Origin of the sequence: Synechococcus sp. W60.3, assembly GCF_047502615.1 — a bacterium.
Lineage (GTDB): Bacteria > Cyanobacteriota > Cyanobacteriia > Thermostichales > Thermostichaceae > Thermostichus.
The window spans coordinates 1-56,680 of record NZ_JANSHJ010000014.1; the positions used below are offsets into that span (position 1 = coordinate 1).

Sequence of the window (56,680 nt, forward strand, 5' to 3'; positions counted from 1 at the left end):
CTATGAAACTATATCAACGACCCCCATCATGGGTAAGCGACTAAAGTGGCTAGCGAGCTTTTCCGCCCTGCACTCAAGTGCGGGGCTACCAAGCTATCCTTTTGTGTGGCACGTTCTGTTGCTTGATGTTCTTCCCATGCCTCCTGGCTTGCCCAGTCCTACGGCCCACTGCAAGTGAACCGCGCAGCGGGGCAGGTAGGAAACCCTTTCTCAGCTTACAAGGCTACCCTCGCCTACTGCTCGCGCCAGCGGTGCGAAGCGTTCCCCCCAGATGCGAACCTCCACCCTACGGGGAAAACGGATCCCAGCGGCCTACTCAGGGCAAAACCGGCAGCACCGGCAGAATCTCAACTTCGGTGCGCTGGGTTTGGGGGAGAGATTGCGAAGGCCAAGTGGGGCCGCCGGAGCCATAGGCAGCAGGGCTGACCATGCTGTGCTCGGCGATAAGCTGGTTGAGGCGGGCGATGCGCTCCGCGACAGGGGGATGGGTACGCAAGAAGTCCGGCAGGGATGGACGGGATTGCAACTTGGCCAAAAATTGCGACATGCCCCTGGGATCGAAGCCAGCGCGATAGGCGGCCCACAAACCTTTTTCGTCGGCAACAAACTCGTTTTCGCGGCTTTGCGGTCGGCGCACTCCCAGCTCCAGGGCTAGGGCGGCCAAGGTGTTGTCATCGAGTCCCAGCAATTGGGCGCCGAAGCGGGCGGCGGCAGCCTGCTGCAGTTGCTGGAGGCCGTGACGTTCGCTGATATGGGCGATTTCGTGGCCCAAGACAGCAGCAATTTGGTCGTCGTTGTCGGCAGCTTCCAGGGCGCCAGTGGTGATGTAAACAAAACCACCCATCGTGGCAAAGGCGTTGATGTCTGGATCCTCCACCACCTGAAAGGTATAGGGCAAGTTAGGGCGTTCGCTGTGGGCGGCCACCCGCTGGCCGATGCGGTTCACCCGCTCCACCCAATAGAAATTTGAACTGACGCGAATCTGTCTGCGGGCTTTCAGTTGCTGGTCGATCTGGCGGCCCAAGCTCACCTCTTGGGCGTCGTTTAACTGGCTCACCTGCAGCCATTGCAGGCCGTGGATCAGCAGCCGAACCAGGTCTTGGGCCTGGGCAGGGGATCCCATCCCGGCGGCAAGGATGGCCAGCAGAGCAAAGGCAACCGGCTTGGCCACGCGGCAACTCCGCCGCTGGGGGGGGATGGGGCCCACCGACGGGATTGCCTCGACAGCAGAGCGAGGTTTCAATACCCGCATTGGATCCCTCCAAGACAACCTTCTCTCAGGCTAGCGATCTGGCAATGGGATCGTCCTACCAGAAATGGGCAACCCCTCTACTCTTTTGGCTACTTTGGCTGAGATTGCAGCAAGGGGAAGTGTTTCCGCAGCCAGGCTTCTGCCTCAGCGCGAGTGGTAAGCTCGCCGTTGAGGGTGAGGCAGCGCAGGCGCTCCAAGATCTCCTGAAAAAGAGGGCCCGGCTTGTAGCCCAGGCAACGCAAATCGTGCCCGTTGAGGGGTGGCTTCACCCAATGCCACTCCTGCAAGTAGCGCCAGAGCAGCCGCCGCGCTGGCTTGGCGGCCAGCCCTGCCAACAGGATCACCGCCGGGATGCGCAGCCCCTGCAGCAGCCGTACTACCTGAGCCGGAGACAGGGATCCGGTCTCCAGTTGGGCCAAGAGGGCTTGGTAGTGGGAGAAATGGCTGAGGCGTTCGATGCCCGCTTGGGTGAGGTGGAGCTGGCTGGCTACCTGGGGTGCCTGGGGCAGCGCCAGAAGCAAGGCTTCCAGGCGCAGTTGCCAGATCTCCTGGGATCCCAGCTCGGGGTAGCGGCGGCGGAAGTGATAGGCCCAGCGGCCCACCCGCTGCAGCCGCCGGTACAGGGAGGGATCCCAGGTCAAAGCGGGGTGAATGCAGCGCAGGGCTCCCCATGCCGCCAGCCGCTCAAAAGCCAAGGGCCAGTCGCGGGAGCGGAGGATGTAGGCCAGCTCCTGCTTGAGGCGCTCCCCGCCGACGGCATCGTGGAGGCCGCTGGCTACAGCCGTGCGAATCCATTCTTCGGTGGTCGGATCCAGGGCAAAGCCCAGGTGCACGGCAAAGCGCACTGCCCGGTAGATGCGGGTGGGATCCTCGATGAAGCTGTTGGGGTGGAGGGCGCGGATGATCCCCTTTTGCAGATCCGCTTGCCCGCCGAAAAAGTCCAGCAACTGCCCCCGCTGCGGGCCGTTGAGGCGCAAAGCCAGCGCATTGATGGAAAAATCCCGCCGGTAGAGATCCTGATGGATGGATCCCATGGCCACTTCAGGGGGCGAGGCCGGGTAGGGGTAAAACTCGGTGCGGGCGCTGGCAATATCCACACAAAAGCCCCCTGGCCAGATCAGGGCTGCCGTCTGGAACTTGCCGTGGATCTCCAGGCGTGCCTCCGGGAAGTGCTGCTTGAGGGCTTTTCCCAGGATCAACCCCCAGCCCGGCGGATCCGTCCCTTGGGGGGTCGAGGGGTAAGGCCCATCCACCACCAAATCCAAATCCAGCCGTTCCAGGCAAGAGGAGGGCTGCCGTCCCCACCGGTGCAGCAGCAGATCCCGCACCGCCCCCCCCACCAGATACAGCCGCAGACCCTTTTCATCGGCAATTCGGGCAGCTTCCTCTAGCAGCCGGCGGTGCTGCGGCGAGAGAGCGGCAAAGGTGAGATCCAAAGGACAAGAGAGAGCAGGAGAAGCCAACTGGGGTGAGAGGGCCGGCAGCTGGTGCAGGTGTCGCAACACATCGGTGCGGGTAACGATCCCCACCAACTGGCCATCCTGGAGCACTGGCAGACGGCCAATGTCCCACTGCACCATCAGCCGCTGGATCTCCGCCAGGGGCGTGTCGGGGGAGAGGGTCTTGACGTCGGTAGTCATGTAGCCCTTAACGGGGGCATGGCCAAAGCCGTGGTGCAGGGCAATGTCAATGTCCCGCCGCGAGATCACCCCCACCAGGCGGCCCTGGCCATCCACCACCACCAGGCCGGAGTGGCCATAGCGCAGCAGCACCCGCTGGGCCTCCTGGATGGTCACCTCCGGTCGGATGGTGCGCACCGGCGAGGACATCAGATCCTTAGCGGTCACTGGTGGCGGGATCCGCTCCTTAACCGCCTGCCTGAGGTCGGCCAGCACCTGGGCTGGATCGGGCAAGGGCCGGCCCGGGGAAGCTTTCAGCGTGGCTGCCGCCGCGCAGTCGTGGCCGCCGCCGCCGTAGCGGGCCATCACCTGGCCCAGTTGGGCAAACTCCTGCCGCGCCCGCCCAATGAGGCTGAGCCGCTCCCCCTGCCGCGCCACCAAGAGCAGCACGTCCACCCCCGTCAGCTCCATCAGCCGCATCACCAGGCCGGCCAGGCCAGGCACAAACTCCGGCAGATCCAGCAGCCACGTTCCCAAGCGGTACTCCCCCACCGTCTCTACCTGGATCTGGGCAAGCCCCTGGCCAAGCAGCTCCTGCATCGGCGGGGTGAGGCCGTCCCCCAAAAAGCGCCGCAACAGCACCAGGTTCACCCCCTGCTGCAACAGCCAGGTGAGGGCAGCACCGTCGCGGGCGGTGGTCTCTGGGAACGTCAGGGATCCCGTGTCCACGTGAATGCCCAAGGCCAGGGCCAGCCGCTCAAACGGACTGAGGCGGATCCCGGCCGCCTGCAGCCGCTCCACGAGGAGGGTACAGGTGGAGCCCACGGCTTCAATGTGAGCGCTGACCTGCTGCTGCGGCCATACCTCCTCCAGCGAGGTGGCAGGCAGGTGGTGGTCGAAAATCTCAATCTTCGCCCCAGGAACGCTCAGCCAGGCCGCAGCCTTACCGAGGCGATCCGGATCGTAACAATCCACCAAGATCCAGCGCTGAACCTGTCGGGGATCCACCGAGCGCAGCTCAATGAGGGGGAACTCGTCCCGGTAGAGGGCCAAGAACTCCTGCACTCCCGGCAGGGATCCACCAGCTAGGGCAATGCGGGCGCCTGGATACAGCCGTGCTGCGCCTACCGCCGCTCCCAAGGTGTCGAAGTCCGCCGACTGGTGACACAGGATGAGATCCATGCTGGCAGCCGCGCCTTGCTGGCCTAGGCCCAAAAAAGTAATGGAAAGTGGCGTTTAGATTGTGGTCAGCTCCTTTTCTTTTTCCGCCAGCAGCTCATCAATCTTTTTGATGTAGCGGTCGGTCAACTTTTGGATCTCTTCTTGCCGACTCTTGGACTCGTCTTCGGAGATCTCGCCGTTTTTCTCCTGCTTGCGCACGGCGTCAATGGCGTCGCGGCGGATGTTGCGAATGGAAACCCGCCCCTCCTCTGCCAGCTTGGCCACCTGTTTGGTTAGCTCTTTGCGCCGCTCTTCCGTCAGGGGGGGGAGGGTGAGGCGGATGACCTTGCCGTCGTTGCTGGGCGTCAGGCCCAGGTCGGAGGCGAGGATGGCCCGCTCAATTGCTGCCAGGGTCGAGGGATCAAAAGGCTGGATCAGGAGAGTGCTGGCATCTGGAGTGGTAATGCTGGCTAGCGCCTTCAGGGGAGTGGGAACGCCGTAGTACTCCACCTGAACCCGATCCAGTAGGCTGGCGTTGGCTCGCCCCGTGCGCACCGTGCTAAAGGAACGCTGGGTGGCCTGCACCGCTTTGCTCATTAACTCCTCGATCTCAGCTAGCTCCACGGCGTTTTCCTCGCTTAAGTAAGACAGTTTGCAGACGCTCGGCCACTAGCGGCAAAAAACCAAGACCTCTAGCGTGAGCCTGAGTTTAATTTTATCGCTTTGTCTAGCCCCCCTTGGGGATCCAGAGGCCACTCTTTTCCTGGCAGCCGACCCCCTAGCAGTCCAATAGAATGGCCATGATGCTTCTCCTTGAGCCATGTTTGCTGCTCCTTCCCCGCTGAGGTGGAGTCTTGACGAGGTCAACCTCTCGGCCTCGGCCCTGTCGCTATTCGACTACTGCCCCCGCTTGTTCTGCTACGTGTACCTGGAGCGACTGATTTGGCCTGCCGCCGATGCCTTTGAGCACGAAGTGGAGCAGCAGCGGGGACGGCAGTTTCACCGCCTGGTGGAGTGGTCTAGCCGCGGGCAGCAGGTGGAGCCGCGCCTGTCGGCCCTAGACGAAACAGTACGCCAGTGGTGGCAGGTGTTCTTGGCCAGTCCCCATGCCCAACCGCAGGGGCGGGTGTTGACGGAATTGCCCCTCTGGCAGCGGATTGAGGGGTTTAACCTCACTGCCCGCTTAGATCGGCTGGTGATTGCCCCGGGATCCCTGCACATTGTCGATTGGAAGACGGAGCGGCAGCGCCCGCCCGACGAACAGTTGGCCCAAGACTGGCAGGTGCGCCTCTACCCGCTACTCGTGTGTGGGTTGGCCCACCAACTGCCCCTGGAAGGCCCTTTTGAGCCGGAGCAGGTGCAACTGACCCTTTGGTATGTGCAACACCCCCAGCGGCCTTTTCAGTGGCGCTACAGCGCTGCTGCCTACCAGCGGGATCTGGCCCACCTCAAAGCTACCCTGAACCGCCTGCGGCAACTGGAGGCCCAGGACTTCCCTCCCCTACCCTATGGCGAGCGCTGTGCTGCTTGCCTGTTTTGCGCCCGCTGCCACGGGCTAATGGGGCAAGGGATCCCCGACCAAAATCTCACGGATTGGGTCTGGGCAGCCCAGGAGCCCTCAGGGGAAGAAACACCAGAGGCAGAATGGCGGTAGGGTGCCGGCCTCCCCATCCCCCTGGCGCCGCCAACTTGCATACTGGGTTAAGAATCGAGCAGGGCTGTTAACCGCAATGGCCGGTGTCGTTGCTGACCTCTCCCAGGCTGGTCCATGGAGTGTCGAACTCAGGGGAATCCGCAAGCGCTTTGGCGATGTTGTGGCCCTCGATGGCATCGACTTGCAGATTCGGCGGGGGGAGTTTTTTGGCCTTTTGGGCCCTTCCGGCTGCGGCAAGACCACCCTGCTGCGCATCATCGCTGGCCTGGAGGTTGCCGATGGCGGAGAGGTGGTGATCCGGGGGCAGCCGGTGGGCCATCTGCCTGCCCACAAGCGCAACGTCAACACCGTGTTCCAGAGCTATGCCCTCTTTCCCTTTATGACCGTGGAAGAGAACGTCGCCTTTGGCCTGCGCATGCGGGGAGTGCGAGGGGAAGCGCTGCGCAAGCGGGTGGCCGCCGCTTTGGAGTTGGTAGAGATTGGGGATCTGGCTAAGCGCAAGCCCCAGGAGCTCTCCGGCGGGCAGCAGCAGCGGGTGGCCCTAGCCCGCGCCCTGGTCAACGAGCCAGAGGTGCTGCTATTAGACGAGCCGCTCTCGGCTTTGGATGCCAAATTGCGCAAGCAGCTGCAGGTGCAGTTGTGCGAGTTGCAGCGCCGCCTGGGCATGACGTTCATTTTCGTGACCCACGACCAAGAGGAAGCCTTGGTAACCAGCGACCGAGTGGCGGTGATGCGGGCTGGGCGCATTGAGCAAGTGGGCCCCATTGACGAGGTGTATGAGCGCCCGGCAACAGCCTTTGTGGCCGACTTTTTGGGGGCCAGCAACCTCATCGAAGGGATCGCCTGCGGCACCGACTGCGTCGAGACGCCCCTGGGCAAGCTCAAGGTGCCTGGGATCCAACCCACCCTGGAGCCAGTGCAGTTGGCCATTCGGCCGGAAAAGATTCGGCTTTCTCGGAGCGGCTGGGATCTGCTGCCCAACCAAGTGCCCGTGCGGGTGGAAAACCTCATCTACACGGGGGCGGAAAACCAGTACCTCCTGCGCACAGCTAGCGGCCAGCAGCTCAAGGCCCTCACCCTCAACGCCGACATCGAAGACCAGGATTTTGCCATCGGGGAGGCCCTGGTGGCCCATCTTCCTCCCAAAAACTTGGTGCGCCTGCGGCCGGATCCCCGGCGGGAGGGTCCCCCATGCTGAAGCGCTTGGAGAAGCCTGCCCAAGTGCGCGCCGGGGAATTGCTCACGCCCTGGCAGGAGCTGCTGCACAGCCTGATCTTTGCCGGGCCGGGGGTGCTGTGGGTGGTCACGTTTTTGGTGCTGCCGGGGCTGCTGCTCTTGGCCTGTAGCTTTCTCAGCCGCGGCGAGTTTGGCCAGGTGGGCCTGCCCCTGACGCTGGCCAACTACCTGCGCGCTCTTGGCTACGGTCCCCTAGGGTGGACGCCCATCTACTGGCAGATCCTGGGCCGCAGCTTGCTGGTGGCGGCAGTTACCACCTTCTTCTGTGTGCTCCTGGCCTATCCCCTGGCCTTTTTTATCGCCGCCCACCCGCCCCGACAGCGGGATCTGTTGCTGACGCTGGTGGTGGTGCCCTTCTGGACCAACTTGGTGATCCGCACCTACGCCTGGATGGTGGTGTTGGCCCCGGAGGGGTGGCCGGCGCGGCTAGCGGCCTGGCTGGGCTGGATTCCGCCCCAGACGGCTCTCTACCCCAGTTGGCTGGCGGTGTATCTGGGCATGATCTACACGTTCTTGCCCTACATGGTCTTGCCCCTCTACACAGCCGTGGAGCGCATCGACTGGCGCCTGGCCGAGGCGGCACGGGATCTCTACGCCAACGGCTGGCAGGTTTTCCTGTGGGTGCTTTTTCCCCAAACGCTGCCGGGGCTGGCAGCGGGGCTGATTTTGGTTGGGATCCCGGCCCTGGGCATGTTCGTGGTGCCCGACTTGCTGGGGGGCAGCAAGACGCTCTTGATTGGCAATGTCATTCAGATGCAGTTTGGCGCGAGCCTGGACTACCCCTTTGGAGCGGCCCTTAGCTTTCTGGTTACTGGCCTGAGCCTGGGGCTAGTCTACGCCTACAGCCGCTACGTCGGCAGCCGCGGCCTGGAAGATTTGATCTAAGTCGCTGCCAACGGCTGGGATTGGATGGCGGATGCTGCCTAAAGCTCTGGTAGGTTGAGGATACTGGCGTTGCGCTAGAGGGATCCCTTGACCCAGACGCTGTTTTCTCGACCTCAAGCTACGGCACCTCCCGCTTCCCCCCCTTCTGTTTGGGATGTCATTGTCATTGGCGCTGGGATTGGTGGCCTGGTGGCAGCTACCCAGTTGGCGGCCAAGGGCTACCGGGTGTTGGTTTTGGAAAAATACCTCATCCCTGGTGGCAGCGCTGGCTACTTCGAGCGCCCAGATCCCAACGGCAACGGGATCTATCGCTTTGATGTCGGGGCTTCCATGATCTTTGGCCTGGGCACTCAGGGCACCACCAACCTGCTCACCCGTGCCCTGGCTGCTGTGGGCCAAACTCTGGAATCCATCCCCGACCCCGTGCAGATTGCCTACCACCTGCCCCAGGGGCTCAGCCCGCGCGTACACCGGAACTACGAGGAGTTTTTGCAGGAGCTAGCTAGCTATTTCCCTCAGGAAGCGGGCGGCATCCGCCGTTTTTACGACAGCTTCTGGCCTATCTTCAACAGCCTTAACGCCCTGGAGCTCCTCTCTTTGGAGGAGTGGAGCTATCTCTGGCGCTCTTTTGTCAGCAACCCCCGCGCCTGCCTGACTTTGGCCCGCTACTTGCCGGTGAATGTGGGCCAGGTGGCGCGGCGCTACCTCCGCCATCCGGCGCTGCTGCGCTTTGTGGATATGGAGTGCTACTGCTGGTCGGTGGTGCCGGCGGAGCGCACGCCCATGATCAACGCTGGCATGGTGTTCTGCGACCGCCACTACGGTGGCGTCAACTACCCCAAGGGAGGGGTGGGGCAGATTGCTCAAAAGCTGGCCCAGGGGCTAGAGACCTGCGGGGGGCAAATCCGCTACCGAGCGTCGGTGCGGCGGATTTTGGCAGAACGGGGCCGGGCCGTGGGCGTCGAGCTCTCCACGGGGGAAAAGCTCTTTGCGCGCAAGATCATCTCCAATGCCACCCGCTGGGATACCTTTGGCCGCCTCTGGCCAGGACCCTTTCCGGCAGCGGAGCGGCGCTGGCAAAGCCGTTATCAACAGTCCCCCAGTTTCTTGAGCCTGCACTTGGGGGTGCGGGCCGAGGCCCTGGCGGGTGAGCGCTACTGCCACCACATTCTTCTCGAAGACTGGCAAGCCATGGAGGCGGAGCAGGGCACGATCTTCGTCTCCATCCCCACCCTTTTGGATCCGGAGCTCGCCCCACCAGGCCGCCACATTGTCCACGCCTTTACCCCCAGTTGGATGCAGACGTGGCAGGGCTTGAGCCCAGAGCAGTACCGGCAGCAAAAACAAGCGGCAGCCCAGCGCCTTATCCGCCGCCTGGAGGCCCTCTGGCCAGAGCTGGGATCCCACATTGAACTGCAGGAAGTGGGCACGCCCCGCACCCACCGCCGCTTCTTAGGCCGCGTTAATGGTACCTACGGCCCTATCCCTCGCGGCACTCCCTGCGGCCTCTTGGGTATGCCCTTCAACCGCACGGCCATCCCCAACCTCTACTGCGTGGGGGATAGCACATTCCCCGGCCAGGGACTCAACGCCGTCGCTTTCTCTGGCTTTGCCTGCGCCCACCGGGTAGCGGCGGACTTCTCCTAAAGCTGTTTCCAATTTCTATGAACCCCACCGCAGTCGTCTTGCATTGAACCCCTTCCCACTGCAAGAGCTCTTGCATGAGCGTCGGGGTGAGGCATTGAAGCGGGCAGCCTAGAGCGCTCAACCGACCCTGCGTGCAGCGGAGCGTACCCCCAGGGCCTCGGCAAGGTGACCGTAGGTAGTAACTTTGCCTGCCAGAATCTGGCAAACCACTTTGTGGACTCGCTCGAAGAAATCCCGATGATTGGCAGACATGTTCCGCGACCGCGATTGCCAGAGCGCATCGTGTGCTTGACGGAGGAGACGGCAGAGACGCTCTACGCCCTGGGTGCTGGGGATCTCGTCGTCGGCATTTCTGGATTTACGGTGCGTCCGCCGGAGGCGCGGAAGAAGCCGAAGGTGTCCACCCTCTTGGATGCCAACATCGAACGGATTTTGGCGCTGCAGCCCGATGTTGTGCTTGCATGGTCGGATCTGCAGGCAAACATTTGCGCTGAGCTCATTCGCCAGGGGGTGGAGGTTGTCTGCTTCAACCAGCGCACGGTTGAGGGGATCCTCTCCATGATCCTGCGCCTTGGGGCACTGGTGGGGCGAGCTGCTCAGGCACGGGCATATGTGCGCTCCTTGCGGGAGGGATTGCACCGAGCTATGCAGCGTGGACAGCAACGGCGCCGCCGTCCACGGGTCTACTTCGAGGAGTGGGATAACCCCTTGATTACAGGCATCGGCTGGATCAGCGAACTCATTCGTCTGTGTGGAACTGTTTCCAATTTCTAGAGATCCCCCCGAAGGAGAAACTTGATCGATGAGGATCGGATCCCGCCAGAGTTTGAGATTTCCAATGTCCAGGGATCCCCACAAAGGGGGAACGGCCGTGAAGAAGAACGTTGCTCGACAATCCAAGGCGTTTCCAATTTCTAGGGATCCCCACAAAGGGGGAACCAGTATTACTACCCGCAGTGAAAGAGGTAGCAGCTCAAGTTTCCAATTTCTAGGGCTCCCCACAAAGGGGGAACGGCAACGGCAGACATAGAGGACAAAAGCAGCTGCCGCGGTTTCCAATTTCTAGGGATCCCCACGAAGGGGGAACAGGAGGTACACCGTGTCTATCGTTTACTCTCGCATTCCTGGCGTTTCCAATTTCTAGGGATCCCCACGAAGGGGGAACAAAGCCCGTCGCGTGGACGGCTGCCTGCTAGAGATCGTTTCCAATTTCTAGGGATCCCCACGAAGGGGGAACAAACGAGTTGCAGGCCCAGACTCTAGCAGGGATCACCAGCAATATGTTTCCAATTTCTAGGGATCCCCACGAAGGGGGAACTTTCATGCTGGGCTTTGCCCAGTGATGTGTTGTTTCGGAGGTCGTTTCCAATTTCTAGGGATCCCCACAAAGGGGGAACTACCAAAACCAGATCCGCTATCTGGGGATGGGGTGGTTTCCAATTTCTAGGGATCCCCACAAAGGGGGAACAGGATCAGGAGCGGTTGACCCAGGCGCGCGTCTACTACGTGTTTCCAATTTCTAGGGATCCCCACAAAGGGGGAACTTACTACTGTTATTCGAGAGCTGGTGTTCTCGCTTCTAAAGGGTTTCCAATTTCTAGGGATCCCCACAAAGGGGGAACGCTCGAGGTTAACCCCGAGAGCTTGAAAAGCCGGATCCTGGCTGTTTCCAATTTCTAGGGATCCCCACAAAGGGGGAACAAGTACTCGGCGCCATAGGACACGGCCTCCAGGCGGTTTCCAATTTCTAGGGATCCCCACAAAGGGGGAACTCTACCCCCATTAAACCCAAGCAGGGCAAGGGATGCAAGACCCATTTGCGAGGGATCCGAGAAAAAGTTGGCAAAAGGAGCTTTGGCGAGGGGGCTTTGGGGCCTGAAAGCCTTGTGGCGCAAGGCGTCGAGGGATCCGACGAAAGAATCAGCCTTTTGGGGTTTTGGTGGATCGCTCGCAGAGCTGCGGATACCGTTTTCTTGTGTTTTTGGCAACATGAGGCTCAGGGGGCGGTGAGGAGGGTTCTGACCGAGCTGAAGCGCCTATAGTGGGGGAAGTTCTCCAGCTTCCGTGGCTGTCGATGTCGGATCTCACCCTTACAGAGAAGCTTCTAGCCGGGATCCAGGCCCAGCAGGCTGGCGACCTGCGGACAGCGGAAGCCATCTACTCAGAAATTCTGGTGGAGTTTCCGGATCAAGCCGACGCTCTCCATCTCCTGGGGACGGTGGCCCACGCCAAAGGGGAGGGGGAATGGGCGGCTGCTTTGATTGCCGAGGCCATTGAGCTCAACCCCCGCGTAGCCCTCTATCACCACAACCTGGGCGTTGTCTATGAGTCTTTGGGGCAACTGGAAAAGGCTCTATCTTGCTATCGGCAGAGCCTGAGCCTCAATCCCAAGGCTTACCTTTCTGCCTTTCAAGCGGGCAAGATTCTTGTTAACCTAGGCCGCCACGAAGAGGCAATCTCCTTGCTGGGATCGTTGTTAGAAAATCCAGATCCACTAGCAGGGATCCCTTGGGCTGAGGTGCATTTTTATCTGGGGATAGCCCATCGCGAGCAAGGGGAACACAGCGCGGCTCTGGATCACCTGGAAAAGGCATGGACTTTGGATCCTAACTTGGTGCAAGCCCGCTGGCTTTACCATCTCTATCTGCCGGCTATCTATCAGGATGAACAGGAGCTGCACCGCTTTCGCTTGCGCTTTGCAGAACACCTGGATCGCCTCATTCAGGAGACGCCCCTAGACACCCCAGAGCAGCGGCGGCTTGCCTTTTTAGGCTCAAGCTGGGGAACGCCTCACCTTCTGCAGTACCAGGGCTACGACGACTTGGAGCTGCAGAAGAAATACGCTCAGTTGGTGCAGCGCATTGTGAAAGCCTCCTACCCCGATTGGGAGTATCTTCCCCGGCAAGCCCGGCCAGGGGATCCCATTCGCGTTGGGTTTGTCTCGGCCTCCATGCGCGCTTGCTCCTACAGCCGCCTTTCTTTGGGGTGGGTGAAGTACTTAAAGGCCAGCTCCAAGCAGCCTTTCCAGGTGTTTGCCTACCACTTGGATCCCAGAGTTGATTTCCTGACGGAGCAATACCGTCAGCATGCCGATGTCTTTCGCCACATTCCCACTGGCTTTGAAGAGGCTGCCCGCCAAATTTTGCAGGATCAGCTGGATGTTTTGGTGTACCTGGAAATTGGCCTTTCTCCTCTTATGTTGCAGCTGGCGTCCCTGCGGCTAGCCCCAGTCCAATGCTCCACCTGGGCTCATCCCGTTACTTCGGGACTGTCGACCATTGACTACTTTCTCTCCAGCGACCTCATGGAGCCTGAAGATGGGCAGGCCCACTACAGCGAAACCTTGGTTCGACTGCCCCGCCTGGGTACCTGTTTTGAAAAGCCCGTTTTGCCTCCCCAGAGACGTTACCGCGAGGACTTTGGTCTGCCTCAAGAGGCCGTTGTCTATCTCACCTGCCAGTATTTGGGCAAGTACCTGCCGCAATACGACTACCTTTTTCCAGCTATTGCTCGGCAAGTGCCCAGGGCCCAATTGGTCTTCTTGGCCTTGCCCAATGCTGCCATTGGTCAGCGCTTCTGGCAGCGGCTTGCCTCCATCTTTTCCAGCTATGGTCTTGCGGTGGAAGACCACTGTCGAATCCTGCCCGCCTTGGATCATCAAGACTACCTAGATCTCAATCGCTGCGCTGACGTCATGCTGGACTCCTACGGCTGGTCGGGCGGGATCACCACCCTGGAAGCCATTGCTGCCGGTTTGCCGGTGGTCACCTGCCCTGGCCGGTTTCTGCGGGGCCGCCACACCTACGCCATCCTCAAAAGAATGGGCCTTGAGCTTCTAATTGCCCCAGACCTCCAGCGCTACGAAGAGCTGGCCGTACAACTGGGAACGGATCCCCAATTTCGGCAGCAAATCGCTCAGCAAATCCAAGAGCGGCGCGACTTGCTTCTTGAGGATCGAGACTGCGTGGCGGCCTTAGCCCATTTCCTGCGCCAGGCTGTCTGCCAGAAGCTGGCATGCCATACTCTCCCTATAGAAGCCTCCTAGTCCCCCACAGCAAACCCTTTGGTAGAGTAGTACGGCTACTCCAGGGATCGTGGCGGAATGGTAGACGCTACGGACTTAAAATCCGTTGTTCCTCAAGAACGTGAGGGTTCGAGTCCCTCCGATCCCATTACTGCAGCCCTGTTTGCTCTAGCAAGGCAAGTAGAGCCGGAAGCGGCACCCAGGCATCCTCCCGGTCTAGCTCTGGGCTAGCCAGCAGGGCCACCAGGGCGGGGTCGCAGGTTGGGGCCACTAGGGGAAAGTAGTTTAGCCCCACCACCTGGGCAAGGCTCCAGAAGTAGGGGAGCACGGCGTTGCTGGGGAAGATCTCGATGGCAATTGTGCCAGGCTGACAAAAGGCAAGGTTGGTCAGGCCCGCCCCGTGGATCCCCATGACTGCCTCTGCCCTTTGCATCAAGGCTATCTGTTCGGCGAGGGAAAGGGCTTCCAGTTGCACAGGCACAAAGCCCCAGGGGCGCAGGGCCTCCAGAACCTCCGTCTCGTTGATGACCCGCCGCCAGCGAGCAGCACGACGGCTAATGTAAACCCGCCGCGGCAACAAGGGATCCGCCGCCTGCCCCAGAGGAACCAGTTGCTGCAGCACCTTCCAGCCCCTGGGGGTTAGACACCCCACCGGCCCAGCCAGCGAGGGCACAATGAGGTTCTGCGCTTGCAGATGGGATCCCCCCACCTGCTCGAAGCTTAGAAGGCGTTCTGTGGGGATCCCCAGGGCAGCTAAGCTCTGCACCTGGAAGGGCTTGCCCTGGTAGCCATGGATCAAGATGGGAATGTCCTTTTCGAGGAAGCCGGCGCGGCGTAGGAGCTCGAGGGCGGGCAGGATGTCCACCATCCAATGGAAGTAGTTGACTGCCCCCAAGGGTAAGAGGGCAGCAGAGCCCTCCAGCGGAATCGGCGGCGGCAGGTGGGGCAAGTCCAAAATGGGGTGGTGTTCCAGGTGCTCCGACTTCCAGTCCCAGTCGAGAAACTCCGGCGGTGGCAAGCCGGGGGACACATCGGCCAGCAACTCCCTCCTACGGGTAAGCACGGCGCTGGCAAAGCTGGCGTAGAGGTGGCGGGGATAGTGGCCCACGTGCACGGATCCCTGCGGGATCTGGGCCACAAAGGTCTCGGCCAAGGGGATCCGCTGTGAGCGCAGCTTTTGCCCAAGGGCAGGGTCAGCCGTCGGAGGGGCTTGCAGGTAGAGAACCCCTTCTGGATCCAACACCCGGTAGCTGCCCTCGCCGGTGGCCTGGTGCCACTGCCGGGTGGTAAGGTAACCCTGGCTGGGCACTGGCAGGGGGTTGCCAGCACTGGGCGGTGGGCTCTGGCAGGCTGGGGAAGGAAGGGTTGCCTGCGCAGGGAGCCAGCGCTGCTGCCAGGCGCGGTACCGCTCCTGCCAAAGGCTGCCAGGGGATCCCTGCAGGGCCTGCTCCAGCTCCAGCCGCAGCCGACTGTCTCTGCCGCTGCCCTCACACCAGGCCTGTAGCCACTCCCGCTCCGCCGCCAGCGCCTGCCGGAACTTCTCCCAAGCCCCCTGCGGGTCATTCCGCCGCACCTGAGCCTCTACCCAGTAGCTGTAGAGCTCTGCTGTCTGGGTGCCCCGCGCCGCTGCCTCCTGAAAGCAGGCCACCGCCTGCTCCAGCTCCCCCAGATCCAGCCAAGCCAGGCCCATCTGCACCCAGGGATCCCCCCACTCTGGCCTTAGCCGCGCTGCCTCCTGGAGAGGGGAGAGGGCCTCCCGCAACCGGCCCAGCTTGAGCAGGGCCAGGCCCCAGCGCCAAAAGCTCTCCGTGGCCGTTGGATCCCAGCGGCAGGCCTCTTCAAACCACTCTGCTGCTTCTAGCCACAGTCGGCTGCGCTCCTGGACTAGGCCAAGGCGATGGGCCGCCAACGCCGCCTCTGGGGCAGCGCCACTTTCTAGCAACTGCCGATACAAAGCCGCCGCCTGCGGCCACTGCCCCCTTTCCCACAGCCCCTCTGCCAGCTCCAGCAGTCCCTCTGCCCAGCAGCGGGTAGCCTCAGCTTCGGCCCCTAGGAGGGCCAGACCCTCCTGCCAAGTGAGCTGCGCCTCTAGCTCCCGCCCCAGGAGTAGGTAGGCAGATCCCAGCCACCAATACAGCAGGGGCTCTTGGGATCCCTGCTCAAGCTGCCGCTGCAAACTTTGAGCAACAGAGCCGTAGCATCCCTGTTCCCAGTCTGCCCGCAGAGAGTCGGGAAGGTGCAAAGAAGGGTCAGAGGCCATGGTTTTTGACGAGAAGGCAACTGAGAATGAGTGTTACAAACTGCAACAACCTCCCCCCTCTGGTCGCATCCCCCTAGTATTCTAGGCTTGGCTTCCCCCTCAGGGACGCGGCGTCCATTCCTCCCCAACTCTGAGAGGGATGGGGGCCGGTTTAGCTAAGTCCATGGGTCAGCCCCTTTCCCGGGGCATCCTCCCTGAGCCTTGTCGGCAGTTTTTCGATAAACGGAGTTTAAGAGAGCGATGGGTATCAACGCATCTGGCGGCGCAGTCGTCTCCAGCCCCCGTCTTTACCAAACCGTGCCCCTCTCCACCATCTCCCAGGCAGAACAGCAGGATCGCTACCTCTCGCGCACCGAGCTGGATCGCCTTGACGACTTTTTCTCCAGCGGTCTGAAGCGGCTGCAGATTGCCGAGGTCATCGCCGCCAACTCCGAAATCATTGTCAGCCGGGCTGCCAACCGCATCTTCACCGGCGGCTCCCCCATGGCCTACCTGGAGCGGCCAGAAGTCACTCAAGACGAGAAAGAAGCCTTTAAGCTGGGCACCGCCTTCTATGTGGAGTCCACGGGTGGCTTCCTCGAGGCCATCCGCAATCTCTTCAGCGCCAGCGGCGTGGAGATCCCGCCCAACTTCCGCCCCATCAACATCTCCCGCTACGGGGCTGCCAACATGCGCAAGTCCCTGCGGGATCTAAGCTGGTTCCTGCGCTATGTCACCTACGCCCTGGTGGCCGGGGATCCCAACATCCTTGTGGTTAACACCCGGGGCCTGCGGGAGATCATCGAAAACGCCTGCTCTGCCGAGGCCACCATTGTCGCCATCCAAGAGATGAAGCGGGCCTCAGCCAGCTACTTCCGCAAAGATGGCGAGGCGGTGGCCATCATCAACCAGTATTTCGACGTGCTCTTGAGCGAGTTCATTGCCCCTGCTCCCTCCGACAAGCTGCGGCAGCGCAACGCCAGCACCGCCGATGGCCTGCCCTTGCAAGGGCTACAGCTACCCCAGGTTTATAACTTGGCCGCAGAAAAGGTTCCCGTCTTTGCCATGAAGCCGGGGCTTTCCAATGCTGAGAAAGAAGAGGTCATCAAAGCCGCCTACCGGCAGGTGTTCGAGCGGGATATCCGCCGTGCCTATGGCCTTAAGCTGGCCGACCTGGAGTCGAAGGTCAAAAACGGCGAGATCTCCATGAAGGAGTTTATCCGCCGCCTGGGCAAATCCGAACTCTACCGCAAGCAGTTCTACGAGCCCTACATCAACAGCCGCGTTGTGGAGCTGGCCTTCCGCCACTTCCTGGGACGGGCACCAGAGACCCGTGAAGAGGTGCAGACCTACTTTGCCATCGTCTCCAGCAAGGGCCTGGCCGGCTTGGTGGATGCGCTGGTGGACAGCCGCGAGTACGGCGACTACTTCGGCGAGGAGACGGTGCCCTACCTGCGCAAGCTGGGGGTGGAAGCCCAAACCAGCGCCAACTGGGGGCCCAAGTTTGACCTCTACAACTACGCGGCTCCGCGCCGCAAGGTGCCACAATTTATCACCCTCTTCGCCCGCTACAACCGTCCCCTGCCGGATCAGCACCCCTATGGCGTCGGCAACGATCCGCTGGAGATCCAGTTTGGCGCCATCTTCCCCAAAGAGACCCGCTCCCTCAACGCCAGCCCGGCCCCCTTCAACAAGGATGTCAAGCGCATCCTTATCCGGCGCGGCTTTGCTCTCACCAACGCCCGCACCAACCCCAAGGCGGTCGGGGATCCCGGCAGCCTTGGCCCCAAAGTCTTCAAGCTTACCCAAACCCCTGGCGATCGCAGCCGGCGTTTGGGGGTGCGGGCCGGGGTTGTTGGCAGCGAAGTCTCGACCCAGGCGGTGATCCGCGCCTGCTACCAGCAGGTGTACGGCTATGTGCCCTATGAAGGCCAACGGCTAACCCGCTGGGAGATCAAGCTGGAGTCGGGCGAGATTACCGTCAAAGAGTTTGTCCGCCAGTTGGCCAAGTCAGATCTGTTCCGCAACAAGTACTGGTCTAGTCTCTATGTCTGCAAGGCCATCGAGTTCATCCACCGCAAGCTGCTGGGCCGGCCCACCTACGGCCGGCAGGAGATGAACCGGCTGTTTGACATCGCCTCCAAGCAGGGCTTCTACGCCGTGGTGGACGCCATCCTCGACAGCGAGGAGTACCAGCAGGTCTTCGGGGAAGACGTCGTGCCCTACGAGCGCTACCTCACCCCTGCCGGTCTAGCGCGGCGGCGCATGCGCCCCGGATCCAGCGACATGGCCGTGGTCACCAGGCCCATCCGCACCGACGACGATATCCCCCTCTTTGTCAAGCTGGGCCAGCCCCAGGACAAGCCCTCCGGCGAGCTGGAGATCCAGCGGCGAGTCCAGCAGGGGGTGCCCAAGGTGCGCCAGGAGGTACCCATCTTCAAGCTCACCAGCCTGGCCAACAAAGCCGAGGTCAACAACCTCATCCGCGCCGCCTACCGGCAGATCTTCGAGCGCGACATGGACATCTACAACATCAGCGCCGAGCTCAGCTCTGCCGAGTCCAAGCTGCGCAATGGCGAGATCACCGTCAAGGAGTTCGTCGAGGCGCTGGGGTGCTCGGAACTGTACCGCTCCGAGTTCTACGCTCCCTATCCCAATACCAAGGTGATCGAGCTGGGCACCAAGCACTTCCTGGGCCGCGCACCCCTAAACCAGCAGGAGATCCGCAAGTACAACCAGATCTTGGCCACCCAGGGGTTGAAGGCCTTCGTGCGCGCCCTGCTCAACACCCAGGAGTATCGCGATCTCTTCGGCGAGGACACGGTGCCCTACCGCCGCTTCCCCACCTTGCCGGCGGCCAACTTCCCCAACACCCAAGAGCTGTATGGCCGCCTCACCAAGCAAAACAAGGGGCTCGTGGTGCCCAGTTTCAGACCTGTTGGCAGCAACGATCGCAGCTAGCTCAACCCCCCTCTCCCCTGGTGGGAGAGGAAAACCATTAGCTCCACACAGGCAGAGGGGACTGGGCTGTGTAGCCTAAGTGCTGCAGGGCAGCGGGGGTAACCACCCGACCCCTTGGCGTGCGCTGCAGGTAGCCAATCTGCAGCAGGTAGGGCTCGTACACCTCCTCAATTGTCTGGGGATCTTCACCTGTCACTGCGGCCATGGTCTCCAAGCCCACGGGCCCTCCCCCAAACTGCTCCACCAGTACCGTCAGCAGCTTGCGATCCGTCCAGTCCAAACCCATGGGATCCACCTGAAACAGCTCCAGGGCAGCGGCTGCCACCTCACGGCTGATGTGGCCATCCCCACGCACCTGGGCATAATCGCGCACTCGCTTCAGGAGGCGGTTGGCAATGCGCGGTGTGCCTCGGGATCGGCGGGCAATCTCCTCGGCTCCCGCTCGGTCAATGGAGGTGTTCAAGAGGCGAGCGCTGCGCAACACAATTTCCGCCAGTTCGTGGGGCTCATAGAAGCGCAGCCGCTGCACCTGGCCAAAGCGATCCCGCAGCGGCGAAGTCAGAGCGCCAATGCGGGTAGTGGCCCCGATGAGGGTAAAGCGCTCCAGGGGTATGGAGGTGATGCGGGCCGAGCGTCCCTTGCCAACAGTGATGTCGAGGCGAAAATCCTCCATTGCTGGATAGAGCAGCTCTTCGGTTACCTTGGGCAGGCGGTGGATCTCGTCGATAAACAGCACGTCCCCCTGCTTCAGGCGCACCAAGTAGCCGGCAATGTCACGGGGGCTCTCCAGCGCCGGGGCCGTGGTCATGTAGAAGCGGGATCCCATCTCCGCCGCCAGCACCGCGGCCACCGTGGTTTTGCCCAAGCCAGGCGGGCCGTAGAACAGCAGGTGATCCAAAGGCTCCCCGCGGGCGCGGGCCGCTGCAATAGCGATGGAGAGCACTTCCTTCAGCTCTGTCTGGCCAATGTACTCTGCCAGGGTGCGCGGGCGCAGGGATTCTTCTTGAGCTTCGCTGCGGTGAGCCTGCGGTTGCAGTAGCCCTTCCGCCCTAGCAAAAGCCAATTTCGACTCTCTTCTGCGAGCAGAACTCTTTTGCTGCCGCTGCCCGGGATCCTCAGCCCCCGCAGCCCGAGAAGAAATGATCGCCATATCCTTTACTCGCAGATGCGATAGCCCTACTCTAACTGACTGGGGGAAAGATCCTGGTGAAACCGTTTGCCATTTTGGTCTCCCACCTGGATCGGAGAGGGCGGTAGAAGAAAAAACCCCCCAGCGTCTGCCAGGGGATTCAAGAAGGACTGGTCGACTAGGTCAGGAGTGGATTAGCCGCGGATGGCCGGCGCCACTTCCACCGCCGCCAGGTCCAGCGGGAAGTTGTGCGCATTCCGCTCGTGCATCACTTCCATCCCCAGGTTGGCACGGTTGAGCACATCCGCCCACGTCCCAACCACGCGACCGTTGCTGTCCACAATCGACTGGTTGAAGTTGAACCCGTTCAGGTTGAACGCCATGATGCTGATCCCCAGCGCCGTAAACCAAATCCCAATCACAGGCCACGCCGCCAGGAAAAAGTGCAGGCTCCGGCTGTTGTTGAACGACGCATATTGGAAAATCAACCGGCCAAAATACCCGTGCGCCGCCACGATGTTGTAGGTCTCTTCCTCTTGCCCAAACTTGTAACCCAAGTTCTGCGACTCCTCCTCCGAAGTCTCACGAATCAAGCTCGAGGTCACCAACGACCCGTGCATCGCACTAAACAGCGCACCCCCAAACACGCCAGCCACGCCCAGCTGGTGGAACGGGTGCATCAAAATGTTGTGCTCCGCTTGGAACACCAACATGAAGTTGAACGTCCCCGAAATCCCCAGCGGCATCCCGTCCGAAAACGAGCCTTGCCCAATCGGGTAAATCAAAAACACGGCCGTCGCCGCCGCCACCGGCGCCGAGTAAGCCACCGCAATCCAGGGACGCATCCCCAAGCGGTAGCTCAGCTCCCACTCCCGGCCCATGTAGCAGAACACCCCAATCAAAAAGTGCAGCACAATCAGCTGGTAGGGGCCGCCGTTGTACAGCCACTCGTCCAAAGAAGCGGCTTCCCAAATCGGGTAAAAGTGCAGGCCAATCGCAGCCGAAGAAGGCACCACCGCGCCGGTGATGATGTTGTTGCCATACAGCAACGAACCCGAAACTGGCTCGCGAATCCCGTCGATGTCCACCGGGGGAGCACCAATGAAGGCAATGATGAAGCAGGTGGTGGCAGTCAGCAGGGTGGGGATCATCAGCACCCCGAACCAACCGATGTAGAGGCGGTTGTCGGTGGAGGTGACCCACTCGCAAAACTGCTCCCACACGTTGCTGGTTGAGCGACGTTGGATAACAGTGGTCATGATGGCAAACTTCCCTGAGGAAGCGCGAAGATTGACAACCTAACCTTAAATCATCCGTTAAGTTCTGTCAACTACCCTTAGAAATCTGAGAAGGGATCCCGGCCTCAGCGGTTGGAGCGGCGGCTGCCGGTGGGGGAGAAGAGGGCTTCCAGAGCCTGGCTGAGGGTGGGCTCCATCACCACCCGGTCTTCGTAGGCAGCGATGACCCGGGTGAGCTGGGGCAGGCGGCCCTGTTCTGCCTCCAGGTAGAGGGGCTGGATGTAGAGAAGCGAGGTCTCGATGGGGATGACCAGCAGGGTGCCCAGGTTCACCCGCGACCCGTGTTCGTTCCAGAGGGCGATTTGCTCGGAAATGGCCGGATCCTGGTTGACCCGCGCCTCTACTTGCTCTGGGCCGTAGATGAGGCGCTGCTTGGAAAACTCGTACACCAGCAGCTTGCCGTAGTTTTCCCCATCGCAGCGGGCCGCCATCCAGGCCACCATGTTTTGTTTGTTGAGGGGGGTGAAGGGAGAAAGCAAGACAAACTCGGGCTGGTTTGGGGATCCCTTTTGGGGATCCTCTGGCAAGGTGAGGATGAGGTACTGGGGCTGCATGGGCAGGCGCCGCCGCTTGCGGAACTGGTTGGGGATCTGCCACTGGTCTTCCCGGTTGTAGAAAACACGGGGATCCGTCATGTGGTAAGTGGCAAATTGCTGCACCTGCACCCGGAAGAGATCTTGGGGGTAGCGGATATGCTGCCGCAGCGGCTCCGGCATGGCCTCTAGCGGCTTGAACAGGGTGGGGTAGATGCGGGCGTAGGCTTGGATGAGGGGATCCCGAGGGTCGGCAATGTACCAGTCGATGCTGCCGTTGTAGGCGTCCAGCACCGCCTTGACAGAGTTGCGGATGTAGTTGAAGGGGAAGCCGGGCAGATGCTCCGAGTAGGGGTAGCGGCTGCTGGTGGTGTAGGCATCGAAAAACCAGTAGAGCCTGCCCCCTTGAATTACCAGGTAGGGATCCTGGTCGTAGAGCAAAAAGGGCATCACCTGGCGCACCCGTTCCCGGATTTGGCGGCGATAGAGGAAGCGGGTGCTGGGGGAGAGCTCGCGGCTGAGAAGGATGCGCAGATCCCGGAAGTGCCAGGCGTAGAGAAGCCGTTGCCAGAGGTGGGGGATGGGCACGCCGCCCGTGCCGCGGTAGCTGCTGTAGACATAGCGATCGGCAGCGGGATAGTCCAGCTCACGCGCCTCGGCCCCCACGAACACGTCGGTGGTGGTCAGCTCGCCATAGTAGAGGGCCGGCTGCTCCACCCGCAGCACCTGCGCCACCTCTGGATAGCGCGGGGAAATCCGCGGTGGGATATCTGCCAGAAAAAAGTCTGGCAGCCCCTCCGGAGTAACCACGTTAACTGGGCTGAGGGTGAGGCCATAGCCGTGGGTGTAGAAAAAGCGCCGGTTAACCCAAGTTTGGGCCGCTGGCGGTACCTGGGCAAAGTCCAGCTCGCGTGCTGCATGCATCACTTGGCGCAGCTCTCCCCCTATGCGGTAGCGATCCACATCCACATAGGGAAACTGGTAGTAGGGGCGGATCTCCTGGAGTTGGCGGTAGGTGGCCAACAAGGGCTCCGCATCCCAAAGGCGCACGTTGCTCAGGGTAGATTGATTTTGCTGCAGGATCTCCCAGGTAAGGGATCCCTCCTCTGGGAAGGGCTTGACCTCCACCTGGGTTAAGCCAAAGCCGGCGCGGGTAAAACGGATGTTGTGCTCGATGTAGGGGCGCTCCAGCTCCAGCTCGTTGGGCGTGACCAAAAGGGTTTGCAGCAGTTGCGGGTAAAGCCGGGTGGTCAGCAGCCCAAACCCCAGGTAGGCCCCCCAGAGCAGGGCCGGCGCCAGCAGGGAACTGGCCCAGGCAGGGCACCAAGACTTGAACAAGGGAAGGTTGAATCGGATCCCCTGGCGGGCCAAAGCCCAGAAGCCAACTGCTGTCAGGAAAGCCACCCCGCTCATCAACGTGGTAGCTGGCAAAGTGGCGTGCACATCGGCAAAGCCGGCGCCAAAGACGACGCCGCGGGTGGAATAGAGCAGCTCGTAGCGCTCCAGCCAATGGCCCCAGGCACGAAGCAAAAACAGAGCTCCCCCCAAGATCAGCAGGTGCCGTTGGGCAAATAAAGACAGAGCCAGCGTCAGCCGCTGCTCCGATAGCCCCAGCTCCACTAGGTAAATAAGCGCCACCGTGATCAAAGTGAGCAGCACTAGGTTGAAGCACCACTGCTGCAGCGTCTCCCAGAAGGGCAGGCCGAAAAGAAAAAAGCCCAGGTCGCGACCGAAGATTGGATCGGACTCGCCGACAGGGACTTGGTGCAACCAGAGCAGCAGCGCGAACCAGTGCTGAGAAAGAGACCAGGCCAAGCCGCCGCTCAACCCCAGGGCAATGGCCCAGGCCCCGGCTGTGCTTGCCCCCCGCCAGCAGGCGCGGATGTTGGATCCCACCACCGCCAGGGCAAAGGCAAAGGCGCCCAGGCCCAGCCCCCAGCGAGCCAGCACCCGCGTCCAGAGCACCGGCAGGGCATTCAGCTCGGCAAACCAGGCCAGATCGACATAGAAAGAGGCCAAAGCTGTGATGGCCAGGATCCCCAGCCCCGCCCAAAGCAAGAGAACCAACCCTCGCTGTAGCCGCTGCATAGCCTCACAGCGTCCCGCTCGAGGTCGCCCTTGATCCTAGCCGCTGCACCGCCTGCAGCAAGCCCGCCGGGCCCCCATCCACCCGCATCACCGGGATCCCCACTTGGGCCTGCAACTCTTGCCAGGTGAGATCGTCCAAAAAGCGCTCCCCATCCTTGAGGGCGATCTGGGGCAAAAGCAGGCCGTCGTAACTTGCCAAGTTTTCAACCGATTTCAAAGCGCCCAGAATGTCTTGCCCCGTCAACAGTCCGGTTACCGTCAGGGTTTGTCCCCAGAATTGGCTGGCAATGGGCAGAAGATGCAACTGCAACCTGGGGATGCTGTTCATCCGCTCCACCACCGGCTGGAAGGCTCGCTCCACTGCGTTGCCCACCACCCAGAGAACTTTGAGAGGAGAAGGGATCCCAGTCGGCAGCCGCACCTGCTCAAACTCGCTCAAGAACAGGCGCAGGGATCCCACTCCATTCCCCAGTTGGGGGTAATCTTCATAGTGCTCTGCCGGCGGCAATTCTCGATTTGCCAGCAAGTACCACTCGTCGGCCAGCCAGGCAAAGGTGGACCCCAATTCTTGCCGAAACTGCGCCTGCAGCGCTTCTACCTGCGCAATCACCTCCGCCGCCTTGGCGGCATCCACCGGGATCAGCTCGTCATTGGGGGGGCGGAAGCGGGTCAGCCCCACCGGTACCACCGCCACCGAGAGGACGGTTGGGATCCCTTCGACAGGTTGGCGAAAAGCGGCCAGATCCAAGAGCGTGCGGGTGAGGTGCTCTCCATCGTTCCAGCCCGGGCAGACCACCACCTGGGCATGCACTTGCAGGCGGTGTTGGCGAAACCAGGCCAACTGCTCCAGGATCAGACCGGCGCGCGGGTTTTTGAGCAGGCGGCTGCGCAGCTCCGGCTCCGTGGCATGAACCGAGACATAGAGGGGGGAAAGGCGCAGGCGGGCGATGCGATCCCATTCGGCAGCGGTCAAGTTGGTAAGGGTGAGGTAGCTGCCGTAGAGAAAGCTGAGGCGGTAGTCGTCGTCTTTAAGGTGCAGCGTTGCCCGCATTTCAGGGGGCTGTTGGTCGATGAAGCAAAAGGGGCAGGCGTTGGTGCATTGGATGAGGCCATCGAACAAAGCCGTCTCAAACTCCAGCCCCAGATCTTCATCGATGTCTTTTTCCAGCTCGACGATGCGCCGGATCCCTTGGCTGTCCAGGATCTCCAGGCAGAGATATTCATCGGCACACAAGAAGCGATAGTCAATGAGATCGCGGGGCTTCTCGCCGTTGATGCTCACCAGGGCCTCCCCTGGCCGAATGCCCACCTTTGCCGCCAGGGATCCGGGCACCACAGCGCTAATGCGGGCGGGCTTGAGGCTAGCACGGGACATGGCGCGCCCAAAGCAGGACTGCGTTGCCAAGAAAACCCCAATCTACTCCAAGCAGCGGCGAATCGCTGCTTCCAGCTCCAACTGGCTGAGGTCGGTAACCACGAAGACCTCTTGCACGCTGCTGCCCTTGCGGGCCACCAACTTGTAGCCCCCTCGAATGGGCACGGAAACCCGCAACTGCAACTGCGGGATCCGCCCGCGACTGCAAGACAGAGCACCTGGCGTTACGGTTTTAATGCCAGGTTGTCGAGTCAGGCGCTCCAGAACAGGGATCAGCCCGGAAATGTGGGTGGAGTGGTTCCAAACCAGACGACCGGCAGGCTCAGACATGGCGGCAACGCAACAGCGAGGAGGGCTAGATCTCTATGCTAGGCTCTTGCCCCTGTAACTGAGAATAAACCTTGGCGAACTCTCCAAGTACAAGTATTTTCAGAAGGTTTTCTCTGTGCTAGTTTGACGGCAGCAAACGCAGGGAGCTCCTGACTCATGGTTGCCGAGCAAGTCATCCTCGAGATCCCCAAAGCCATCCTGAAAGGCCTGCAGAATGGAACCTACGAGGCGTAGGCGGCGTGGTGCGAGAAGTGGCCTCTAAGCGGGTGGTGGCCTGGCTGAGAGAAACTGGAGGCTTGACACTCGCAGATAGCATTAGCAATTGCATCCCGGCAGTGGACATAGTCAACGGGATTATTGCCAACATTCAGTTGAGGCAGATCAACCTAAGACTAATTGACACTAGAGGTAAACTAAACACTGTCTTAGGCTTAACCAAATTCAATGCTGCTATTGGTCTAACTAACTTGGGTTTGTCTGCCGTAGACTTTGCAGTCGTTACCTCTAAACTCAATCAAATCGATTCTCGAATCCAAAGTCTTCAAGCATCCGTAGAAAGTCTTCGAGAATCCATAGATAGATCGCTTCTTGCCAAAGCTAAGTCTGCTATCGACGTTGCAGAAATAGCTTTGAAGATGTCTTCTTCGACCAACAGGAAGCGATTGGTAACCGAGGTCATTCAGCCTCTGCTTGAGGCTGAGCACTATTATCTAGCTGCGTGGGATTCCAATTGGAACAAGAACGACGGCATTTTGGCTTGCGAGTACATCTTAATCCTATCTTTAGTCTATGTTACAGAGATTGAATGCTACCTAGAGATGGAGGAGCATGAGATAGCTCTGAAACGCCTGGCGGAGGCAGAGGAGATTCTAAGACCTCGTATTAGAAAGTATGTCGAGCTTTTGTTGACCACGAAACCTTCAGTATATCTTCACAAGGCTTACCAAGAAGGAGTTAGCCTATCAAGCGTCGTGGAGATTCTCAAGTATGTAAAGGGTGAATCGGATGTGGATAAGCTGTTTGACAAATATATACGACCAGATATTTTCAGCGCACAAAGCATTGAATCCTATTTTGATAGTATGCCGACAAGATCTAAGAATGCTATCCTTGCCCTCATTGCCCCACGTTTGATTGATCCAAGCTGGTGGACAGTCTTGGATCGCATAGTTTGGGATCCTCCTCGGAGAGAAGCTATCATCAGTCGAGCAAATCAGGTTATAGCGGCTGCCCAGTCCATGATCGAATTGGACAGGAGACTGGAAGGCTACAGATACGAAATCACTGAAATGACTCGGCTTGGCCTCAGCTACCAAGAGTGACAAAGTCTGGTTTTGCCGCCAAAAAACTCGTCTGAGGACCCAGACCCCAAAGTTTTACTGCTCCTGCCGGCTTAGGAAGCAGGATCAATGGGGGTAGAATCCGCCGCCCAAACCAAACAAGACGGCTAATATGCCAATACCGACAGCGATCCCAGCTGCTAGTTTCAGATCCTCCTTTAGCTTTTCAGCGTCGGCTCTTTCCTTTATCGCTGTCAACAGGAAGAGTTGATCCTCTCCGCTAAGCCCGCTTATAAACTCAGGGGATAAAGACTCAAGGGGGAGACTCTTAAAGGTAGTCGATCCTGCTCCTGCAGTAAAGCGTCAGTTGAGAGAGCTCTGAGCTTTTTTCTTTCTCGCGCAGTTCTATTTCTGACTTTGCCCTTTCTTGGAGACTTTTGGCTTTTTCCACTTGCTCTTTACTATACCCAGATTCAAAAAATGCCGACCAAGCGGATACCAAAGCAATGAGTACGAGTATAGCACCAATCCATCCCCAGCCTCCTAAGAAAGCCAACAAGCCCAAAAACAAAAAGACAAAGCAGCTCTGTATATTTTCGTCTCTAGTAAGGAAGGTATAGTCAACTCTGGCATCCTCTTCCTTAATGCCGATTAAAATAAGGTTTCTCTTTAGCTCTGACTTCACTTGCTCTATTTTCTGGTTATAGTTGGTTTCAATCCTTCGCCTCCGCAGCTCTATCTCCTCGGCAGCTTTCTGTATCTTGTCAGGGTCAAACGGCCAAGTGCTGCCGTCTTGTGTGCTGTAGCTTGGTTTGGCTTTTAGACCTAGATCACGTTCGTTTCCTTTCGTTTGGGAAAGCCTCTGGGAATCGTAGGCTTTCCGCTTTACGGGATCACTCAGCACTGAATAGGCTTCTTGAAGGGACTTAAATTTTTCTTCGATGTACCGTCGGGCCTTTTCCGGTGTACCGGGAGGAAGCCGATCGGGATGATACTCTTTGGCAAGCCGCCTGTAGCTCTCTTTGATTTCTTCAGAGGTCGCGTCGGGCTTTACCTCCAGCTCGCTATAGAAATCTTTCATGAAGGGATCCCGCCTTTGCTGCCTTGCTAGCAGGATTCTACTGCTGCTCCTGCAAGCTTGAAAAGTGCTGTTTAATACCAGCCTTTTTTTATGCCCTAAGTGTCAAGCGCGCTGGGGAAAGCTCCACTCCCAGTAGCTCTCGGGGGGGGTTAGCTCTCCTTCCTAAGCTGTAGCTGTCTGGGCCCGGTTTGGACTAGTCCAACTCCCGCCGACGTAGCCGTTGCAAGGCCGAGAGAGGCTTCTCCTCTTCTGGCTGCTTTTTCGAGGCGGCTGCCCGTGGAGTGGTTGTCTTGTCCCTTTCGGGCTCGAGCGCAGGCTTGGCTGCTTCTGGCTCAGCGGCTGGAGGGCGAGGCGGGTTGCTGGCCTGCTGGTTGGGCAAGGGCACCGACTCCAGGGGGGCCAGCAGGGACTGGATGTGGCTGTAGGTTTCGGGATTGCTGCGGGCAGCATGGGCCAAGAGGGTAAGCTGCTCCTTGGCCGCTACCAGGTTCCCTAACTTAAGATCCACCAGAGCCAATTGGTAGCGTGCCTTAAAGCTAGTGGGATCCACTTCTACGGCACGTTGGAAGGCAGCTCGCGCCTCTGGGAGGTTGCCCTGGCGGGCGTAGATCAGGCCAAGGTTAAAAGGCACGTCGGGATCCCGCTCGCTGGGGAGAACTTTGGTTTTGTCTTCCAGCTCAAGGGCGGCCCGGTAGGCGTTGATGGCTAGGGTGTGAAAGCCCATCTGCAGGTAGCGGGCTGCATCTTCCTTGAGTTGGGCCACTGTCGGCTCCCCGGTGAGCAGATTCATAGGCGGCTGGGCAGAGGCAGGCAGTCCTAGCGCCAAACTCATCAGGCATCCCACCACACGCAGGCCCAAGGGAGCAGTCCGTCCACCGGTTTGTTGCTTATTCATCCCCATGATCGGTTTCCTCCAGCCACCTCAACACCACTTCGTTCCACCCCTCAGGACCGGGGAGCCGGGCCAGTTGCCACTGGGTCTGAACCTCTGGCCCGCCGAGGCGAACGGCCTCCTTCCAGAGGCTATCCGCAATTGGGCTGGGAAGCACTACTTTCCGCTCCACCCACCGCAAAAAAGCCAAATCTGGGGGGGAGCAGCCGATGCCCAAGGCCCTGACAGGGCCCAAATGCCGCTGGTAGCAATCCAGGAGCAGCCGCACCGCCTGTTCTCCCGGTAGGGAACTGGGCTCTGAGGTTAAGGTTGTCCGCCTCCAGCCGGTCAAATACCACCGCGAGGGGTCGGAGAAGTGGAGCTGGTGCAGCCGTAACAAGTGCTGGGTGAGGGTGGCCTCTTGTTGGGCAAGGGCTTCTCGCAGCCTTGCTGGATCCCCGGAATAGCTGAAAATCTCGCTATATTCCCGCTTTTGCACCCGTTCTGCTTCCTCCAAAGGGATCCCAGTGGCGGCAGCTAGCTCCGAGGCTGTCCAATCCCCGAACCCGATGAGATCCAAGTGGTAATCTTGGCGCACCTGTTGCAAAATGTGGCGCAAGCAGGGGTAGGGCAATCCCAGGGCACACACGTAGTAGGGAGGGCGGTGTTGCCAGCGCTCGTCCAAAATGCCTGCGGGAAAGTAATGTTCGGGAACGTAAATAGCGGAGCCGTCCTCGCAGATGAAGGGATGCTCCAGGCGCAGTTGTCGACACAGATGTTCCAGTTGGGCGCGGGTACGCAGGCTGTAGAGCACTAAGGGAATGGAGCGGCGCTCCAAAGCCGCCAAAGCTTGTCGGGCAGCGCCATAGCTGTTGGACTGGGGATCTAAGAGGCTGCCATCCAAACTGCTGAGGACAAGTCGCATAAGCCCAGGAAAGGAAAAGGCGCTGGCAGCAGTCAATTAGCCAGATCAAACGGCCTCTAGCCCGAGGAGCGCAAGCCGGATCCCTGAGGCGGGCTTGGGGCTCAAGCGGCCAGCATTCCCATCATCCAACAGCCTTGACAGAAGTGAAGAGGTTTAATTCAACGTGCCCTTCTTGGCCACCTTCTGGAGGAGTGAAGCACCCAGAGCGGCATTGGGGCAATTGATGCCAAATGTTACACTCTGCTGCCGTGCCCAGCCGATACTAGCGGCAGAGCAAGCCTCTTGACTCGCGATTCCTTTGAGGGATCAGGTGCCGAAAGCGCGATCCCCAGCATCCCCCAGCCCGGGCAGGATAAACCCCCGGTCATTTAGCCGCTCGTCGATCATGGCGCAGAAAATTTGCACCATCGGGTAATGGGATCCCAGCCGCTGCAGCCCCGGCGGAGCAGCCAAGACGCTCACAATTCTCACTAAGCTGGGATCCGCTCCCCGTTTTTTCAGCTCGTCCAAGATCCAGAGCAAGGTGCCGCCAGTAGCCAACATCGGCTCAGGGATGAGAATGCGCATCTGCTCCGGGATCCGCTCCGGCAGGCGATTGAGGTAACAACTCACCTGCAGCGTCTTTTCGTCCCGCACCAGGCCCACATGAAAAATCCGTGCCTGGGGCAAGAGGGACTGACAGCCTTCCAGCAGGGCCAGCCCAGCCCGCAAAATAGGCACGATGGCCAGCGGCGTGTTGGGGGCGATAACTTCTGCTGCAGCAGGTTCCAGAGGAGTTTGCACCTGCACCGCCTGAGTTGGGATCCAATCCCGCATCGCCTCGTAGGTCAGCCAGCGGCCCAGCTCCGATAGAGCACTGCGAAACAAGGGCGTGGGGGTTTCCACGTCGCGAGCCACAGCTAACCAGTGCTTAATGAGCGGGTGAGAGGGGACATAGACTCGAAGCTGCTGACTTGCCACAGAAGGATGCCTCAATCTGGGCGGTAGCATAGCGGGTTGCTTTGGCAGAAAGCAAGCACTTCCCTCGAGGTAATGGGTACCCCTTCAGAATTGGTTGACCTGCCCCCTGCCTTAAAGGGTAGGGATTCCTAGTTTTGGGTTCTACGAGCGCACTTAGCTAGCCAGTGGCTAGTCCCTAATTCACCATGCCGGCAGTGAGGCATCTCTCCCCAAGCGTAGGCGCTCCGCGCTGCTGAAGCGAACGCCCGATTGGTTCAGGATGCGTTGCCATGCTTTGCCGTTACAGCACAGGGCAAAGCTGGAGCTGGGTCTGCGGATCCGGTAGATCTGGATCACGAGATTTTTTCTGAGGATCGCCCATGTCTGCCGTCCGGTTTCAGCCGTTGCGGGTGGCCTTCACCTGTGCGGATCCCAGCCAAGCGCAAATGCCTGTTGCCGAGTTGCTGGCGGCTCTGCCGGCCTCGCCGCTTCTAGCCTACACCGACCCAGAAGCAGCGGACTTGCGGGTAGAGATGCTGCCAGATGCCATCTACCACTTCTACCGACGGGAGGAAGAGGTGGCGCTGGCAGCCTTTCGGATCCCGGTAAAAAAGCCACAGGCTCTGCCCCGCAAGCTGGTGCGGCTGCTGGAACATGTGGCCGCCTTCGACAACCTCCTCAACCTGCAACCTGCCAGCGATGCTCTGAGCAGTGTTCTGGAAGTAGAGTTTCTGCAACTGGAAACGCCGGCCAGTGGCTCTAGCCCTGCTGAAGTTAGCCCTTTGCCGCGGGATCCCCAAGGCCAGGTGCAAATTCAAGCAGGCCGCAACCTCGCCATCGCCCTGCGCAACAGGGCCCTTACGCCGGTGCACGTCTATGTAACAGTCTTTGACGAACGGCAGTGCAGCGTCGGTTTAGTCTATCCCTACCAGCCGGACTCTCCTGCCCGCCTGCGCCCCAGCGAAAGCGTATTAGTTGGCTCTGGCCCTCGCTATCTGCTCCAGATGCAACTGCCCGAAGACACAGAAACGGCGGTGGATCGCTTCAAAATCTGGGTCACCAGTACCGGCATGCAGCCGGGCATTATGGCAATGCCCCCTCTAGGACAAAGGCTGGAGCCCCCCTCTGACGATCCCTATGGCTCCGGATCCCGTCTGGATAGAGAAGTCAGGCTGGCCATCTTGGGCAAGGCGGGCAGCACGCCCATGCCAGCTTTTGCCGAGGATCCCTGGTGGTGTATGGAGCAGGCTGTCAAGGTGGTAGCTTAGACTGGGCCTACCTCCTCACAATTCTGTACAGCAGAGACTCAACCTCCTCGACACTAATAGCTGAAAGATTATAGGAGGAGTAGATCCTACTTCTCGTCTCTTGATCAACATCTGCCAAGACCAGAAAGACTTGATCTGGGCCGAGACCCATTTCGGAGGCGAGCCAAGAGTACTTCTCTATACAGTCTCTATAGCTGCCGGTCTTCGACTCTATCCAGTAGAATCGGTTGTTAATGTGGAAGAAGAGATCGATCTCAAAGTCGCTACCGTTGGGCAAAGTAACTTCCGCATTTGCGATGTAGGAAAAATCGATCTTCTGTCCCTGCTCTCTAGCAAACTTGATCAGTTGCTGTTTGACATATCTCTCCAGCCAATCTCCAGATAGGAACTTGATTGCCTCTGGAGACTTGCTTAGCTTTACCCTCAGGTTTTTGGAGGATTTTGAGTAGTTATATTCCTCTAAGAAATTAACCTTATGTAGAGTGGAAGCAAGTTGGCAGCTATAACTTATCACTTCCGGGGAGTTGCCTTTTAAGCAAAGAGTTAAGGCCTTTTCTTCTCCAATGCCAGATTTAATTTCTTTGTAAAGCTTCTCGATCAGCGAGTACCTCTGACCCATAAGGTTTGATATCCAGTTCAGCTTGTTATCGAGTTCTCCTTCTGCATCGGCTTTTTTACTAGATGGGATCGGGTTCTTCATCCTTATGTTCCTAGACCACAGAAATACCCCTATTTTCACCTGTTCACAGCTAATCGTCCCTGGCGGCAAACTCTTGAGTCGCGCGCCAGCAGTTCGCTCGTTAGTTTCCTTCGTCTTTTGAAGGCTAGAACTTGAGCTTAGATTCTGGGAAATTTTTTCTGTACTTTCTAATAGCCTGCTCAGGATATTCTGCTGGTTACTTATGTTCTTAACTAGCTGACTTCTGTACTCAGCTAAATGCTGAAGGAAGTTTTGGTAACTTTCGGACAGACTTTCTGAGATATGAAGTTTGAAGCCCTCAAGATCAGCTTGTAACTTTCTTAGAATCTCATCCAGTAACTGACTATTAGCTCTTTGAGTGAGCCTACAGGTATAAACGCCCAGGCAGAAACCAATAGCCAATCCAATTAGAAGACCTAAAAGCAGAGTCATCTTCCCTTGATCCTATTTATCCTATTTTCTTTAACCTACAGCCTTTTAATTTAAAATAGGGTACAGGTATTCAAGAGGAAGGAGAGAAAGGAATGCCGACTCATTCTTTGGATTTGCGGCAAAGAGTTGTAGCAGCCTACCAGGCAGGTAACACCTCCATCCGCCAGGTAGCTAAACGCTTCATGGTGACCAAAAGAACAGTACACCGCTGGGTGCGTCAGTACCAACAAACTCAAGATTTAGCTCCTAAGAAAGCAGGCACCAAGCGAGTGGGCATTTTGGAACAACATCGGCAGGAAGTGATGGCAATTATTACAGAACACCCAGACTTCTACCTGTGGCAGTATCAAGAACTGTTGCGCGAGCGCTTAGGAATCAATGTAAGCATCGTCACGATACATAATTTCTTGAAAAAGCAAGGAATGACTCTAAAAAAAAGACCTACCGCAGTGCAAAAGTCAAAGAAGAGGAGGTGCAAAGGGAACGACTAGCTTATAGTCAAGAAGTCAGGAATATTCCAGCGGAGGATTTGATTGCCATCGACCAGACGGGAGTCTGGGAGGGAATGGAGCGGAGAGTATCTCGGAGTTTACGTGGTCAAAAGGCTTATCATTATCGTCAGAGATACAAGGGTGAAAAGTATACGGTTATTGGAGCTATTTCCTTGAGAGGTGTAGTTGGCTGTCGTGTCATCAAGGGTGGGATGAAGAAAGAGGACTTTTTGGAGTTTTTGAGAAGCGAGTTATGTCCGAAGCTAGATGCGAGGAAGGTTGTGATTATGGACAATTTGAATATCCACAAGAGTCGGGAAGTTGAGGAATTGATTAGGGGGACAGGAGCACGAATCCTATACCTGCCTGTGTATGCGCCGGAGTTGAATCCCATTGAGATGATGTGGTCAGTGTTGAAGCATTTTACTCGGCAGCTTTGCAGAATTGGGAAATATAGCATGGAGCAGATAGTGAAGACTTCTTTACTACTGATCAATCCATCCTCCTTCCGAAGTTGGTTTGCTAAGTGCTGCTATTGTACCCCTTGAGCTCTTAACAGGCTGTAACTCAGGAGTTGTGAACAGCTAGGAAGATTTTAAAGCATTGCTACCTCCTGCTTACTCTTGAGCCAGAAGGGATCCCAGCCAGCCCTGCTGGAGCGCTTTCTGGGCGGGAGTGAGCTCAGGCAAGGCCTCCAGGGTGTACACATCCGGGCGGGGCGGATCCAAGGGGATCCAAAAGTGCTTTAACTGATTGCCTTGGAAGACGCTAAGACAGATGGTTTGGTGGGGCTGATAGGCTGCCAGGCGCTCCGGCAAGGTGGCGGCGCTTACCCGGAAGCCATCCAAGGCCACCAACTCATCGCCAGCCCAGATGCCGGCTTTTTGAGCGGGGGATCCCATCTCGACGGCGCTGATGCGATTGCCTTCGCCGTTGAAGTTGAGGCCCAGGTAGGGGGGAGGGTTGGGTCGGCTGAAGTGAACCTTGAGGGTGAGGCCAAAGGGGTGGAGGTAGGCGTTGTAGTCTAGCTCTTCCGTGCCGTCCACATAGGCGGCGAAAAAGGGGCTGAGATCGGCGCCGGCTGCCCGCTCAAACGCCTCTTGCAAGTCTTGGTTGCTGTAGCCTTTCTCTGTCCGACCAAAGCGCTGCCACAGATCCCGCAGGGCCGTGTCCAGGGATCCCTGCCCCCCTGAGAGGTGGCGAATGTGCAGATCTAGCAGCCAGCAGACCAAAGCGCCCTTTAGGTAATAGGAAACCTGGCTGTTGAGGCTATTTTCGTGGGGACGGTAGAGCTTGATCCAGGCGTCGAAACTGGATTCTCGCAGCGATTGTACGGCTCGACCTGGAGTGCGCTGCAGCCGGCCAATTTGCTCGGCCAGGATCTTTAAAAAATCTTCGGCGCTGAGGATCCCTGGCCGCAGCAAGATGACATTTTCGTAGTAGCTGGTTGCCCCCTCGCAAAACCACAGACAGTCCACGTAGTTTTCTTGGTTGTAGTTAATTTTCTCCAAAGCCAGAGGGCGCAGCCGCTTGACGTTCCAAGCATGGAAAAGCTCATGGGCCAGCAGCGCCAAAAAGCGGCGGTAGGAGTGGGGCTGATGCAGCTCCAGTCCAGAATAATTGAGGGTGGCACTGTACTTGTGCTCCAGGCCGCCAAATCCCCCGGCTGACAAATGCACAATAAACCAGTAGCGGTCGTAGGGCAGCTCGCCAAAAAACGCCGCCGTGGCCCGGACAATTTTCTCGGCATCGGCCACCGCTTGCTCCAAATTTAGGGTGCCCGCTCCCCAGACCACGAAGTAGTGAGGGATCCCTTCCACCGCAAACGACCGCAACTGGTGCAGGCCCACCTCCACCGGGCTATCCACCAGCTCGTCGTAGTCTGCCGCCACAAAAGACTGGCCGGAAGCAGCATCCTCAGAAGAAGACCTCAAAGGTCGCAAACTGGTGGCGACGTGCCAGTCGGGTTTGGGAGGGATTATCGTCAAGGTGTAGGGCTCCCGCTCGCGACCGGGCACGTAGAGAAAGAGCGCCGCCCCGTTGAAGTAGGCGTGGGTGAGATCCAAATGGTTGGTGCGCACCGTCAGCTCGTAGGCGTAGACCCGATAGCGGATCGCGACAGCCGAACAGCGGGGCGGCTCGATCTCCCAAGTGTGCTTATCTACCTTCCGCCAGGCCAAAGGGATCCCTTGCTCCGTTGCTGCCTGAAACTCTTGCACATGGCGGGCATATTCCCGCACCAGGTAGGATCCCGGCGTCCACACCGGCAGCCGCAGTTGCAGAGGTACTTCTGGATCCACCTCTTGGATCTGTAGTTCCACCTCCAAAAGGTGATTGGCCGGCTCCGGCATCCGCACCGTGAAATGCTGACGGCTTAGCTGAGAAGGGGCGGCAACCCCACCCTGCGCGATCCCCATATAACTTTCCTCGCACCTCCCGCCTGCACCGTCCCAAAACAGTGCGCTAGAAGCATATCTTGGACAGGAGACAAGACTTCAAAGATGTAGCTCCTGCTACAAAGATATCCAAGCAGAGTCTTTTAGCTTAGGATAATCTTGCCGCCGAGGTCATTTTTGAGTCAAGGGTGGCTTGGGTCAATAGCGGGCAGCTCAACCCCGGCACTCCTGGCTGATCTTGTTGGGTTGATTCTAAGGGATAAACTGACCTTAAAAGGTTGAAGAATATGGCAGTGGCCATTGCAGAAAAATCTCTGGTTGCAGCCTTCAAACAGTTGGGAGGGCCTCACCATCCTCCGGTTATCGAAACGTTTGAGCGCGGTAAGACCATCTTCTTTCCTGGGGATCCGGCGGAGCGGGTTTACTTTTTGGTGAAAGGAGCTGTCAAGCTCTCGCGGGTCTACGAAATGGGGGAAGAAATTACCGTCGCTCTCCTGCGGGAAAACAGCATCTTTGGGGTGCTCTCCTTCATCACGGGGCAGCGCTCCGACCGCTTCTATCACGCGGTGGCCTTTACCCGCGTCGAGCTGCTCTCTCTGCCCATCGAACAGGTGGAAAAATCCTTGCGGGAGAACGCTGAGCTCTCCATGTTGCTCCTCAAGAGCCTGTCTTCCCGCATCTTGCAGACGGAGATGATGATCGAGACGCTGGCCCACCGCGACATGGGATCCCGTCTGGTCAGCTTTCTACTGATCCTCTGCCGCGACTTCGGGGTGCCCGGCCCCAATGGAGTCACCATCGATCTCAAGCTATCCCACCAGGCCATTGCGGAAGCGATCGGCTCCACTCGCGTCACCATCACTCGTCTGTTGGGGGAGCTGCGCAAGAAGAACTACATTTCCATCCACAAGAAAAAGATCACCGTCCACGACCCAATGCAGCTTGGCCATCGCTTTGCCTAGGGGGAGAAGCTGCCCCTAGGGCCGTTTCCAGGAATTTACCAGTCGGGACAATCCCTCCCTCTGGGAGAGGAGTAGCCGTGCCACCAGGGCAGGGCAGCGACGAGGGAACCTCCCCTCAACCACCAGGGGCTGAGAGCGATCCTTGGGGGGAGGCTTGCTGCTGGGCCAGAGCAGCCAAGATCTTTTCCCCCATTTCCCGACAGCCGACGAGGGTCATCCCCTCAGAGTAGATGTCGGCAGTGCGGTAGCCCTGGGCCAAAACCGCCTCGACGGCCTGTTCGATGCGGTCGGCAGCCTGGGGCTGATCCAAGGAGTAGCGCAGCAGCATTGCCCCGGAGAGCACCTGGGCAATGGGGTTGGCCTTGTCTTGTCCGGCAATATCCGGGGCTGACCCGTGTACGGGTTCGTACACCCCAGGGCCAGAGGATCCCAAAGAGGCAGAGGGCAACATGCCGATGGACCCGGTCAGCATCGCCGCCTCGTCGGAGAGGATATCCCCGAAGAGGTTCTCCGTGAGAATGACGTCAAACTGCTTGGGCCAGCGCACCAACTGCATGGCAGCATTATCGACGTACAGGTGGGACAGCTCCACGTCGGGGTACTCAGCCGCAATGGCGGTAACCCGCTCCCGCCACAGTTGTGACACTTCCAGGACATTGGCTTTATCCACCGAGCAGAGCTTGCGCCGGCGTTTGCGGGCCAGTTCAAAAGCCACACGGGCAATGCGATCCACCTCCGCCTCGCTGTAGGCCATGGTGTTCACACCCCGCCGGGATCCCTTGGCATCTGTGAAGATCCCTTTGGGTTGGCCGAAGTAGATGCCGCCGGTGAGCTCCCGCACCACCACCAGGTCGATCCCGGCAACCACCTCCGGCTTGAGGGAAGAGGCCTGCACCAGTTGCGGAAAGATCTTCACCGGGCGCAAGTTGGCAAACAGCCCCAGGCCCGCCCGCAAGCCCAACAAAGCCCGCTCAGGGCGCTTCTCCCGCGGCAGGGTGTCGTACTTAAAGTCGCCAACTGCCGCCAAGTAAACAGCATCGCTCTCCTGGGCCATTTTCAAGGTCTCTGGCGGCAAGGGATCCCCCGTGGCTTCGTAGGCGGCCCCGCCAATCAAGCCCTCCTGCCACTGGAGGGAAAACCCCACCTGAGCGGCAACCGCATCCAAAACCGCCCGCCCCACCTGCATGATTTCAGGACCGATCCCATCTCCGGCCAGGGCTGTAATCCGATAGGTTCGGACAGCAGAGGAAGGAACGCTCATGGGCGGTCACAGCAAAAGAATGCGTAGCGATATTACCATCCCTTGGCCCCCAGGTTTGCCGAAAAGTCCCCCACGTCCAAAAAAAGTGCAGCCCGGCCACCGGCCTGCTGCACTCAGAGTTATCAAGCCGATATTCTGCCCTCTAGAACAGGCCCAGGGTGACCCACTTATCCAGAGGCAAGGTGGCGCCAATGCCCAAATAGAGGGTGACCAAGGTGCCGATCAAAAACACCGTCGTCGCCACGGGGCGGCGCAGCGGATTCTGAAACTTGTTGACGTTTTCGATGAAAGGCACAAACAGAAGGCCGACCGGAATGGCCGACATCAGGGCAATGCCCAAGAGCTTGTTGGGAGCAATGCGCAAAATGTGAAACGCGGGGTAGAGATACCACTCCGGCAGAATTTCCAGCGGCGTGGCAAAGGGATCCGCCGGCTCGCCGACACCCGCCGGATCCATGACCGCCAGGCCGACAATCACCCCAATAGTGCCCAGGATCACCACCGGGAACATAAAGAGCAAATCGTTGGGCCAAGCGGGCTCCCCGTAGGTCATGTGGCCCATGTTCTTCTTCAGCTTGGCCAAAACTTTGGGATTGTCTAGGTCAACTTTGCGGGTAATCGCCTCGGTTGCTATCACTTGCTTTGAGACCGGCATAGCCATTCTCCTTGTCTAGGGCAAAAGTTCTGAAAAGATGCATCCAGGGTGCCCGGCTCACAAGAACCGGTTTGGGATCACAAAGGCCCGGAGATGCCCTGGCGGCGGATCATCAGAAAGTGCATCGTCATGAAGACCGCCGTCAGCCAAGGCAACACAAAGGTGTGCAGGCTGTAGAAACGGGTGAGGGTGGCTTGGCCAACTGCCTCGCCGCCGCGGATAAGCTGGACCAGGGCATCCCCCACCACCGGAATGGCACTGGGCACCCCGGAGACGATCTTGACTGCCCAATAGCCCACCTGATCCCAAGGCAGGGAGTAACCGGTAACCCCAAAGGAAACCGTCAGTACCGCCAAGATCACGCCGGTTACCCAGGTCAGCTCGCGCGGCTTCTTGAACCCCCCCGTCAGGTAAACCCGGAAGGTGTGTAGAATCATCATCAACACCATCATGGAAGCACTCCAGCGGTGGATGGAGCGCAGCAGCCAGCCGAAGTTGACCTGGGTCATGATGTAGTTGACCGATTCAAAAGCCTCGGCCACCGTTGGACGGTAGTAAAAAGTCATGGCAAAGCCGGTGGCAAACTGAATGAGGAAGCACACCAGCGTGATGCCGCCGAGGCAGTAGAAGATGTTAACGTGGGGCGGAATGAATTTTCCGGTTGCGTCATCGACGAAAGGCGTGATCTCCAGCCGCTCGTCTAGCCAGTCGTAAACTTTGCTCATGATGCCTGCAATTTTTAGAGTTGGATATCCAGGGCGGGGCGGGCCCACTCCCTATGGCACTGTAACACAATTCGTTAACACGATCATGAAGTCGGGCTCAGCTTTGAGACAGGGATCCCTACACCAACAGCCCAAACGCCTGCTGATGTCTCATCTTGTTCACGTTTCTTAGTATTTCTTAGCTTCTTCTTCAGTTTGGGATCCGATGATTGCGCAGAAGCCGAGATCTGGGGAAAGCAGTTGCAGAGGGTTGGGGATCGGATGGGGGTTACGCCAGGCTGTCCGAGTTTTGTTGCTAGGGTGCCTGCTCTGGGCGAGTTTGGGCATTGGCGCCTGTCAGGTGCAGGCCAGCCGCTGGGGGGAAGAGCAGCAACTGCTGGCGCAGGCGTGGGCCTATGTGGATCGGGCCTACGTGGATCCGGGTTTCAACGGACAGAACTGGTGGCAGGTGCGCCAGCGCTTTCTCTCTCGGCCCCTGAAGGATCGGCAAGAGACCTACCGGGCCATCGAGGAGATGCTGGCAACTCTGGGGGATCCCTACACCCGCTTTTTGGACAGGGAGCACTACCTCAGCCTGCAGACTTCCACTGCTGGCGAGTTGAGCGGCGTCGGCCTCCAGATTGCCATCGACGGGCAGGGGGCAGTACGGGTCATCGCCCCAATGGAGGGGACTCCTGCCGAGCGGGCCGGGATCCAACCTCAAGATGAGATCCTGGCGGTGGATCAGGTGCCAGTGGCAGGGCTGAGCTTGGATGAGGTGGCAGAACGCATGCGCGGCCCCAGCGGCACAACCGTTAGCCTACGGCTAAAGCGGCAGGAGCGCATCTGGGAGGTGGAGCTGGTGCGGCAGTCCATCCTGATCAACCCGGTGCGCACCGGTTTTTTCAAGCTGCCCCAGGGGGAGGTAGCCTACATCCGCCTCAGCCAGTTTAACGGCAATGCCGCCGCTCAAGTGCGTCAGGCCATCCAGGCCGCAGAAGCGCGAGGAGTGCGGGGCTACATCCTCGATCTGCGCAACAACCCCGGAGGGTTACTGCAGGCGGCCATTGAGATTGCTCGCTTTTGGATCCCCAAAGGCGACATCGTGCGAGTGACGGATCGCTACGGCATTCAGGACGGCATTCCCGCCACCGGCGAAGTCCTCACGGCAGCCCCCTTGGTCGTCTTAGTGAACCAGGGCAGTGCCAGCGCCAGCGAAGTCTTGGCGGGGGCGTTGCAGGACAGCGGACGGGCGCAACTGGTGGGAACGCGCACCTTCGGCAAGGGGCTGATCCAATCCCTGCTGGAGCTGGCGGACGGCTCGGGGCTGGCCGTGACCACTGCCAAATACCTCACCCCCAACGGCCACGACATTCATCGCCAAGGGATCCAGCCCGATGTGGAGGTGGCCGCGGGCCCTGTTCCCCTGACGGCAGAAAGCCTGGGCGGCCCTGAGGATGGGCAGTTGCAGCGGGCTTTGGAAGTGTTGGGGGCGACTTTGTCGGTGGCCCAGGGGATCCCAGCGGCAGCTAACACCTGAGGGGGAGAAGGGGAGTGCCTGTTTGTCTGCGATTCGTTTTAGGATCAGGTTTAGCCGTCCACTTGGCCCTGCTCTCGATCCCTCTGGCATGAATGCCCTGCAAAAATTTCACCACTTCTTCAACTGCTGCATTGGCGCCTGGCACACCGAGCGCACCTACCACTATTTAGATCGAGGGGAGGTGGAGCGTTCGCGCACCGACTTCACCATTCGCACCCTCACCCCTGAGCTCAAGGAGAAGGTACTGGCCGACAACAACTACCCCAACCACGGTGTGGACGGGTTTTTGGGCTTCCACCTGGCGTTTGAGACGGTTTCCGAAAAAGGGGAGGAGGCTGGGCAAGAGCTAAACATGCTCTTCGTGCCCCGGCGAGAAGGGCCCCGTGGGCTGGAGGGCGACTACTTGCGGGATCGGGCCTATGAGGAAGACCGCCCCATAGTGGCCAGCTTCCGCTTCGATCCCGGATCCCTGCAACTGGTGATGACCACCACCTACACCCGCGTCGTTGCTGTGGATACCATCACCTTGCTTAACCCACGCCTGCGCCTGCGCCAGATCCTCACCTACCAACGACCCCCTCACGGTCAGCCCTTGGAGGAGCTGCTGCTGGTGGGGTTTGGGGTAGAACAAAAGCTTACCTAGGGGGGTTTATCGGTGGATCCGGAGTTGATCCCTCCCGAAGACTTGCGCCTGCCCCAGCATCTGGCCCGGATTGAGGCCAGCTTTGAGCGGGGACAATACCGTCGGGTTCTGGAACAGGTGAAACAGGCCCAAAGCCGCTACCCGCAAGCGGGCAAGCTGCGGCTCTGGCAGGCCCTGGCCGAGGAGGCCCTTGGAGAGACCCAGGAGGCGATCCGCTTGGCGCAAACCTTGCTGGGCAACCCGGATCCGGAAGTGGCTCAACAGGCCCGCTACGTGTTGGGCATCTGGCAGGCTCCGCGTCTGCGGCGACCAGCAGAGTGGTTGCTCGAAATCCCAGATCTCAGCCATCTGGAAGAGGCCGAGCCAGGGGAACGCCGTCTGGTCTATGAGCGCCCCCGCCGCCCAGCTTCCCTGCCAAAAGTCGCCGATCCCATCCGCCGCGAGGCTGCTCCCCCCTTGAATACCCAACGGCTGACGTGGGTGTTGATCGGGATCCTTTTCGCCCTGCTAGCGGTGATGGCCTGGCTGCCCTAGCCCAGCCCTGGGTCGGCGCAGAGACAGGCTGCCTGACCCAAAAGCAGCAACAGCCGCCCTCGTCGCCCCCGAGTTGAAGAGAGATACTGGGAATAGGGATGGCTGTAACCCTTGGCTGCAGATGCTGGGCGAGCGTCCCAGTTGGATCCCGGGCAACAGTAGGTAACCAGCGGAGGTTGAGAGTGGCTACACAGACATTGGTCATCGATGCAGTAGAGCAGTTGGGCTTGCGGGTCACTCTGGGAGATATTGCCTCCAGCACAGGCCTGGCCCTAGAGGAGGCCAAACAGGAGTTGCTGAAGTTAGCCCAAAAGGCTGGGGGGCATCTCCAGGTTTCGCGGCAGGGGGAGATTGCCTACGTTTTCCCGCCCGACTTTCGCGACATTCTCAAGCGCAGGGAGCAGCAGGATCGGCTGGCAGCCTTGCGACGCAAGCTGTGGGGCGGCTTTCTCTACGGGCTGCGCATCTCCTTCGGCATCCTGTTGGTGGTGTCGATTATCCTCATCACCCTGGCGTTGATAGCTCTGCAGATGGCCAGCAGTCGTGAAGAGGGCAGCGGCAGTCGCAGTCGCTCGCGCGAGGTGGGGTTCTTCTACTTCCCCAACCTTTGGGTGGGCAACCCCTTCTGGAGTCCCTACCCCTACTACGGGGGCTATTCCGGTCGGGCGCAGCCCCGCCGGGAAAAATCGGAGATGAACTTTTTGGAGGCGGTGTACAGCTTCCTGTTTGGGGACGGGGATCCCAACGCCAACCTGGAAGAGGAGCGCTATGCCTTGATCGGCCAAGTGATCCGCGCCAACGGGGGGGTGATCGCCGCCGAGCAGGTGCTGCCCTACCTGGATGTGGAGCCGGGATCCCCGGCCCTAGAATACGAAGACTATATGCTGCCCATTCTGCTCAAGTTCGACGGCCAGCCGGAGGTAAGCGAGGACGGCGATATCGTCTATCGCTTCCCAGAGCTACAGGTGGCCGCCTCAGAGCGCCGCTCCAAGAAGATCCCGGAGGTGTTGCAAGAAAAACCCTGGGTGTTTAGCCGCGCCACCCCTGAGCAACTGACCCTAGCTGCTGGCTTGGGTGTGCTCAATTTTCTCTTGGCGGCCATTCTCTACGGGGCGCGGGAGGAGGTGGCAGCCGCCGCTGGCAGCAACGCCTTTTTGGCGTTTATCTACCCGCTGATTGGATTCCTCTTTCTCTACGGCACGCTGTTTTTGGCAGTGCCTGCAGTGCGGTGGCTGACGTTGCAGTTCCGCAACCAGGGGGTGGAGCGCCGCAATCGCATCCGGCGGTTCTGGCAAGAGCGGCTGAAGCGTCCCTCCGAGGCGCTGCTGCGCAAGCTCGACTTTGCCCGCCGCTTCCGCCGCCAAGAAGTGGTGCGGGAGTCGGACACCATCTACTCTACGGAGCGGGATCTGATCGAGCAGCGGGACTACCGGCTGGACGAGCCGGCCTTTCGCCAGCTTTTGCAGCAGGAGCAACCCCTGGAAAGCAAGTCGGAAGAGGTGCCCCGGCCTCGTCTCTAGCGAGGGGTTGAGGCCTGCCCAAGGGTCTTATCGAGCCATGGCCAATGCCAGTAGCGCGCAAGGCAAGCAACAGGATGGGAGGCAGGGGGGCCTGGTCCGCCTGGGGATCGACGTGGGAGGCACCTTCACGGATCTGGTGCTCCTCCAGGAAGGCCAGATCCGGACAGCCAAGGTGCTCTCCACCCCCAGCCCAGAAGCGGGGGTCTTTGCCGCCCTGGACAAGCTGGGCCCAGTTGAGGTGGACGTGTTCTGCCACGGCATGACGGTGGCCACCAACGCCCTCTTGGAGCGCAAGGGATCCCCCACCCTGTTTCTGACCACGGCGGGCTTCCGGGATGTGCTGGCCATTGGTCGCCAAAACCGTCCTTCCCTTTACGACCTCACTCAGCCCAAGCCAGAGCCGGTGGTGCCCCGCCACCACTGCCTGGAGGTGAAGGAGCGCTGCAGCGCCGGCGGCGTGGTCGAGCCGCTGACGGAAGAGGAAATCCAGCGCGTCCTCCGGGAAGTGGGCGAGCGGGTAGAGCAGGATGGGATCCGTGCCGTGGGGGTGGGATTCTTGTTTTCTTTCCTCTACCCGGAGCACGAGCAGCGCCTGGGGGCGGCCCTGAGAGAGGCTTTCCCCGACTTGCATGTTTCCCTCTCCTGCGAAGTGGCGCCGGAGTTTCGGGAATACGAGCGCTTTAGCACCACGGCCATTGATGCCTACCTCAGCCCGGTGCTGTCGGGCTACCTGCACCGCTTGGCGCAGGGCTGCCGGCAGCGAGGGATCCCCGAACCCCTGATCATGCAATCCTCCGGCGGCGTCACTTCCATTGCCCAGGCAGCGGCTCATGCCTCGGTGGCGCTGCTTTCGGGGCCGGCGGGCGGCGTTTACGGAGCGGCCTACCTGGGCCAGCTGAGTGGCTACTCCCATTTGCTTAGCCTGGACATGGGAGGGACCAGCACCGATGTGGCCCTCATTCAAGACGGCATCCCCCAGGTTACCCCGTCAGCGGTAGTGTGCGGCCTGCCGGTGCAGCAGCCCCAGATCGACATCCACACGGTCAGTGCTGGGGGCGGATCCCTGGCCTCCCTGCTACCCGGGGGCGGGCTGCAGGTGGGGCCGGAGAGTGCCGGCTCCAACCCTGGGCCGGCCTGCTATGGGCGGGGAGGAACGGCTCCCACGGTAACCGACGCCAACCTCTGGCTGGGCTACTTGCCGGATGGGGGCTGGCTGGGGGACGCTGTTTGCCTACGGCGGGACTTGGCCGGCCAGGCCATCGGAACGCTGGCGGAGCCCTTGGGTTTGACTTTGGAGGAGACGGCTGTTGGCATTCGCACCCTGGCCAATGTGGCCATGGCGCGGGCTTTGCGGGTCATCAGCGTGGAGCGGGGCTTGGATCCTGCCCATTTTGCCCTGCTGGCCTTTGGCGGAGCTGGGCCCATGCATGCCTGTGCTTTAGCAGAAGAGCTGGGGATCCGCCGCATCTTGATCCCGGCCTTTGCCGGTGTCCTCTCGGCTCTGGGTATGGCTTTGGCCGATCTGCGGCGGGACTACCGGCGGGCCATCCTGCAGCCGCTGCAACAGTTGGAGGGGGAAGGGGGAGGATCCCTTTTGGCCCAGTGGGCGGCGCCCCTCATCCGCCAGGCGCAAGCCGACCTGCAGGAGCCGGGGCTCTCCTTCAGCCTCGACCTGCGCTACCGCGGCCAGTCTTTTGAGCTGGAGATCCCGGCCCAGTTGTCGGATCCGGTTTCTCTCTTGGAGCAGCGGTTTCACCAGGCCCACCGCCAGCGCTACGGCTGGCAGGATCCCGACCAAGAGGTGGAGGTGATCCAGCTGCGTCTGCGGGCGGTACAAGCTTTGCCCCCTGTGCCTTTAAAGGCGCCGCCCCCCCTGCCAGGGGATCCCTTCAAGGGGGAGCGCCAGGCCTGGACGGGCGGCCGGATGCGACCGGTCCCAGTCTACGATCGGCGGCGCATGGGGGTGGGGTTTCAACTGGGCGGGCCAGCGATTGTGGAGATGCCGGAGGCTACCGTGGTGATCGAAGCCGGTTGGACGGGCAATATCGACGCCGTGGGAACCCTGATCCTGAGCTGCGGGTGATTCCGTTGCCAGGTGCGGCCCTCGGGAACCCTTCCTCAGCTTGGTTGCCAGCAGTTTTGCAAGGTTTTGAGGTTTTCTCTAAATTGGCAGGGCTCAGGTTATTGCGGCAGGGCGGACGATGGGACTCGAACCCACGAATGGAGGAACCACAATCCTCTGCCTTAACCGCTTGGCTACGCCCGCCAGGATCCTGGGGATCTAGCTTAGCATGGGACAAACAGAACAGAACCGCAAAGATTGAAGCGCCCCAACATGCTGCCCAGAACCGAACTACTGAAAGGAGCGGAGTATCGAGAAACCTTGGCGCGCATTCTGGATCTGGGGGAGCAAGCCCTCAAAACCTGGCAAGTGGTCTGGAGTGACTTTCTCTCCCCGGCAGAAGTAGCCGAGGTACAAAGCCGGTTGCACAACTTGGCCGAACTGCAGGTGATGGCCTGGGGAGGCTATGCCCAGGCAGAGCGGCAACGCCTAGCCCTGGCCCGCCCTGAGGTCAGCCTGGAGGTGGAAGGCGCAGAAGGGATCCCCTTGGCCGCCGTTCAAATCCAAGGAAACTTTCTTTTCGACCCGGCCACCCACCGCGACTTTTTGGGAGCCCTTTTGGCGACGGGAATTGCCCGCGAGAAGGTGGGAGACATCCTCGTGGTGGGCGAATTCGGGGCCCAGGCCATCGTTGTGCCGGAGCTGGTGGACTATCTCAGCCTCAACCTAACCCAGGTGCGCAGCGTGCCCGTCAAGGTCAGCCGGATCCCTCTCAGCCAGTTGAAGGTTCAACCGCCGCGGGTGAAGTCCATCACCAGCGTGGAAGCCTCTTTGCGCCTGGATGCAGTGGCCTCGGCAGGATTTGGCCTGTCTCGCAGCAAGATGGTGGAAGAGATCCAGCGGGGAGAGGTGCGGGTTAATTGGAAGCCGATTACCCAAGCCAGCTACACCGTCGGCCCCCAGGATTGGATTGCCATTCGCGGTCGCGGTCGGCTGCAAATTGAAGAGGTGGCCGAGACGAAAAAGGGCCGCTTTCGCATCCAGATGAAGCGGTATCTCTAGGTTTTTGGAGATCGGCTGCCCGCCTGAGCCGGGGCAAGATCGCGGCTCCTGGCAAATGTTAGGAAAAAGGGAAGAAGGCCCAAGGATAGAGCAAATACTCCAGGTAAAACAACTTCCAGATCAGTTGATAATAGGTGACAATCGCGTCGCGGCAACCCAGATCCAGGCGAACACCATAGCCCAAAAGGATCCCCAACCCCAGCCCATGTCCTAACAGCATCCAGGCGCCCCGGCCCATGAGGAGAAAATAGCTTCTCAAAGCGATAAAGGCTAGGTAACAAGCGGCCAAAATGCCGATGCAAAACTTTGAGATCCGCTCCTGGCCAAAGCGCAACGAAAAGGTGGCAATGGCAAACCGGCGATCCCCCTCCATGTCGGGAATATCCTTGAAAAGGGCGATCACCAGCCCAAAAATAGACATAAACCCTGTCAGAAAAACAATGGGAGCAGAAAGCTCGACTCCCCCCTGCATCAACTGCTGAAAATGGCTGTACAGGCCCAGATTGACGATCAACCCCCGCACACAATAGATACAAGCCGAGGCCGCCAGCGGAAACCGCTTCAACCGCAGGGGGGGCAGGGAGTAGGCCGTGCCGATCCCGTTGCTCAACAGCACCGTCAACAACAGGTACGGGATCCCTGTCAGGGCCAATAGGATGGATGCCACCCCGCAGGCGGCGACGATCCCCACCCCCTGTCGCCAACTCAGGGAGCCGGCGGCCAAGGGCAGATGGGGTTTGTTGATGAGGTCGATCTCGATATCCGTGAGCTGGTTGAGGCCGACAATGTAGACATTGGCCGCCAGACAAGCCACCCAAGCCACGCCCAACTGGGGAAGGACAGCTAGCAGGGCCGTTGGTTCAGCGGCCACGAACCCGGCCAGCAAGTAGAGGCCCAGTAGACTGGCACTGGTGCCGTAGACCTGGCACTGGTGCCGTAGACGGTGTGGGGCCGAGCAAAACGCCAAAGAACCTGCCAATTTGGGGTCATTCTAGCCAGCAGCGATACAGCTCATGGCCCGAAGCCCTCTCGCGGAGAGTGGCTAGGGATGGGGAGAGTCTTTAAGGAGGGCAGCCAGGGCCGACCAGCGGGGATCCACCGGCGGCGGCGCAGCCGCTTCCACCACAATGCCCGGGCAATCGGGGCGACAGGGCAACTGGTGGGGCATCTCCAAATGCAGGTGTTGGTACATCCAGTCTTCGATATCCAGCTCGCCGTTGGGCGGCAGGCTCTCCAGCAGATCCTCTTCGTCCCGCAATTCCAACTCCAGGGGCGGGGGTTCAGGACTGGGCTCCCGAATCAGGATGATCTCCTCAACCTGCAGATGCAGCCGGTGGTTAAACTGCTGCAGGCAGCGGTGACAGGTGAGGGTGACGATGGTGCGGGCCTCGGCGCTCACCTCCAGGAAATGCCCCCGGTGGCTGGCCTGCAGGGATCCCTCCACAGGGGTCAAGCTCTCAAAACCTGGGAAAAACTGCCTAAAGTGAACCTCTTGGGTTTGACCAGGCATCTGCCGCAGGTCGGATAGACGAATTGGCCTCAGCATGACATCCCCCTTTATACGTCTTGGGTAGCAGGGATCCCGGAATCGCCCCTATCGGCAAGAGAGCCGCACAGCCAGCGCATCCAGGTCAGGGTCGAGAAGAGGCCCGCCGGATCACCAGGCGACGGTCAGGCTCCTTGCCACGGCTGAAAGTTTCCAGATCGGCGTAGGCAGGGTCTTTCAGGAGCGTGTGGATCTGCCGCCGCTCGGCAGCAGAAAGATCGGGAAACTCGTATTCCCGACCACTGGTTCTCACCTTTTCCACCGCGACAGCAACCAAGGCTTTGAGCTCCTGCAAACGGCGCTGACGATAGCCATCCAGATCCAGGATATAGGGCTGCTGTTGGTCTTCTGGCTGGTTGAGGTTGAGAAGGGTGTTGGCCAAATACTGCAACGCATCCAAAACCACCGGGGAGCGCTCTTCCTCGGGGCCGGCTTCTTTGGACGGCGGCAAGGGCGATGCAGGCGCTTTTGAGAGCAACATTTGCTTCTGAGCCGGCGTTAGAGAATCGGCCTCGATTTCGATTATCTCCCCCACCACTCGCACCACCGCCGGGATTCCCATCGCCGCCAGCACCTGCTGCAACCACTGCCTGGCCCGTTCTCGATGTTCGGCAGGAGAAAGCTTGCCCTGGGAAGGCGCAGCGGTTCCCTCAGACTTCTGATGCGATTTTTTGGCGGCGGATCCCTTCACAGATCCCGTAGAGGACTCAGGGCGGCTCATCCTGGGCAGCTTCCAATTCTGAAGAGGTATCAAGCACTCGACCTAAGCCCGCCCCAAGCCAAGCAGCAAGGACTTGCTAGGGCTCAAAGGGCAGGGATTCGCGCCCTCCCCCGGCTGCCTTTGGCTTGGCTGGTCGGTCAACCTCCTTGGCTTCCCCTGTGCTCGCCTGGGCAGCGCGACGGCGCTCCTCTTCCACCAACTGCTGCAAGTTCTCAGGCAACGGCTCCCGCGAGAGCAAGAAGGTTTGCACGGTTTGGAAGATGTTGGAGACAAGAATATAGAGCAAGACCCCAGCCGGCAAGGGGAAGAACAGGAACATCGCCGAGAACAGCACAGGGGTGATGCGGGCCATCGAGCTCTGGCTGGGATCCTCCTGGCCGGCGTTGGTCAGGGATTGGTTCAGGTAAATGGAGACACCGAAAAGGACGATCATGCCGATGATGTCCCAGTGAATGGTGCCATCCGGATCAAAGGCGCCGACGCGGCCTAACTTGTCGATAAACAGAAAGCCCGTGTCAGAGGCCAAGCCCGGGATCGCAACCTCCACCGTCACTTCCCCCGGCTGCAGGGCCAGCAAGGTGCCATCCGGCTGGATCTGGGCCCGCTCTTCTCCTTTGGTGATCTTCCAGGTGGGCCGCAACAGGGTGGGATCCCCGCCCGCCTCTGCCACCAACTGCTCAAAGGGCTTGCCCCCCGGCCCCTGCAGCCTAAACTGCACCTGCTCCCCTACGGCAATCTTGGTGCCCTTGGGCGCCACCAGCACCACCGGCTTGTGTACCGAGTCGGTGACGAAGATGTTCTTGCTGGGGCTGACGTAGGGGGTGGGCACCACCTCTGCCGCCACCTCTGCTGGCAGGATCTGCAGGTTGACATCGTAGGTAACCGCCGCAAAGGGGGATCCCCGCAGCGTGGCAAACAGAGCAAACAGCACCGGCATTTGAATCAAGAGCGGCAGACAACCCCCCAGCGGGTTGACCCCCAGCTCGCTGTACAGTTTGGCCTGGGCCTCGCGCAGCTTTTGCGGGTCATCCCGGTACTTTTCCTGGATCTCTCGCATCCGCCGCTGCATCAGGGGGTTGATCACCTTCATGCGCCGCATGTTGCGGATGGATCCGACGTTGAGGGGGTAGAGGGCAAAGCGGATCACCAACGTCAGGAAGATGATGGCCAGTCCATAGCTGGGCACGATCCCGTAGAAAAAATCCAGGATCGGCAGCATGACGTTGTTGGAGAGAAATCCGACTCCGAAGTCCATGGGGGGTGCTGGCGAACGTCCGTAACCCATTGTAAGGGTTTCCGACCGGCTGACGAGGGCGTTTTCAGAGTTGAAGCGCTCCAATCAGCAAGAGAGACCTGGGCACTTGCCGGCCTCGCCAACCCTCCCCTTCTCCCAGGGGAGACTAGCCAAACGATTTCCCTGCCTTGCCGAGGGAGAGGGGCAGGGCGCGGCGGCATATCAGTGAAAAAGGAGGGGCTGCTTTGCCCCTCCCTCATCGTTCTGGTTAAACTTGGGGCTCTGGCAGCACCCCTTTTCTGGAAGCAAGAGGCGCTCTGGATGAGGATCCCTTTCCCCTGCCGACGGGACTACTTGACCTTGACCGTGGCGCCAGCTTCCTCTAGCTTCTTCTTGATCTCGTTGGCTTCCTCTTTGGGGATCCCTTCCTTGACCGGTTTGGGAGCAGCCTCCACAAGATCTTTCGCATCTTTCAGGCCCAAGCCGGTCAACTCGCGCACCACCTTGAGGACGGCGATCTTCTTATCCGCGGGGACAGCCTCGAGAATGACATCAAAGGCCGTCTGCTCTTCCACCGGTTCAGGCGCCGCTGCCGGCGCCGGCGCCGCTGCTGCTGCCACGGGAGCAGCCATGACCATGCCACCTGCCGGGGCAGCCGCACTGACGCCAAAGGCTTCTTCGATGGCTTTCACCAACTCGGAAGCTTCCAACAAGCTCAACGCTTTCAACTCTTCCAGGATCTTTTGAACACGCTCCGAAGCCATGGTCTTGTCTCCTCAGGGTAACGAAGTGGATGGGGTGGAATCGGGTCGATGAACCCAAGACAGGCCGAGCCCGTCAGGCCGCCTCCTTGTCGGCAATAGCCCGGATGGCCCTTGCCAGGGAGGCCGGGATTTCTTGGATACCGCGGGCCACCTGCGTAGGCACGGCATTGAGCCCAACCGCCAGTCGAGTGGCTACCGACTTGAGGCTGCCCGCCACCTGGGCCATGAGCACCTCCTTGGGCGGCAGCTCGGCGATGGCCTTGGCCTGATCCAAGGTCAGAGATAGCCCCTCGGCAGCGGCGCCGCGGAACTCGGTTTTCTTGGTTTGCTTGGCGAAATCTTGATACGCCTTCAGGGCTGCCGGAATATCGCCCCGGATCATGATAAAGGCCGTCGGCCCTGACAGGAAGGGAAGAATTCCTGCCCAAGCCTTTTGGTCGGCGACAGCCCGCCGCATCAAGGTATTTTTAACAACCATGCAGACAGCATCCGCCTTGCGCAGCTCCGCCCGCAGTTGGTTCATCTCGGAAACGGTCAGCCCCTTGTAGTCGATTACCAGCACCATTTGGCTGGCTTGCAACAGGGAGCGAACTTCATCGACCATCTCCGCTTTTTTCGCTAAAGGTTGCTTGCCCATACGCTCACCTCCTTTGTGGTCACTGGCTCACTGAGAGCCGAACAGGTGTTGCCGTCGGAAGGGGGTATCTGGAGCCGCCAAAGAGAATGCGCCTCAGCCATAGCCGAGACGCATTGAGGCAAGCGTAACCTAGCAGTCCACAACGGGATCCCTTAGCACTCCGCTCAAACCTCGGCAGGACATTAAGCCCCTTGGCCCCTGCTGTCTTCGGCTCGCTATTCGACTGTGGAAAGCTCTTCTCTGCCCAGATCCTCCGGAAAAATGGCCAATTCAAACGGCAAGCAACTGCCTTTGCCCCTTTGCAGCGCCGAAGCAGGCTTAAGCAACCAACTTCAGCTCTCGCAGAGCATTGATGTCAACCTCAATCGAGGGCCCCATTGTAGCACAAACATGTAGAGCTCGCCAATACTTGCCCTTGGCTCCAGGGGGACGGTTGCGATCAATGGACTCCTGCACGGCTTTCAGGTTTTCCAGCAGAGCTTCGACGGGAAACTTGCACTTGCCGAAGATCAAATGCACAATGCCGGTTTTGTCCGCCCGGTACTCCAGCTTGCCGGCTTTGAACTCCTTGATGGCTTGGGCCAAATCCATGGTGACCGTCCCGCCCTTGGGAGAGGGCATGAGGCCGCGCGGCCCCAATAGCCGCCCCAGCTTAGCAACCTGGGGCATCACATCGGGGGTGGCAATCAGCAGGTCGAAGTCGATCACGCCCTTGCCGATCTCCTCGATCAGGTCTTCAAAGCCCACCCGGTCGGCCCCTGCGTTCTGGGCTTCCGTAACCTTCTCGCCGCGGGCAATCACCGCCACGCGAATCTCCTGCCCGGTGCCGCGGGGCAAGACGACGGTGGTGCGCAACTGCTGGTCGGCGTACTTGGGATCGATCCCCAGGCGGATGTGAACCTCCGCCGCCTCGTCAAATTTGGCAGTGGCCGTCTCCTTCATCAGGGCCAGGGCTTCTGCGGGGGGATAGGCAATGGGCTTGACTTTCTCCCGCAAAGCTTGCATACGTTTGGACAGTTTTCGAGCCATAGTTTCTCCTCGGGGTGCTGGCGAGAACTTCTCTCCCCCATAATGGTCTGCCAAAACTTCCAGACAACAAAGACTAGAGATCCTTAAGTCGATCGACAATCAATCAACTATTGTCACCCCCATGCTGCGGGCGGTGCCGGCGATGATCTTCATGGCCGCCTCCACGTCACGGGCATTCAAATCGGGCAGCTTCTGCTCGGCAATCTGGCGCAGTTGCGCCCGCGTCAGGGATCCTACCTTGACTTTGTGGGGCTCACTGGATCCCGACTCAATGCCGAGGGCTTTTTTGATCAACACCGAAGCCGGCGGCGTCTTGAGGACGAAGGTGAAGCTGCGATCCTCGTAAATCGAGATCTCGACCGGCACCACCATCCCGGCTTGATCGGCCGTTTTGGCGTTATATTCCTTGCAGAAGGCCATGATGTTAACCCCGTGCTGGCCCAGAGCCGGGCCGATGGGGGGAGCGGGGGTGGCTTTGCCCGCTTGGATGGCCAGCTTGACCACTGCCACCAGTTTCTTAGCCATGAAACGCGGTTACACCTCTTTGCGCACTTGACCAAACTCTAATTCTACCGGAGTATCGCGCCCGAAAATCGAGATCAAAGCCTTGAGCTTGCCCCGCTCTGGGCTGACATCCACCACCTCGCCGTAAAATCCCTGGAAGGGGCCAGAGAGCACCTCGATGCGATCCCCAGGTGCCATGTCGATCTTGAGGGGCACTTCTTCCACCTCGACGCTGCTGAAGATGCGCTGGACTTCGCTGGGGCTAAGGGGCCGTGGCGTCACATGGCCGCGACCACGACCGTAGGCCCTTCTCTCTTCCGTGCCGACGAAGTTGATCACGTTGGGGGTGGTTTTCACCACCATCCAGGTGTCGTCGTTGAGATCCATGCGCACCAGCACATAGCCGGGAAAAATCTTTTCCTCTTGTTCCTGGCGCTTGCCGGATCGATCGAGCTTGAAGCCCGTCCGCTTCGGGATCACCACCTCGACAATCTGATCTGCCACATCCAGAGCCGCCGCCCGCTGCATCAGGGTGCTTTTGACTTTGTTTTCGCAGCCTGAAGCCACCTGCACGGCGTACCAGCGCAGGTTGCGGCGACCTTGACTTTCGCTTTCTTCCCCCTCCGCCGCCGTGCCCGCAGGCTCTAGGGGCTCGAGGCGGCCCCCCCGGCCTCTCCGCCGCTGCTCTGGCTCTGGGCTCATCACCTCACCTCCTCTCTGTATCTGTCTGTGTGCATGGGCCTCCTCTCCCCAAGTCCTTGGCAGGGGCCATCTGGGGAAAAACCTCACGAGAACAGTTGAGTGGCCAGCCAGCCGAACAGTTGATCGACCAGGTAGATGAACGAGGCGAAGGCCAACACAATCAGTAAAACTCCCACCGATTCGCTAATCAGTTGCTGGCGGCTCGGCCAAACAATTTTGGCCAACTCCGCACGGGTCTCTTGGAGAAAGCCTGGGATCCCTTTAGACTCAGTGGAACTGGAGTGGCCCCGGCTGGCGGGATCCAAACGCTGTTCCGTATCGGCTTTGCTAGAAGAGGTGCTTTTAACCACGGTGGTATCTCCTGATGGATCCCGAAAACGGTGCGCCACCTTTTAGCGCACGCAAGATCGGCTTAGCGATCTTAACAGATCTGTTGAGGGTGGGATCCCTCTCAAGGGTCGGGAGTGGACTCAGGCGTCAGCGCTCTGGGGGAGAGCACCAAAGGGCGGCGGGAGCGGTTGAATTGCTCTACCGCTGCGTCGATCCCGGCTTTGCTGTCCCAACGCGAGGCGGCATTTTGCCGGGAGAGAAACTCGGCGGCCCGCAGGAGGTCGTTCATGTCAATGCTGGTGCCGTCGAACAACTGGACGTTGCGGTCGCGGCGGATGGCCTCGTTGACATCTCCCCTTTGGGCCAGGGCAACTTCGGAGCTGGCCAGGATCCCCAGCAGAAGCAGACCCAGCGCTGCAGGGATCCCAAGCCGGCCAACAGGGGTGAAAGGGGAGCGGAGACGGTTTACAAACATCGATCCTGTTCCTCCACATCGGTGTGCTGCTCGGCCAGTCCCTCTGCCAGCAACTGTTGTTCTTCAGGCGTGAGGGGGCGTTTGGCCAACAGGTCTGGTCGCCTTCGCCAGGTGCGAACCAACTGCTGTTGCAGACGCCAACGGGCGATGGCTCGGTGGTCGCCTGAGAGAAGCACCGGCGGCACCTTGTGCCCTTGGAACTCCGGTGGACGGGTGTACTGAGGATACTCCAGTAGCCCCGTCTCGAAACTTTCGCTCCTCAGCGAATCTATCTTACCAACTGTGCCCGGCAAGAGCCGCACCACGCCGTTGATCAAGGCCAGCGCCGGGATCTCCCCCCCTGTCAGGACAAAATCGCCCAGCGACACCTCGCGGGTGGCCAGGTGTTGGCGGATCCGCTCGTCAAAGCCTTCGTACTGGCCACAGAGCAGGATGAGCTGCGCCTTTTGGGCAAGTTCTTGCAGCAGCGCCTGGTTCAGCGGTTGCCCCTGGGGCGTGAGCAAGATGATCTCGCAGGGATCCAGGCGGGGCAGGGAGGCGACGGCTGCAAAGAAAGGCTCTGGCTTGAGCACCATGCCCACCCCGCCCCCGTAGGGCTCATCATCGACCCGGCGGTGCTTGTCGGTGGCAAAGTCCCGCGGGTTGGTGCAGTGAACCTCGGCAATCCCCTGCTCTAGGGCCTTGCCCACCAGCCCGATGCGCAGCGGCGTTGCAAAAAACTCCGGGAAGAGGGTGATGACGTCGAACCGCACAAGACTTAGGAGGAGGCAGAGGGAGGTTCTGTGCGCAGCCGCTCTAGATCCAGGCGCAAAGACTCGATCTGGTGGATCAGTTCCATCAGCTCGGCCATCTCTTCTTTGGAGATAGGGGCAGAGCCGGCAGGGGAAGCCGTGGTCGGGGGGGTACTCTCAGCAGGAGCGGGCCTCTCGCTGTCTGGAACTGTGGCGGGGGCGTTGGCGGCTGGATCCCTGAGACTTTCAACGTAGCGGACAGCCTCCTGTTCGATCAGCTCCCCCTTTTGCTCCAGTTCTGCTGCCAGTTGTGCCAAGTCCATCGAGAGGCGGTTGAGGTTTTCGGCCCGCTTTTCCGGGTCTTGGAGGATCTCCACCAGGGCAGTGGCCGTGCCGTAAAAGATGTGGCGAGCCCGCGTGAACCAGTCAGAAGAAGAGCGAGAACTCATGGCAGCAGTCAAAGGGGGTGGGGATCTCCATTCTAGGCAATGCCTGGCGGGTATTGCTTGAGGCGCTTGGAATATGAGAACGGGCTCAATCCACGGCGCGAATCTCGCCGCTGTTGAGCCGCTCCACAACCAATTCCAGCAGCTCGTGCTCTTCTGGGGAAACCTCTTGATCGGCTGCGACGGCATTGAGGATCTGCTGTTGTTCAGCGCGGGTTAAGACCTTATCTGCCAAAGCCCGGTCGATCAAAGCTCTGAGCTCAGAAGGTTGAGGGGGTTCCACCGTTTTTCTCCTAGCGCTAGAGGGCAAGGGATCCCATAATGGGTTTTGGATCCAAGCAGGCACACCCGTCAGTATAGCGAGACAGTGGTGGAACCCCAGGTATCCCCAAAAAACCAGAGCTTCCAACCGGTGGGGGTGATCGGCGGTGGGCAGTTGGCGCAGATGTTGGCTTTGGCGGCTCGCCCATTGGGGATCCCGCTGATTGTTCAGGCTGCCGCTCCTACCGATCCGGCGGTGGCCGTGGCCGACGGCGTGGTCTGGGGTGCCGTGACCGACACCCAGGCCACAGCCCAGTTGCTGCAACGCTGCCCGGTGGTAACTTTTGAGAACGAGTTCATCCCGCTGGCGGAGCTGCAAAAACTGGATCCGCAGGGATCCCGCTTTCGTCCTCGCCTGAGCACGCTAGAGCCGCTGCTGGACAAGTTGCACCAACGGCAGTTTCTGGCAGAGCTGGGGATGCCGGTGCCGGCTTTTTGGCCTGCGGAGACGGCAGATCTACCTAGCCTGAGCTTTCCCTTGGT

50 protein-coding genes, 2 tRNA genes, 1 pseudogene, 1 CRISPR repeat array and 1 other annotated feature (1 of these 55 cut by a window edge) are annotated in these 56,680 nt (G+C 59.7%); of the genes and pseudogenes, 19 read left to right on the forward strand and 34 right to left on the reverse strand.

What is annotated here, in order from left to right:
* Nucleotides 1-316: 316 nt before the first annotated feature.
* The 3 genes from NW846_RS06585 to frr all read right to left on the reverse strand — a co-directional run bounded on the left by NW846_RS06585 (nt 317) and on the right by frr (nt 4,656).
* Nucleotides 317-1,252 (reverse strand): M48 family metallopeptidase, encoded by a 936-nt coding sequence (locus NW846_RS06585; protein ID WP_414348018.1) that lies wholly within the window; start codon nt 1,250-1,252, stop codon nt 317-319.
* Between the two features lie 89 nt (nt 1,253-1,341).
* Nucleotides 1,342-4,053, reverse strand: a complete 2,712-nt coding sequence (locus tag NW846_RS06590; protein ID WP_414348015.1) for a CBS domain-containing protein — start codon at nt 4,051-4,053, stop codon at nt 1,342-1,344.
* A 54-nt stretch (nt 4,054-4,107) separates the two neighbouring features.
* Nucleotides 4,108-4,656 carry a ribosome recycling factor gene (frr, locus tag NW846_RS06595; protein WP_414348012.1) on the reverse strand — a complete coding sequence of 183 codons (549 nt, stop codon included), beginning with the start codon at nt 4,654-4,656 and terminating at the stop codon, nt 4,108-4,110.
* A 196-nt stretch (nt 4,657-4,852) separates the two neighbouring features.
* On the opposite strand from frr, the gene NW846_RS06600 reads away from it, so the two are divergent.
* From NW846_RS06600 to crtH, 4 genes are all read left to right on the forward strand, one after another.
* Entirely contained in the window at nt 4,853-5,686 is an 834-nt protein-coding gene (locus tag NW846_RS06600) for a PD-(D/E)XK nuclease family protein (protein ID WP_414348010.1), read from the forward strand.
* Nucleotides 5,687-5,762: 76 nt separating this feature from the next.
* Nucleotides 5,763-6,884 (forward strand): ABC transporter ATP-binding protein, encoded by a 1,122-nt coding sequence (locus NW846_RS06605; protein ID WP_414348007.1) that lies wholly within the window; start codon nt 5,763-5,765, stop codon nt 6,882-6,884.
* Nucleotides 6,878-7,807 (forward strand): ABC transporter permease, encoded by a 930-nt coding sequence (locus NW846_RS06610; RefSeq protein ID WP_414395939.1) that lies wholly within the window; start codon nt 6,878-6,880, stop codon nt 7,805-7,807. The genes NW846_RS06605 and NW846_RS06610 overlap by 7 nt, the downstream gene beginning before the upstream one ends.
* 99 nt (nt 7,808-7,906) lie before the next feature.
* Nucleotides 7,907-9,454 (forward strand): carotenoid isomerase, encoded by a 1,548-nt coding sequence (crtH, locus tag NW846_RS06615; RefSeq protein WP_414347202.1) that lies wholly within the window; start codon nt 7,907-7,909, stop codon nt 9,452-9,454.
* A gap of 117 nt (nt 9,455-9,571) precedes the next feature.
* Here crtH and NW846_RS06620 read toward each other — a convergent pair whose 3' ends face one another.
* Nucleotides 9,572-9,706, reverse strand: coding sequence for an MGMT family protein (locus NW846_RS06620; protein ID WP_414347197.1), 135 nt, complete (start codon nt 9,704-9,706; stop codon nt 9,572-9,574).
* On the opposite strand from NW846_RS06620, the pseudogene NW846_RS06625 reads away from it, so the two are divergent.
* The 3 genes and pseudogenes from NW846_RS06625 to NW846_RS06635 form a co-directional block, all read left to right on the forward strand.
* Nucleotides 9,692-10,198 (forward strand): annotated as a pseudogene (locus tag NW846_RS06625) (ABC transporter substrate-binding protein); the annotation flags it as partial. The gene NW846_RS06620 and the pseudogene NW846_RS06625 sit on opposite strands and share 15 nt — an antisense overlap.
* Nucleotides 10,199-10,213: 15 nt before the next feature.
* A CRISPR array of direct repeats spans nt 10,214-11,226; the repeat unit is 36 nt; unit sequence GTTTCCAATTTCTAGGGATCCCCACAAAGGGGGAAC.
* Between the two features lie 269 nt (nt 11,227-11,495).
* A complete protein-coding gene (locus tag NW846_RS06630) occupies nt 11,496-13,499 on the forward strand; it encodes a tetratricopeptide repeat protein (RefSeq protein ID WP_414515603.1) in 2,004 nt (667 codons plus the stop codon).
* Nucleotides 13,500-13,542: 43 nt separating this feature from the next.
* A tRNA-Leu gene (locus tag NW846_RS06635) sits at nt 13,543-13,626 on the forward strand.
* On the opposite strand, the gene NW846_RS06640 is transcribed toward NW846_RS06635, so the two are convergent.
* A complete protein-coding gene (locus NW846_RS06640; protein ID WP_414347193.1) occupies nt 13,627-15,738 on the reverse strand; it encodes a glycosyltransferase 61 family protein in 2,112 nt (703 codons plus the stop codon).
* A gap of 240 nt (nt 15,739-15,978) precedes the next feature.
* Here NW846_RS06640 and NW846_RS06645 point away from each other — a divergent pair, with 240 nt between their 5' ends.
* Nucleotides 15,979-18,678, forward strand: coding sequence for a phycobilisome rod-core linker polypeptide (locus NW846_RS06645; RefSeq protein ID WP_414347191.1), 2,700 nt, complete (start codon nt 15,979-15,981; stop codon nt 18,676-18,678).
* Between the two features lie 37 nt (nt 18,679-18,715).
* Here NW846_RS06645 and ruvB read toward each other — a convergent pair whose 3' ends face one another.
* From ruvB to NW846_RS06670, 5 genes are all read right to left on the reverse strand, one after another.
* Nucleotides 18,716-19,828, reverse strand: coding sequence for a Holliday junction branch migration DNA helicase RuvB (gene ruvB, locus NW846_RS06650; protein WP_414347189.1), 1,113 nt, complete (start codon nt 19,826-19,828; stop codon nt 18,716-18,718).
* 173 nt (nt 19,829-20,001) lie between these two features.
* A complete protein-coding gene (gene psbA, locus NW846_RS06655; protein ID WP_011430136.1) occupies nt 20,002-21,066 on the reverse strand; it encodes a photosystem II q(b) protein in 1,065 nt (354 codons plus the stop codon).
* A 104-nt stretch (nt 21,067-21,170) separates the two neighbouring features.
* Nucleotides 21,171-23,726: a UPF0182 family protein gene (locus NW846_RS06660; RefSeq protein ID WP_414515606.1), complete on the reverse strand. Its 2,556-nt coding sequence runs from the start codon at nt 23,724-23,726 to the stop codon at nt 21,171-21,173.
* A gap of 4 nt (nt 23,727-23,730) precedes the next feature.
* Complete coding sequence (locus NW846_RS06665) at nt 23,731-25,101, reverse strand: TIGR03279 family radical SAM protein (protein WP_011430638.1); 1,371 nt, start codon at nt 25,099-25,101, stop codon at nt 23,731-23,733.
* A gap of 42 nt (nt 25,102-25,143) precedes the next feature.
* A complete protein-coding gene (locus NW846_RS06670; RefSeq protein ID WP_011430637.1) occupies nt 25,144-25,431 on the reverse strand; it encodes a DUF2103 domain-containing protein in 288 nt (95 codons plus the stop codon).
* A gap of 242 nt (nt 25,432-25,673) precedes the next feature.
* On the opposite strand from NW846_RS06670, the gene NW846_RS06675 reads away from it, so the two are divergent.
* Nucleotides 25,674-26,753 (forward strand): hypothetical protein, encoded by a 1,080-nt coding sequence (locus NW846_RS06675; protein WP_414515608.1) that lies wholly within the window; start codon nt 25,674-25,676, stop codon nt 26,751-26,753.
* 286 nt (nt 26,754-27,039) lie between these two features.
* On the opposite strand, the gene NW846_RS06680 is transcribed toward NW846_RS06675, so the two are convergent.
* From NW846_RS06680 to upp, 4 genes are all read right to left on the reverse strand, one after another.
* Nucleotides 27,040-27,792: a DnaJ domain-containing protein gene (locus NW846_RS06680; RefSeq protein ID WP_414515610.1), complete on the reverse strand. Its 753-nt coding sequence runs from the start codon at nt 27,790-27,792 to the stop codon at nt 27,040-27,042.
* A 193-nt stretch (nt 27,793-27,985) separates the two neighbouring features.
* Nucleotides 27,986-28,687 (reverse strand): tetratricopeptide repeat protein, encoded by a 702-nt coding sequence (locus tag NW846_RS06685; protein ID WP_414515612.1) that lies wholly within the window; start codon nt 28,685-28,687, stop codon nt 27,986-27,988.
* Nucleotides 28,680-29,588, reverse strand: coding sequence for an HAD hydrolase family protein (locus NW846_RS06690; RefSeq protein WP_099813378.1), 909 nt, complete (start codon nt 29,586-29,588; stop codon nt 28,680-28,682). Before NW846_RS06690 ends, NW846_RS06685 begins: the two co-directional genes overlap by 8 nt.
* 306 nt (nt 29,589-29,894) lie before the next feature.
* Nucleotides 29,895-30,578, reverse strand: coding sequence for a uracil phosphoribosyltransferase (gene upp / locus NW846_RS06695; protein WP_049749761.1), 684 nt, complete (start codon nt 30,576-30,578; stop codon nt 29,895-29,897).
* A 329-nt stretch (nt 30,579-30,907) separates the two neighbouring features.
* Here upp and NW846_RS06700 point away from each other — a divergent pair, with 329 nt between their 5' ends.
* Nucleotides 30,908-31,795: a hypothetical protein gene (locus NW846_RS06700; protein ID WP_011430631.1), complete on the forward strand. Its 888-nt coding sequence runs from the start codon at nt 30,908-30,910 to the stop codon at nt 31,793-31,795.
* Nucleotides 31,796-31,802: 7 nt separating this feature from the next.
* Here the strand turns inward: NW846_RS06700 and NW846_RS06705 are convergent, their stop codons facing one another.
* Entirely contained in the window at nt 31,803-32,927 is a 1,125-nt protein-coding gene (locus tag NW846_RS06705) for a hypothetical protein (protein WP_414515614.1), read from the reverse strand.
* Nucleotides 32,928-33,019: 92 nt separating this feature from the next.
* Here NW846_RS06705 and NW846_RS06710 point away from each other — a divergent pair.
* A protein-coding gene (locus tag NW846_RS06710; RefSeq protein ID WP_414515616.1) for an IS630-like element ISSoc15 family transposase occupies nt 33,020-33,966 on the forward strand; the annotation gives its coding sequence in 2 pieces (ribosomal slippage) (nt 33,020-33,356 and nt 33,356-33,966; 948 coding nt in all).
* 69 nt (nt 33,967-34,035) lie between these two features.
* On the opposite strand, the gene NW846_RS06715 is transcribed toward NW846_RS06710, so the two are convergent.
* A complete protein-coding gene (locus NW846_RS06715; protein ID WP_414346914.1) occupies nt 34,036-35,835 on the reverse strand; it encodes a M61 family metallopeptidase in 1,800 nt (599 codons plus the stop codon).
* A gap of 266 nt (nt 35,836-36,101) precedes the next feature.
* On the opposite strand from NW846_RS06715, the gene ntcA reads away from it, so the two are divergent.
* Nucleotides 36,102-36,776 carry a global nitrogen regulator NtcA gene (gene ntcA / locus NW846_RS06720; protein WP_011430628.1) on the forward strand — a complete coding sequence of 225 codons (675 nt, stop codon included), beginning with the start codon at nt 36,102-36,104 and terminating at the stop codon, nt 36,774-36,776.
* A 115-nt stretch (nt 36,777-36,891) separates the two neighbouring features.
* Here the strand turns inward: ntcA and leuB are convergent, their stop codons facing one another.
* The 3 genes from leuB to petB all read right to left on the reverse strand — a co-directional run bounded on the left by leuB (nt 36,892) and on the right by petB (nt 39,417).
* On the reverse strand, nt 36,892-38,037 hold the full coding sequence (gene leuB / locus NW846_RS06725) for a 3-isopropylmalate dehydrogenase (protein ID WP_011430627.1): 1,146 nt from the start codon (nt 38,035-38,037) through the stop codon (nt 36,892-36,894).
* Nucleotides 38,038-38,179: 142 nt separating this feature from the next.
* A complete protein-coding gene (gene petD, locus NW846_RS06730) occupies nt 38,180-38,692 on the reverse strand; it encodes a cytochrome b6-f complex subunit IV (protein ID WP_049749760.1) in 513 nt (170 codons plus the stop codon).
* A gap of 77 nt (nt 38,693-38,769) precedes the next feature.
* Nucleotides 38,770-39,417 carry a cytochrome b6 gene (gene petB, locus NW846_RS06735; protein WP_011430625.1) on the reverse strand — a complete coding sequence of 216 codons (648 nt, stop codon included), beginning with the start codon at nt 39,415-39,417 and terminating at the stop codon, nt 38,770-38,772.
* Between the two features lie 205 nt (nt 39,418-39,622).
* Here petB and NW846_RS06740 point away from each other — a divergent pair, with 205 nt between their 5' ends.
* The 5 genes from NW846_RS06740 (at nt 39,623) to NW846_RS06760 (ending at nt 45,716) form a co-directional block, all read left to right on the forward strand.
* Complete coding sequence (locus NW846_RS06740) at nt 39,623-40,936, forward strand: S41 family peptidase (protein WP_414346913.1); 1,314 nt, start codon at nt 39,623-39,625, stop codon at nt 40,934-40,936.
* A gap of 88 nt (nt 40,937-41,024) precedes the next feature.
* Nucleotides 41,025-41,579: a phycobiliprotein lyase gene (locus NW846_RS06745; protein WP_011430623.1), complete on the forward strand. Its 555-nt coding sequence runs from the start codon at nt 41,025-41,027 to the stop codon at nt 41,577-41,579.
* A 12-nt stretch (nt 41,580-41,591) separates the two neighbouring features.
* Complete coding sequence (locus NW846_RS06750) at nt 41,592-42,113, forward strand: hypothetical protein (RefSeq protein WP_228375239.1); 522 nt, start codon at nt 41,592-41,594, stop codon at nt 42,111-42,113.
* Nucleotides 42,114-42,295: 182 nt separating this feature from the next.
* A complete protein-coding gene (locus tag NW846_RS06755) occupies nt 42,296-43,633 on the forward strand; it encodes a hypothetical protein (protein ID WP_041438408.1) in 1,338 nt (445 codons plus the stop codon).
* 37 nt (nt 43,634-43,670) lie between these two features.
* Complete coding sequence (locus tag NW846_RS06760) at nt 43,671-45,716, forward strand: hydantoinase/oxoprolinase family protein (RefSeq protein ID WP_414346912.1); 2,046 nt, start codon at nt 43,671-43,673, stop codon at nt 45,714-45,716.
* Nucleotides 45,717-45,826: 110 nt separating this feature from the next.
* Here the strand turns inward: NW846_RS06760 and NW846_RS06765 are convergent.
* A tRNA-His gene (locus NW846_RS06765) sits at nt 45,827-45,899 on the reverse strand.
* Nucleotides 45,900-45,968: 69 nt separating this feature from the next.
* Between NW846_RS06765 and NW846_RS06770 the strand changes: the two genes are divergently transcribed.
* Nucleotides 45,969-46,757 (forward strand): photosystem II S4 domain protein, encoded by a 789-nt coding sequence (locus tag NW846_RS06770; RefSeq protein WP_011430619.1) that lies wholly within the window; start codon nt 45,969-45,971, stop codon nt 46,755-46,757.
* A 58-nt stretch (nt 46,758-46,815) separates the two neighbouring features.
* Here NW846_RS06770 and NW846_RS06775 read toward each other — a convergent pair whose 3' ends face one another.
* The 14 genes from NW846_RS06775 to NW846_RS06840 form a co-directional block, all read right to left on the reverse strand.
* Nucleotides 46,816-47,724 (reverse strand): homogentisate phytyltransferase, encoded by a 909-nt coding sequence (locus NW846_RS06775; protein ID WP_414346911.1) that lies wholly within the window; start codon nt 47,722-47,724, stop codon nt 46,816-46,818.
* Between the two features lie 75 nt (nt 47,725-47,799).
* Nucleotides 47,800-48,303: a YceD family protein gene (locus NW846_RS06780; RefSeq protein WP_011430617.1), complete on the reverse strand. Its 504-nt coding sequence runs from the start codon at nt 48,301-48,303 to the stop codon at nt 47,800-47,802.
* Between the two features lie 85 nt (nt 48,304-48,388).
* A complete protein-coding gene (locus NW846_RS06785; protein ID WP_240527859.1) occupies nt 48,389-49,024 on the reverse strand; it encodes a protein jag in 636 nt (211 codons plus the stop codon).
* Between the two features lie 76 nt (nt 49,025-49,100).
* Complete coding sequence (gene yidC, locus NW846_RS06790) at nt 49,101-50,279, reverse strand: membrane protein insertase YidC (protein WP_011430615.1); 1,179 nt, start codon at nt 50,277-50,279, stop codon at nt 49,101-49,103.
* A 329-nt stretch (nt 50,280-50,608) separates the two neighbouring features.
* A complete protein-coding gene (rplL, locus tag NW846_RS06795) occupies nt 50,609-51,022 on the reverse strand; it encodes a 50S ribosomal protein L7/L12 (protein ID WP_011430613.1) in 414 nt (137 codons plus the stop codon).
* A gap of 73 nt (nt 51,023-51,095) precedes the next feature.
* On the reverse strand, nt 51,096-51,659 hold the full coding sequence (gene rplJ / locus NW846_RS06800) for a 50S ribosomal protein L10 (RefSeq protein ID WP_099813120.1): 564 nt from the start codon (nt 51,657-51,659) through the stop codon (nt 51,096-51,098).
* Nucleotides 51,660-51,732: 73 nt separating this feature from the next.
* Nucleotides 51,733-51,888 (reverse strand) — a sequence feature (ribosomal protein L10 leader region).
* 89 nt (nt 51,889-51,977) lie between these two features.
* Nucleotides 51,978-52,688: a 50S ribosomal protein L1 gene (gene rplA, locus NW846_RS06805; RefSeq protein ID WP_011430610.1), complete on the reverse strand. Its 711-nt coding sequence runs from the start codon at nt 52,686-52,688 to the stop codon at nt 51,978-51,980.
* 99 nt (nt 52,689-52,787) lie between these two features.
* Nucleotides 52,788-53,213 (reverse strand): 50S ribosomal protein L11, encoded by a 426-nt coding sequence (rplK, locus tag NW846_RS06810; RefSeq protein ID WP_011430609.1) that lies wholly within the window; start codon nt 53,211-53,213, stop codon nt 52,788-52,790.
* A gap of 9 nt (nt 53,214-53,222) precedes the next feature.
* A complete protein-coding gene (nusG, locus tag NW846_RS06815) occupies nt 53,223-53,894 on the reverse strand; it encodes a transcription termination/antitermination protein NusG (RefSeq protein WP_011430608.1) in 672 nt (223 codons plus the stop codon).
* An 83-nt stretch (nt 53,895-53,977) separates the two neighbouring features.
* Nucleotides 53,978-54,199, reverse strand: coding sequence for a preprotein translocase subunit SecE (secE, locus tag NW846_RS06820; RefSeq protein WP_228375513.1), 222 nt, complete (start codon nt 54,197-54,199; stop codon nt 53,978-53,980).
* Nucleotides 54,200-54,345: 146 nt separating this feature from the next.
* Entirely contained in the window at nt 54,346-54,699 is a 354-nt protein-coding gene (locus tag NW846_RS06825) for a hypothetical protein (RefSeq protein WP_099813121.1), read from the reverse strand.
* The gene (trmD, locus tag NW846_RS06830) at nt 54,690-55,451 is read right to left on the reverse strand and encodes a tRNA (guanosine(37)-N1)-methyltransferase TrmD (RefSeq protein WP_011430605.1); all 762 of its coding nucleotides are present in this window, start codon (nt 55,449-55,451) and stop codon (nt 54,690-54,692) included. Before trmD ends, NW846_RS06825 begins: the two co-directional genes overlap by 10 nt.
* Before the next feature lie 5 nt (nt 55,452-55,456).
* Nucleotides 55,457-55,879: a hypothetical protein gene (locus tag NW846_RS06835; RefSeq protein WP_414348110.1), complete on the reverse strand. Its 423-nt coding sequence runs from the start codon at nt 55,877-55,879 to the stop codon at nt 55,457-55,459.
* Between the two features lie 85 nt (nt 55,880-55,964).
* Complete coding sequence (locus NW846_RS06840) at nt 55,965-56,159, reverse strand: hypothetical protein (protein ID WP_414348107.1); 195 nt, start codon at nt 56,157-56,159, stop codon at nt 55,965-55,967.
* Nucleotides 56,160-56,246: 87 nt separating this feature from the next.
* On the opposite strand from NW846_RS06840, the gene NW846_RS06845 reads away from it, so the two are divergent.
* On the forward strand, nt 56,247-56,680 hold the 5' portion of the coding sequence (locus NW846_RS06845; RefSeq protein WP_414515620.1) for a 5-(carboxyamino)imidazole ribonucleotide synthase. Its footprint extends 739 nt past the window's final position; only the first 434 of its 1,173 coding nucleotides appear in the window; it begins with the start codon at nt 56,247-56,249; its stop codon lies off the right edge, out of view.

What these genes read in the sequence shown, in the direction of transcription:
- NW846_RS06670 (WP_011430637.1), bottom strand. Translation starts at nt 25,431, where the DNA reads ATGTCTGAGCCTGCCGGTCGTCTGGTTTGGAACCACTCCACCCACATT.
- NW846_RS06610 (WP_414395939.1), top strand. Translation starts at nt 6,878, where the DNA reads ATGCTGAAGCGCTTGGAGAAGCCTGCCCAAGTGCGCGCCGGGGAATTG.
- upp (WP_049749761.1), bottom strand. Translation starts at nt 30,578, where the DNA reads ATGCTACCGCCCAGATTGAGGCATCCTTCTGTGGCAAGTCAGCAGCTT.
- NW846_RS06600 (WP_414348010.1), top strand. Translation starts at nt 4,853, where the DNA reads ATGTTTGCTGCTCCTTCCCCGCTGAGGTGGAGTCTTGACGAGGTCAAC.
- NW846_RS06620 (WP_414347197.1), bottom strand. Translation starts at nt 9,706, where the DNA reads ATGTCTGCCAATCATCGGGATTTCTTCGAGCGAGTCCACAAAGTGGTT.
- rplA (WP_011430610.1), bottom strand. Translation starts at nt 52,688, where the DNA reads ATGGCTCGAAAACTGTCCAAACGTATGCAAGCTTTGCGGGAGAAAGTC.
- NW846_RS06665 (WP_011430638.1), bottom strand. Translation starts at nt 25,101, where the DNA reads ATGTCCCGTGCTAGCCTCAAGCCCGCCCGCATTAGCGCTGTGGTGCCC.
- NW846_RS06780 (WP_011430617.1), bottom strand. Translation starts at nt 48,303, where the DNA reads ATGCTGAGGCCAATTCGTCTATCCGACCTGCGGCAGATGCCTGGTCAA.
- rplK (WP_011430609.1), bottom strand. Translation starts at nt 53,213, where the DNA reads ATGGCTAAGAAACTGGTGGCAGTGGTCAAGCTGGCCATCCAAGCGGGC.
- NW846_RS06585 (WP_414348018.1), bottom strand. Translation starts at nt 1,252, where the DNA reads ATGCGGGTATTGAAACCTCGCTCTGCTGTCGAGGCAATCCCGTCGGTG.
- NW846_RS06760 (WP_414346912.1), top strand. Translation starts at nt 43,671, where the DNA reads ATGGCCAATGCCAGTAGCGCGCAAGGCAAGCAACAGGATGGGAGGCAG.
- NW846_RS06745 (WP_011430623.1), top strand. Translation starts at nt 41,025, where the DNA reads ATGAATGCCCTGCAAAAATTTCACCACTTCTTCAACTGCTGCATTGGC.
- nusG (WP_011430608.1), bottom strand. Translation starts at nt 53,894, where the DNA reads ATGAGCCCAGAGCCAGAGCAGCGGCGGAGAGGCCGGGGGGGCCGCCTC.
- NW846_RS06645 (WP_414347191.1), top strand. Translation starts at nt 15,979, where the DNA reads ATGGGTATCAACGCATCTGGCGGCGCAGTCGTCTCCAGCCCCCGTCTT.
- leuB (WP_011430627.1), bottom strand. Translation starts at nt 38,037, where the DNA reads ATGAGCGTTCCTTCCTCTGCTGTCCGAACCTATCGGATTACAGCCCTG.
- NW846_RS06680 (WP_414515610.1), bottom strand. Translation starts at nt 27,792, where the DNA reads ATGAAAGATTTCTATAGCGAGCTGGAGGTAAAGCCCGACGCGACCTCT.
- rplL (WP_011430613.1), bottom strand. Translation starts at nt 51,022, where the DNA reads ATGGCTTCGGAGCGTGTTCAAAAGATCCTGGAAGAGTTGAAAGCGTTG.
- NW846_RS06700 (WP_011430631.1), top strand. Translation starts at nt 30,908, where the DNA reads ATGTCTGCCGTCCGGTTTCAGCCGTTGCGGGTGGCCTTCACCTGTGCG.
- petD (WP_049749760.1), bottom strand. Translation starts at nt 38,692, where the DNA reads ATGCCGGTCTCAAAGCAAGTGATAGCAACCGAGGCGATTACCCGCAAA.
- NW846_RS06640 (WP_414347193.1), bottom strand. Translation starts at nt 15,738, where the DNA reads ATGGCCTCTGACCCTTCTTTGCACCTTCCCGACTCTCTGCGGGCAGAC.
- petB (WP_011430625.1), bottom strand. Translation starts at nt 39,417, where the DNA reads ATGAGCAAAGTTTACGACTGGCTAGACGAGCGGCTGGAGATCACGCCT.
- NW846_RS06660 (WP_414515606.1), bottom strand. Translation starts at nt 23,726, where the DNA reads ATGCAGCGGCTACAGCGAGGGTTGGTTCTCTTGCTTTGGGCGGGGCTG.
- NW846_RS06835 (WP_414348110.1), bottom strand. Translation starts at nt 55,879, where the DNA reads ATGAGTTCTCGCTCTTCTTCTGACTGGTTCACGCGGGCTCGCCACATC.
- ruvB (WP_414347189.1), bottom strand. Translation starts at nt 19,828, where the DNA reads ATGGCGATCATTTCTTCTCGGGCTGCGGGGGCTGAGGATCCCGGGCAG.
- NW846_RS06825 (WP_099813121.1), bottom strand. Translation starts at nt 54,699, where the DNA reads ATGTTTGTAAACCGTCTCCGCTCCCCTTTCACCCCTGTTGGCCGGCTT.
- NW846_RS06605 (WP_414348007.1), top strand. Translation starts at nt 5,763, where the DNA reads ATGGCCGGTGTCGTTGCTGACCTCTCCCAGGCTGGTCCATGGAGTGTC.
- NW846_RS06715 (WP_414346914.1), bottom strand. Translation starts at nt 35,835, where the DNA reads ATGGGGATCGCGCAGGGTGGGGTTGCCGCCCCTTCTCAGCTAAGCCGT.
- yidC (WP_011430615.1), bottom strand. Translation starts at nt 50,279, where the DNA reads ATGGACTTCGGAGTCGGATTTCTCTCCAACAACGTCATGCTGCCGATC.
- NW846_RS06685 (WP_414515612.1), bottom strand. Translation starts at nt 28,687, where the DNA reads ATGAATAAGCAACAAACCGGTGGACGGACTGCTCCCTTGGGCCTGCGT.
- NW846_RS06690 (WP_099813378.1), bottom strand. Translation starts at nt 29,588, where the DNA reads ATGCGACTTGTCCTCAGCAGTTTGGATGGCAGCCTCTTAGATCCCCAG.
- NW846_RS06740 (WP_414346913.1), top strand. Translation starts at nt 39,623, where the DNA reads ATGATTGCGCAGAAGCCGAGATCTGGGGAAAGCAGTTGCAGAGGGTTG.
- psbA (WP_011430136.1), bottom strand. Translation starts at nt 21,066, where the DNA reads ATGACCACTGTTATCCAACGTCGCTCAACCAGCAACGTGTGGGAGCAG.
- NW846_RS06785 (WP_240527859.1), bottom strand. Translation starts at nt 49,024, where the DNA reads ATGAGCCGCCCTGAGTCCTCTACGGGATCTGTGAAGGGATCCGCCGCC.
- rplJ (WP_099813120.1), bottom strand. Translation starts at nt 51,659, where the DNA reads ATGGGCAAGCAACCTTTAGCGAAAAAAGCGGAGATGGTCGATGAAGTT.
- NW846_RS06705 (WP_414515614.1), bottom strand. Translation starts at nt 32,927, where the DNA reads ATGACTCTGCTTTTAGGTCTTCTAATTGGATTGGCTATTGGTTTCTGC.
- NW846_RS06770 (WP_011430619.1), top strand. Translation starts at nt 45,969, where the DNA reads ATGCTGCCCAGAACCGAACTACTGAAAGGAGCGGAGTATCGAGAAACC.
- NW846_RS06590 (WP_414348015.1), bottom strand. Translation starts at nt 4,053, where the DNA reads ATGGATCTCATCCTGTGTCACCAGTCGGCGGACTTCGACACCTTGGGA.
- ntcA (WP_011430628.1), top strand. Translation starts at nt 36,102, where the DNA reads ATGGCAGTGGCCATTGCAGAAAAATCTCTGGTTGCAGCCTTCAAACAG.